This window comes from Glycomyces tarimensis (assembly GCF_054776215.1).
In genome coordinates, this window is sequence record NZ_BAAHCB010000042.1 from 1 (window position 1) to 57671 (window position 57671).

Below are 57671 nucleotides of genomic sequence, written 5' to 3' on the forward strand. Positions count from 1 at the left end.
CGTGCGACGACGCGGCGGACGAGGGCGGGGGCGCCGCAGACGTCGAAGACGGCGAGGGCGAGCGCTTCGGGGAGGTGGTCGGGCAGGACGGCGGCGATGGAGCGGGCGAAGAGGATGGCGTGCCCGGAGGCGGGGATCTGCTCGGTGAGGCCGTCCCAGCGGGCGAGGCCGTCGTCGACGGCGAGCGGAGTGAGGGTGAGGGAGACGAGCGTGGCGACCTTCTGGCCGGGTTTGAGGCCGAGCGGGGAGCGGTCGCCGACGGCGTCGACAGTGCCGATGAGCATGCCGCCGGAGCCGGTGGCGGGGTTGTGCATCTTGCCGCGGCGCTCGATGATGCGCAGGACCTCGGCCCTGATGGCGTCGCCGTCGCCGCCGTGGGCGGTGTGGAGCTGCCGGTAGGAGGCGGCGTCGAGGTTGAGCCGCTCGACGCGGATCCGGACTTCGTTGTCGGCTATCTCGGGGTCGTTGTTCAGCTGGTCGGCCGCTTGTGGCAGCACCCCGGCGGGGCTGACGACTCGGTGCGATCCGACCTGTGAGCCTGTCGACATCGTTGCCGCCCTTCGATTTGTGAGGAATTTATACGGTCTCAATATGCGAGACCTAGCGCACAACTGTAACGGAAGGTTATCCTCGTCACAAGGCGACTATCCGTCGTCTGTACGGCTTCCCCGGCCAACATACCGGGCATGGAGGTACGAACGTGACCGACCGACCGATCGGCGAGCAACGACCCACCGTGATCGAACAGCCCTACCAGTACCGCAGGCGAACGCTGGTCGAGCCCGACTGGACCAGATTCCCAGGCTGGCGGGACGTCACCGAGGAGCAGTGGGCCTCGGCCCAGTGGCAGCGCGTGAACTGCGTCAAGAACGTCAAGCAGTTGCGCGCCGTGATCGGCGAGCGTCTCCACGAATCCTTCTACGACGACCTGGCCGCCGACATGGCGCGGGCGGCGACGATGTCGATGCTGCTGCCCCCGCAGATGCTCAACACGATGGTGCCCGACATCGAACCGACCGCACCGGGGTCGTGGACGGACGCGTTCTACGCCGACCCGATCCGCCGGTACATGCTGCCGGTCCTGTCCGACCGGCACACCGAGTGGCCCTCCCACCCCTTCGCGGCGCGCGACTCGCTCCACGAGCACGACATGTGGGCCGTCGAGGGCCTGACGCACCGCTACCCCACGAAGGTGCTCGCCGAGCTCCTCTCGACCTGCCCCCAGTACTGCGGGCACTGCACCCGCATGGACCTGGTCGGCAACTCCACCCCCACCGTCGACAAGCGCAAGCTCGCGCTCAAGCCCGTCGACCGCCAGAGCGCGATCCTCGAATACCTGCGCGCCCACCCCGGTGTCCGGGACGTGGTCGTCTCCGGCGGCGACGTCGCCAACCTGCCGTGGAAGAGCCTCGAGCACTTCCTCGACAAGCTGCTCGACATCGAGACGATCCGCGACATCCGCCTGGCCACGAAGGCGCTCATGGGCCTGCCGCAGCACTGGCTCCAGGACGAGATCGTCGAAGGCATGGGCCGCGTCGCCAAGCGCGCCGCCGGCCAAGGCGTCAGTCTGGCGATCCACACCCACATCAACCACGTCAACTCGGTGACCCCGACCGTCGCGGCGGCCGCGGCCGCCATGCTGGACGCGGGCGTGCGGGACGTGCGCAACCAGGGCGTGCTCATGCGCGGCGTCAACGACACCTCGGCCGACCTGCTCGACCTGTGCTTCGCGATGCAGGGCGAGGCGAACATCCTGCCGTACTACTTCTACATGTGCGACATGATCCCGAACGCCGAGCACTGGCGCACCTCGGTGTCGCAGGCCAAGGACCTCCAGACCGCGATCATGGGCTACCTGCCCGGGTACGCGACGCCGAGGATCATCTGCGACGTGCCGATGGTGGGCAAGCGCTGGGTCCACCAGCTGTCCGAGTACGACCGCGAGCTCGGGATCTCGTACTGGACGAAGAACTACCGGACCTCGATCGAGGCCGACGACCCGGACGCGCTGACGCGCCGGTACCCGTTCTACGACCCGATCGACACGCTCCCGAAGGCCGGGCAGCAGTGGTGGGCGGACATGCGCCCGCCCGTCGCCCACCACCCGAGCTCGAGTGAACACTTGACCATGTCGGCCTGGGCGAGGGACGAAGGGAACGAGGCCGCGGCGCGGTCGCGCGAGGCGAGCGGCCAGCCGTCGGTCGACTCCGGGGTCTGAGATGGCCTCGACGCTCATCACGGTGGCTCCGACGGGGGCCGAGGTCGACAAGCGGGAGGTTCCGGCACTGCCGGTGACGCTCGACGAGCTGGCCTCGACCGCCGTCGCCTGCGAGCGGGCGGGCGCGTCGGTGATCCACGTCCACATCCGCGACGCCGAGGCGAAACCGACGCTCGACCTGGGACGGCTGCGGGACACGGTCGCCGCCCTGCGGGACTCGACGAACCTCGTCGTGCAGCTCTCCTCGGGAGGGGCGGTCACCGATCCGGAGGCCGCGCGCCTGGCGGTGCTCGACGCCCAGCCGGACATGGCCTCCTGCACGATGGGCACGGTCAACTTCGGCGACGGCGTGTTCATGAACCGCTGGGAGTTCATCGTCGAGCTGCACCGGCGGATGCGCGAGCGCGCGATCGTGCCCGAGTACGAGCTGTTCGACCTCGGGCACCTGCCTTCGCTCGAACGGCTGCTCGACCGCCACGGGCTGCCGTTCGGCGGACACGTCCACGTCGACTTCGTGCTCGGCGTCCCGGGCGCGGCGGCCGGCGACGCGTCGACGGTGACGGCCTTCGCCGAAGCCGTCCGACGCTACCTACCCGAGGGAACCACCTTCTCGGCCACCGGCATCGGGCGGACGACGCTTCCGGTAATGTTCGCTGCACTCGCCCACGGCGGGCACTTGCGGGTGGGCATGGAGGACACCGTGTCGTTCGCGAGGCGTCAGCCGGTCACGGGCAACGAGCAGCTGGTCCGCCGGGCTGCGGAGGCGGCGGAACTCGCTCAGCGCCCAGCGATGTCCGCGATGGAGGCACGAAGGCTCCTGGGCATCCGCGACGCCGACTGACCGGAAGGGCCCGGCCGCGCTGCGGCCGGGCCCTTCTCGTGCGGCTAGGTCAGCGGCGGCCGCAGGGCGCGTTCGATGTTGGAGGCCATCACCGACAGGACTCGGATGGTCTCGGCGTACTCCTCGGCGCTCAGCCCGTGAAGGATCGTCTCGCGGGTCTCCTCCACCCTTGCCGCGATCTTCTGATAGGCGTCGTAGCCGTCGTTGCTCAGGCCGACGAGCAGCTCGGAGCGGCGGATCCAGCCGCGCGGGCTCAGGCCGCCATCGCCGTGGAGGATCGTCTCGAGGTCGGGACCGTCGTCGACCCAGAACGGGGCGAGCGACTCCTCGAGCTCCTCGGAGGAGCGGGCGCCGCCGTAGAGGACGTTGAGCACCTGCCAGTGGCGGCGAGTGAGATCGCGGTCTTCCAACGCCGCCTGGAATTGGCGTTCCAGCAGGTTGTCGAGGTGCTTGACCCAGTATCCGATCGGCTTGGGGGTGTCCATCAGTCCTACTTCTCGAGTCGGTCGCCGTGCGCGCCCAGGGGGTTCGGTGTCCGAGACGCCGCGGGTTCGGGACGCGAGCCGCGCTCGGACACCGATCACGGTAGCCGAGGAGACGGGGATGACGCGAGTGGACCGCCCAAACCGTGCCGTCGTTCGACCGCTCCACCTCGATCATAAACCGGCCGGCAGGTAAGCTTGGAAACCATGCCGACCGCTCCCCCGGACGCCCCGTGGCGCCTGATCACCAGCCCCCTGCGACCACAGACCCCCCGGCTCGTTTGCGGCACCCTCCTGTTCATGACGGCGGCGACCGCGTCGATGTCGCAGCCGTGGCTGATCGGCCGACTGGTCGACGAGGCCATCGTCCCCCGCGCGGCCGGAGCGTTCGCGATGTGGCTCTGCGTCATGCTCGTCCTCGCGATCGTCCACCCGATCCTGTGGATCAGCGGCTACCGGCAGTTCTACCTCGCCGACTCCTCGGTGCGCGCCGGGCTCACCAAGCGCCTCGCCAAGCACCTCAACGACGCCGGACCCGGCGTGCGCGGCAAGGTCTCCACCGGCGAGATGATCAGCCTCTCGACCGACGACGTCTTCCACTCCGGCCGCGTCTCGGGGCATCTCGGCCACATCGTCAACCACGTCTGCATGTTCACCGTCGGCGCCGTCATCGTGTGGACGATCAGCCCCCTGCTCGGCGCGGTGACCATCGGCGGCGGCGTCGCCACCGGGTTCATCGCCGGACCGCTGCTGGGCCGCCTCCAGCGGCGCCAACTGGCCTACCGGCTCGGCGTCGGCAGGCTCACCATGCGCGCCGCCGACATCGTCGGCGGGCTGCGGGTGCTGCGCGGCATCGGCGGCGACATGCTGTTCGCCCGGCGCTACGAGGAGCAATCGGACGAGCTGCGGCGCACCGGCTACCGGGTCGCGAACGCGAACTCTTGGATCTACGCCCTGCGCCAAGCGCTGCCGGTCACGTTCCTCGCCGCCGTCACCTGGGTCGGCGCACTCGAGGCCCTCGCGGGCGACATCACCATCGGCGGCCTGGCGACGGCCTTCGCCGTCTGCACCATCTTCGTGGTCGTCTCCGGCAACCTCATCCACTCGGCGATGGAACTGGTCCACTCCTGGGTCGCCGCGAAGCGCATCAGCGCGTTTCTCCAGACCGGGGACGACATCGACACCGGCGGCGGGTCCCGCGCCGCCGCCGGTGGACTGCACGACCCCGAGAGCGCCCTGAGCGTCGAGCCGGGAGCGCTCACCGTCCTCGTCAGCGCCGAAGCCGCGCCCGCGAAGGCCGCCTGCGAGCGCCTCGCCCGCTACCGCGACTCCGAGGCGCTGTGGGGCGGCGTGCCGCTGTCCGAGGTGGCATTGGAGGAAGTCCGCCGCCGCGTCATGCTGCTCAGCGACGACGACTACCTGTTCACCGGGACGCTCGCCTCCACGCTTCGCGTCGACGGCGACGAGGCCCTCAGCGCGATCGAGACCGCCTGCGCCGGCGACGTCTATTCGAGTCTCGGCTCCAGCCTCGACGGCCGGGTCGCCGAGGGCGGCCGGAATCTCTCCGGCGGCCAGCGCCAGCGGCTGCGCCTCGCCAGGGCCATCGCCGCCGAACCCGAGACGCTGCTCGCCGTCGAGCCGAGCTCGGCGGTGGACGCCCACACCGAGTCGATCATCGCCGCGCGCGTCGCCGAGGCGCGGGCCGGCCTGACCACGCTCGTCGCCACGACCTCGCCGCTGTGGCTCGCGCACGCCGACCGCGTGGCGTGGATGGTCGACGGGAAGGTCCACGCCACGGGCGCCCACGCCGAGCTCTCCGCCGCCCACCCCGACTACCGCCGCCTCGCCTCGCACCTGGAAATCGCATGACCCTCGCCGCCTCCCCCGAACGCCTGCCGATCGCCTCCCGCGCCGAGGTGCGCCGGGCCATCGTCCACATCGTCGCCGCCGACAAGCGGCGGGCGCTGCTGGTCACCGTCCTGTACGTGCTCGCCGCGGCGGCGGGGGCGGCGCTGCCGATCCTGCTCGGGAGGGTCGTCGACGGCATCGGCACCGGCTGGACGGCAACGCAGGTGAACCTGGTGTGCGCCGCGCTGTTCGGGTGCGTCGCCGTGCAGTTCGTCCTGACGCGCCTGGGCCGCGGCGCCGGCTACCGCTTCGGGGAGCGGGCGGCGGCGCGGCTGCGCGAGCGGGTCGTCGGAAAGGTCGTCACGCTCCCGCTGGACCGGATCGAGCAGGCCGGCACCGGCGACCTGGGCACGCGCACCGCCAGCGACGTCAATGCCGTCGCGCAGCTGCTGCGGGAGAACGGCCCGCACGTCGCCACGGCGGTCATCGAGCTGATCGTCCTGTACGCGGCGGCGTTCGTCGTCAATCCGGTGCTGGGGCTGTGCGCGCTGGTGACGGTGCCGCTGCTGGTGCTCAACGCGAGGCGCTACCTGCGCGGGGCGCGGGAGGCGTTCTTGGCGCAGCGTTCTGCGATGAGCGAGGCCGCCGAGACGCTCGCCGCCTCGGCCGCGGGGGCGCGGACGGTGGCGTCGCTGGGGCTCCAGCAGGAGCGGCTGGCGGCGGGCGCCGAGCGGGCGGAGACCCTGTACGACAGGCTCGTGCGGGTGCTGCGGCTCCAGATGGGCTTCTTTCCGTTCCTCCAGTTCGTCAACCGGCTGCAAGTGTGCGTCGTGGCGCTGGTGGCCGGGCTGTGGTACTTCGAGGGCGGGCTCACCGTCGGGACGGTGGTCGCGAGCGTCATGGTGACGCTGCGGTTCGGGAATCCGACGAACATGGTGATGACGCAGATCAACGAGTTCCAGCAGGGCGGGGCGGCGCTGGCGCGCGTCGAGGGCGTCAACCTCATCGAGGCCGAGGAGCGTTCGGCCCGGCCGGAGGGCTCCGCGGTCGCCTTGGAGGACGTGACGTTCGGCTACGGGGACGGCCCCGACGTGCTGCACGGCTTGAGTCTGCGTCCGCGTCCGGGCGAGCGGCTCGTGGTGGTCGGGCCTTCGGGGGCGGGGAAGTCGACGATCGCGCGGCTGCTGGCGGGGATCGACCGGCCGCGGACGGGTTCGGCGACGCTCGGCGGGGTCCCGGTGTCCGAGATCCCCGTCGAGGAGCTGCGACGGCGCGTCGTCCTGGTCACCCAGGAGCACTACGTGTTCACGGCGAGCGTGCGCGACAATCTCATCCTTGCGGCGCCGGACGCCGACGACGCGGCGCTCGAGTCGGCGCTGCGGCAGGTCGACGCGACATGGGCCGCGGCGCTGCCCGAGGGGCTCGACACGATGCTCGGCGAGGAGCATTTCGCGCTGAGCGTGGCCGAGATCCAGCAACTGGCGCTGGCGCGGGTGGTGCTGGCCGATCCGGACGTGGTGATCCTGGACGAGGCGACGGCCGGTATCGATCCGGGCAGCGCCGGGAACGTCGAGGCCGCGCTGGCGGCGGCGCTCACGGGGCGGACGGTCATCGCGATCGCGCACCAGCTGCAGGCGGCGCGGGCCGCCGACCGCATCGCCGTGATCGAGGCGGGGCGCATCGTCGAGCTCGGCACGCACACCGAGCTGCTGGAGGCCGGCGGGGTGTACGCGGAGCTGTGGCTGACGTGGCGGGGAGCGAAGGGAGCCTGACACGCCGGTCGATACGGACCCTTGGCCGACGCTGCTGTGGGCCGCGGGCCGCGGCGATCTGCCCGGGCACGGGCGGCTCGCGCGGTGGCGCTGGTACGCCGCCCCGGAAGGCGAGCGCTGAGGGCTGGTTCGGCAGGGCCGGTGACGGTATGGTCCAGGGATGTCAAGGACCATCGTCACCGGCGAGGACGTCGAACTCGCCGTACACCTCACCGCCCAAACCCTCGGCGAGGCGCCCGCCGAGGCGTGGGACCGGCAGGCCGGGCCCATGGAATGCTCCTGCTGGGACGCCATCGACCACCTCAACAACGGCATGTTCTCCTACGCGCTCAGGCTCGCCCCTCCCACGCCGCGAGTCCCCGGCGGCGTGCCGCTGCTGTGGGAGCGCCCCGGCGTCGACGGGCCGCTCCTGCCGATCACCGGCGACCGCTCCAAGGGACCGGCGACGCAACTGGAGCTGCTGGTGGCGATGGGCGGCCTCGTCTCGGGCATGGCGCGCGGCAGGACGCCGGACGTGCGCGCCTGGCACATCTGGGGCGTCGCCGACCCCGAGGGCTTCGCCGCGATGGGCGTGGCGGAGACGATCCTCCACGCCTTCGACCTCGCCGAAGGGCTCGGTCTGGAGTGGCACCCGCCGGCGGACCTGTGCGCCCGCACGCTCGCGCGGCTCTTCCCCGACGCACCGACCGACACCGAACCGTGGCCGACGCTGCTGTGGGCCGCGGGCCGCGGCGATCTGCCCGGGCACGAGCCCGTCGGCCCGGACTGGCAGTGGCATTCCGCGCCGCTGTCCGAGGGCCGTCCCTAAACCAGTTCGGGCTCCTCCACCCAGCCGCCGACGAGGATCAGCCCCGACGGGCGGTGTCGAGCGGCGTAGGCGAACGGGCGGTCGAACACCACGGCGGCCCTGCGGCGAACGTGCTCCGTCTTCGGGAGCCCGGCGGCGCGGGTCATCGCGACCGCGGTGATCGCCGCCGCCTCGAAACCGGTGGCGCTGAACGTCGCCGTGCAGGTCTGCCGGGCCTGGCTGACGTACGTCGGCTGCGCGGCGAGGCGGTCGAACTCTGCCGAGTCCTCATCGGAGGCCCGCTCGAGCCCGAGCGACGCGGCGTCCTCGGACAGGTCGAGCTCGGCCGAGGCCGAGAACCGCACCGTCTGCACGGCGATCTCGGGAGCGGTCTGCCGATCGGGCGAGCGGTACTCGCTGACGTTGACGCCCGGGGCCTCCTCCCCCACTGCCATATCCGCGGCGGACCGGCCCCAGTCCGGGTCGCCCGCGGCGTCGAACAGGGCGGACACGGCCGCGCTCGGCGGACCGTCCTCACGGCCGATCGCGAGCAGCACGTCGACGTCGTCGCGGCCGGGAACGGTCAGGACCGACGCCTCCTCGCTCACGCGCAGCACGTCGTCGTAGATGGTGTTCGACAGCACGCGGCACCGCCCGAGTCTCGACCACGGGCCTGTGCTCAACTCGATCTCCGCGTCGCGGAACTCGGTGACCCACGTGGTGCGCACCGTCAGCGCACTGGCGAGGACGAGATCGATCGGCTGCGTCAGGTCCAGGGGCATCCGAGGGATGACGCCCTCGGTCTCCTCGGCGGCCCACAGGTCGAGCGTGGCCTGGTCGGCCTCCGCCTCGCCGGTGAGCGAACCGACGGCGTTGGCCGGCAGCTTCGCGATCCACTCGGGATCGAGCGTGACCGACGAGCCGGCCCACACCCCGAGCGCCAAGCGGATCGCCGGCGACGTCCGCGCCGCGGCGAGGATCGCGCCCGTGACCGTGTCGGCGCGTTCGGCGCCGATCGCGGCCGCCTCAAGCAGTTCCGCCCTGGTCTCGCCGCTCGCGCCGGTGGCCAGCGCGGTCAGCAGCGGCCAGAGGCCGAGGCCCGAGGCGGCCGCAGGCGGCCGCTCCCGGGCGGCGAACCACCGGCGCGTCAGCTCGTTGGCCGCCGCGACCTCGGATCGCGACAGCGCTTGTTCGATTCCCGTTCCGTGCTCACCGATGCCCATGTCTCGGACTCTATCGCCGTCGAGGGCGAGGGGAAAACCGCTTGCGCCGATCCGGCGTGCCCGCTTAGCCTCGGGCCGAACGTCCACTCGGAGCAAGAGGAGATCGCGATGCGGCGAACAGCGGAGTACCTCACGCCAGGCCAACAGATCGCTCTTCCGAGGACTTTCATTGAACTTTCTGAACCTGGGGATACTCGCGCATGTAGACGCCGGTAAAACCAGTCTCACCGAACGGCTCCTGTTCGACGCCGGGATCATCGACCGCGTCGGGAGCGTCGACAAGGGCAGCACCCAGACCGACTCCATGGAGCTGGAGCGCCGCCGAGGGATCACGATCCAGTCGGCGGTGGTCGCGTTCGCGCTCGACGACCTCACGGTCAACCTGATCGACACGCCCGGCCACACCGACTTCATCGCCGAGGTCGAGCGGGCGCTGCACGTCTTGGACGGCGCGGTCCTGGTGGTCTCGGCGGTCGAGGGCGTGCAGTCGCAGACGCGGGTGATCATGAGGACGCTGCGGCGGCTCGGGGTGCCGACCATCCTGTTCGTCAACAAGATCGACCGACCCGGTGCGCGTCAGGACGCCCTGCTGCGCGACGTCGCGGCGAAGCTGACGCCGCAGATCGTGCCGATGGGCGAGGTCAGCGGCATCGGCACGGCCGGCGCCGTGGTGGAGCCGGTCGCGTTCAAGCGGCCGGAGTGCTTCGAGCGTGCCGCCGAGGTGCTCGCGACCGGCAGCGACGAGTTCCTGGCGGCCTATCTGGAGCACCCGGACCCGCTCGGCGCCTTGGACTGCGAAGCGGAGCTCGCCGAGCAGACCCGCCGCGGCGCGGCGCACCCGGTGTACTTCGGCTCGGCGGTGACCGGCGCGGGCGTCGCGGCGCTCACCGAAGGGATCAGGCGCTACCTGCCCGCTCCCGCGTCTGAGGCGACCGGACGGGCGCGCGGGTCGGTGTTCAAGGTCGAGCACGGGTCGTCCGGGCAGAAGGTCGCGTATGTGCGGCTGCGCGGCGGCACGCTCCGGCCGCGCGAGCGCTTGACGGTCTTCCGCCGCAATGCCGAAGGGGCCGTGGAGGTCCGCAAGGGCAAGGTCACGGGGGTGAGCGTGTTCGCCGACGGCGCTTCGGTGTCGGAGGGCGCCGCGCCGCCGGGCGCCATCGCGAAGGTCGCGGGGCTCGGCGACATTCGCATCGGCGACGCGATCGGCTCACCCGATGAGTTGCCGTCCGGCGGCCTGTTCACGCCGCCGACGCTGGAGACGGTCGTTCGGCCGGTCGATCCGTCCGAGCGGATCCGACTGCACGGCGCCCTGGCGAGCCTGGCCGAGCGCGACCCGCTGGTGGATCCGCACCTCGACGAGCTGGCCGGCGATATGGCGGTGCGGCTCTACGGCGAGGTGCAGAAGGAGGTCGTGGCGTCGCTCCTGGCCGAGGAGTTCGGGATCGGTGTCAAGTTCGACCAGACACGCGCGATCCACATCGAACGGATCAACGGTGCCGCCGAGGCACTGCACGAGATGGGCCGGTGGCAGGCCACGCCGTACACCGCGACGGTGGGGCTCAAGATCGAGCCGGGCGAGCCGGGCTCGGGCCCGCGCTATGAGCTGGAGGTCCAGCGCGGTTCGCTCACGCGGGCGCTGCACAACGCCGTCGAGGAGACCGTCCACGAGGTGCTGCGGCGCGGGCCGTACGGCTGGGCGGTCACGGACTGCCTGGTGTCGCTGACGGCGACCGGCTACATCGGGAGGGCGAGCACCGCGAACGACTTCCGGGAGGCGACGCGGTTCCTGCTCGAGGGGATGCTGCGTGAGGCGGGGACGACGGTGTACGAACCGGTGCACCGCTTCGACCTGGAGTTCCCGAGCGGCTCGTCGGGCGCGGTGCTGCAGTTGCTGCGCGAGGCGTCCGCGGCCATCACCGGCCAGTTCTCGGCCGGTGGCACCGGCTACCTGAGCGGGACGATGGCGACCGAGGCGGTCGTGGTCTTCGAGACGCGCCTGCCGTCGGCCACGCAGGGGCAGGCGGTGTTCGTCGCCGAACTCAACGGCTACCGGCCCGTCTGGGGGCCGCCGCCGAGGCGGAGGTGATCCGCCGAACGGCTCGGACATGTCTGGGCGGCAGCGGGGTAACCCTCTCTCACCAATTGGCTGAGGGGGGTACCGGTGCTCAGGGAACAGGCCGGTCAGGCGCTCGCGGCGAACCTGCGGGCGCTGCGGGAGCGGGCGGGGATGTCGCTGTCCGAGCTCGCCAGGCGCTCCGGGATCGCCAAGGGCACGCTGTCGCATCTGGAGTCGGGGCAGGGCAATCCCACGATCGAGACGGTGTTCAGTCTGTCGGACGGGCTGGGAGTGCCGGTGCCGTCGCTGCTTGACGAACGGCGCGACCCGGAGGTGGTGCTGGCGCGCTCGATCGGACTCGAGGTGTTGAGCGGCAAGGCCGTCGACCTGCGGATGCTGCGCCGCCTCGAGTTCGACCGGACCGTCCTCGAGGTGTTCGACCAGCGGATCCGGCCGGGACAGGTCCAGCGTTCGGAGGGACACCCCGGGCGCGAGCACATCGTCGTCGCGGAAGGACGGCTGCGCGTCGGTCCTCCTGAGGCGCCGTACGAGCTGGCGGCCGGCGACTACATCAGCTTCCCGGCACAGGACCCGCATATGTATGAGACCGTGGGCGGTCCGGTCGCGTCGGTGCTGCTGCTCGAATACCCCTCCGGCGCGGAACCGAGCGCGGTGGGCCGCTCGTGTGCGACGCTGGGAGGCGAGGCCGGGTGAGCGTTCGGGAGCCGATGCAAGGCCCGCGCGCCGTCGAGTCGCGCAACGTTCATGACGATGGACGGAGGTGAGTGGGATCGAGTCAGCCGATGTCGTGGTGGTCGGCGCCGGGATCATCGGTGCCGCCTGCGCCGAGGCGCTCAGTTCGGCCGGCGCGCGGGTCCTCGTCCTCGACCGTGCCTCACCCGCCGGAGCGACCACCGCTTCAGGCGAAGGCAACATCCTGGTCTCCGACAAGGAGCCCGGCCCCGCTCTGGAGTTCGCCAAGGCTTCGCGCCGGCGCTGGCCCGAGCTGCTCGAGGAGCTGAGCGGCCTCATCGGGCCCGAACTGGCCGAGGTCGAATGGGAACCGAAGGGCGGCTTGGTCGTCGCCACCACCGCCGAGGCCCTCGGGCCGCTCGCGGCGCTCACCGCCGCGCAGCGCGCCGCCGGGCTGGAGGTCGAGGACCTCGACGCCGACCGGGCCCGCGAGCTGGAGCCGCACCTGACCGACGCGATCACCGCCGTCGCCCACTACCCGGACGACGCCAAGCTGCAGCCGGTGCTCGCCACCGCCGCCCTCCTGGCGGCGCTGCGTGCCCGCGGCGGCGAGGTCCACAGCCCGGTGGCCGCCGACGGCATCGTCACCGACGCCTCCGGCGCCGTCGTCGGGGTGCGCACCGGCGTGGACGCGATCCCGTGCCGCGCGGTCGTGAACGCCTGCGGCCCTTGGGCCGGCCACTTCAGCGAGCTCATCGGCGCGCCCATCGACGTGCGGCCCCGACGCGGCGTGGTCCTGATGACCGCGCCCCTGCCGGGCTTCGTCGGCCGCAAGGTCTACGACGCCGGCTACGTCGACGCGGTCGCGAGCGCGGACGTCGACCTCCAGGTCTCCACGGTGGTCGAGTCCACCAGGTCCGGCACGGTCCTCATCGGCTCCAGCCGCCAGAGCGTCGCGTTCGATACCGACCTCGAGGTGGAGGTGCTGCGCCGGCTCGCTCGCGGAGCGGTCCGGCTGTTCCCCGATCTGGTGGCGGCGCCGGTGACGCGTGCCTACGGCGGTTTCCGGCCCTACACGCCGGACCGTCTACCGGTGATAGGCGCCGACCCGCGCGTGCCGGGCCTGTGGCACGCGGCCGGGCACGAGGGCGCGGGGATCGGGCTGGCCGCCGGCACCGGGAGGCTGCTCGCGGACCTGTTCACCGGGCGCGAGCCGATCGTTGATCCTGAACCGTTCCGGGCCGATCGGCCCCTGGTGACGTTGGAGGCGGGCCGATGAGAGTGCGAGTGGACGGTGCGGAGCGGACGGCCGAGCCGGGGCAGACCGTCGCGGCGGTGCTGCTGGACGCCGGCCGGGACTCCTGGCGGGCGACGAGGTTCGGGGCCCGCCCGCGAGGGCTGTTCTGCGGGATCGGGGTGTGTTTCGACTGCCTGGTGACGGTCAACGGCGTGGGCGAGGTGCGAGCCTGCCAGCGGCTGGTGGCAGACGGGGACGAGATCCGATCGGCCGGCGCGCCGGGGGCGTCGTCATGAGCCGGGTGGTCGTGGTGGGGGCCGGGCCGGCCGGGATGGCCGCCGCGAGCGCCGCCGCCGCGAGCGGGGTCGAGGCGGTGCTCGTCGACGCCGCCGCGAAACTCGGCGGTCAGTACCACCGGCAGGACGGGCGCGTGCCGGGCGAGCGATTCGGGCTGCCGGACGGCGTCGAGCATCTTTCGGAGTCGGTGGTGTGGGCGATCGAGCCGACGGCGCGGGGGCACCGGGTCCACATCAGGACCGGCCCGGCCGACAGTCCCGATCGGACGGGACGGGCGATCGAGACGCGGGCGCTCGTGCTCGCCACGGGCGCGTACGACCGGACGGTGCCGTTCCCGGGATGGGATCTGCCGGGCGTGTACACCGCCGGAGCGGCGCAGGCGCTGGCGAAGGGCCAGGGCATCGCGATCGGCGAGCGGGTGATGGTGGCCGGGACCGGCCCGTTCCTGCTGCGGGCGGCGGCGTCGCTGTGCGCCGCGGGCGCGCGAGTCGAGGCGATCCTTGAGGCCAATGATCCCGTCACGGGGTGGCTTTCGCGGCCCGGCGGTGCGCTCGCCGGCTGGCGCAAGTCGGGCGAGCTGGCGCGGTACGCGGCCGTGCTCGCCCGCCACGGGGTGCCGATCGTGCGGCGCGGCGCGGTCATGGCGGCGTTGGGCGCCGACCGGGTCGATGCTGTGCTCGCCGCGCATGTCGACGCGGACTGGAATCCGGTGCCGCATACAGAGCGGCGTTTCGAGGTCGACGCGATCGCGGTCGGCTTCGGGTTCACGCCGCAGCTGGAGTTGGCGATAGCGGCGCGCTGCGAGATCGCGGGCGGGTTCGTGGCCGTGAACGCGGCGCAGGCCACCTCGACGCCGGGCGTGTTCGCCGCCGGGGAGCTCACCGGCATCGGCGGCGCCGAGCTGGCGGCCGACGAGGGCGACGTGGCCGGGACGGCCGCCGCGAAGCGGCTCGGAGCGCGGGTCAGGCCGCCGGTGCGGGCGCTGCGCCGCGTCCGGTCGGGGCGGCGCTTCGCCGAGGCGCTGCACGAGGCCTATCCGATCCGGCCGGGCTGGCGCGGGTGGCTGCGCGAGGACACGCTGGTGTGCCGCTGCGAGGAGGTCGTCTACGGCGATGTCCGGCGCGCCGTCGAGGAGCTCGGCATCGGCGGGGCCGGGCCGCTGGAGTCGGCGACGCGGGCGGGGCTCGGGCTGTGCCAGGGCCGGATGTGCGGTCGGAACGTCGCCGAGCTGGCGGGGCTGCCCGCCGAGGGCGCGGACGCTTTCCGCCGCCGTCCGATGGCATCGCCGGTGCGGCTCGGCGAGCTCGCCGAAGCGACCTCGGGCGAAGACGAGCTGCGGTAACGCTCCCAACAAAATCCGTCGAAAATCCACGCGGACGCACTTGACAGGGCCTCACGGTGTTCCATAGGTTACTCATGACTACGTAGTCAGCTTCGGGTCAGGAGACCGCCGTGGACGACCAGATACCGTCGATCGAGGCCGGGGCCAGGCGCCGCCCACCCGGCATGAACGACGTGGCGCGCCTGGCCGGGGTCTCCCAGAAGACCGTCTCGCGGGTGATCAACGACGAACGCTACGTCAGCGCCGAGGCCCGCCGGAAGGTCCTCGCCGCCGCCCGTGAACTCGGCTACCGCCCCAACCACGCCGCCAGGGCCCTCATCACCGGGCGCTTCCAGCGCATCGGCGTCGTCTCCTTGGGCACGGCGCTGTACGGGCCGGCGTCCATGCTCGTCGCACTGGAGCGCGCCACCCGCGCCGCGGGGTTCTCGTTCATGGTCGCCAACACCGTCGAAGGCGAGCCGGACTCGATCCAGCATGCCATCGACTGGCTCCTCGACCAGGGCGTCGACGGGATCCTCCTGTCCGAGCCCATCGACGAGGGCCAAGAGCTCCATCTCGACACCGAGATCCCCGTCATCAGCCTCGGCCACGCGCCAGGGCTGCCGCCCGAGCAAGTGCTCATCGCCGGGGGCTACACGATCTCCGCGAGCCGCAGCGCCACCGAGCATCTGCTCGATCTCGGCCACCGCCGGGTGTGGCACATCGCCGGCCCGCTGCGCTGGTGGGAGGCCCGCGAGCGCCTCGAAGGCTGGCAGGCGGCCCATCGCGACCGCGGCATCGAGGCCCCCGAACCGCTCGAGGGCGACTGGTCCCCCGCCTCGGGCTTCGAGGCGGGACGAGCGCTCGCCGCCGATCCCGAGGTGACCGCCGTCTTCTGCGCCAACGACGAGATGGCCATCGGCCTGATCCGTGCGCTCAGCGAGGCCGGGCGCGCCGTCCCCGCAGACGTCAGCGTCGTCGGATTCGACGACATCCCCGCCGCCGCCTACCTCACCCCGCCATTGACCACCATCCGGCAGGACTTCGAGGCCGATGCGATCCACGGCCTCGACGCCCTCCTGCGGCGCCTCCAGGACGCCGCCGCTCCCGCCGAGCCGGGACCGGAGCGGCGTCGCGTCCTGGTCGTCCGCTCCTCGACCGCACCGCCGCCTCTCGACCGGCGCAACGAAGCGCCACAACGAAAGGAACCGAAATGAATCCGCGAATGAGCCGTCGCACCGCGAGCAAGGGCCTCGCCGCCGCCTTCGCCAGTCCGCTCGCGCTGGCCGCCTGCGGCGACGACGAGGAGGCCCAGACCCCGACCGAGGTCAGCCAGGACGAGATCGACGCGGCCATGGACACCGAAACCGAGATCACCTTCTGGACCTGGGTCCCCGACATCGAGAACGAGATCGCGCTGTTCGAGGAGCGGTACCCGAAGATCAAGGTCAACCTCGTCAACGCCGGTCAGGGCGCGGACCACTACTCGAAGCTGCGCACCGCCCTGGAGGCCGGCGAGGGCGCGCCGGACGTCGCCCAGATCGAGTTCCAGATGATCCGGTCGTTCTCGATCACCCAGAATCTGCTCGACCTGCGGCCCTACCTCGCCGACGGGCTGGCCGACCAGTTCGTGGACTGGACCTGGAGCCAGGTCACCGGGCCGAACGGCGAGGTCTGGGCCGTCCCGCAGGACTCCGGCCCGATGGGCATGCTCTACCGGACCGACATCTTCGAGCAGCACGGCATCGAGGTCCCCGAGACGTGGGAGGCCTTCGCCGAGGCCGCGCGCACGCTCCACGAGGCCGATCCCGACGTATACCTCACCAACGTCGCGCCCAACCAGCCCGCCTGGTTCGCCGGCATGCTCTGGCAGGCCGGGGCGAACCCGTTCGAGGGCTCCGAGGGCGAGGTGCTCAGCGTCGACCTCCAGAGCGAGACCGCCTCACAGGTCGCCTCCTACTGGGGCGACCTCGCCGAGCAGGGCCTGGTCTCGACCGACGCCGACTTCAACGACCAGTGGTACCAGGCGTTCAACCGCGGCAAGTACGCCACTTGGCTCACCGCTGCATGGGGACCGGTCTTCCTGTCCACGGCCGCCGAGTCCACCAGCGGCCTGTGGCGGGCCGCCCCGCTCCCGCAGTGGGAGGCCGGCGGCGACCCCGTCTCGGCCAACTGGGGCGGCTCCACCGACGCGGTCATGAGCGGCAGCCGGCACCCGATTCCGGCCGCGAAGTTCGCCGAGTTCATCAACTCCGATCCCGAGTCGACCATGATGATGGCCACCGAGCAGTTCCTGTTCCCGCCGACCAAGGCGACCCTGGCCGACCCCGAGTTCACCGGGATGGAGCTGGAGTTCTACGGCGGCCAGAAGGTCAACGAACTGTTCGCCCAGATCAGCGAGACGGTCACCAACGAGTTCCAGTGGTCGCCGTTCCAAGACCAGGTCTACGCCGACTTCAACGACACCGTCGGGACGGCCTTCGCCGACCAGGCCGACGCCGTCGCCGCCATGGAGGAATGGGAGTCGCGCATCGAGTCCTACGCCGAGAACCAGGGCTTCACGGTCGAGTAGTCATGACCGCAACGACGACTCCACAGGCGCCACCCGCCCGGCCGCTCGCCGGGCGGGCCCGAGCGCGCGGACGGCGGCAGGCCTCGGTCGGGTACCTCTTCGTGGCCCCGTTCCTGCTCGTGTTCATGGCGATGTTCCTCGTGCCGCTCGCCTACGCGGCCTACCTCAGCCTCTTCCGCGAGCAGCTCATCGGCGGCACCGTCTTCGTCGGCCTGGAGAACTACGTCCGGGCCTTCGGCGACGAGCAGCTCATCGAGGGCATCGGCCGGGTAGCGCTGTTCTTCGTCATCCAAGTGCCGATCATGCTCTCGATGGCGCTGTTCTTCGCGCTCGCGCTCGACAGCGGGCTGGTGCGCCTGTCCAAGGTCTTCCGACTGGGCTTCTTCATGCCGTACGCGGTGCCGAGCGTGGTCGCCGCGCTCATGTGGGGCTACCTGTACGGGCCCGATTTCGGGCCCATCGCGCAGCTGGCCGAGACGCTGGGAACGAGCGCGCCGAACTTCCTCGGCCCCGACCTCATGCTCGGCTCGCTGGCGAACATCGTGTTCTGGGAGTTCACCGGCTACAACATGGTCATCATGTACGCCGCGCTCCGCGCGATCCCCTCCGAGCTGTACGAGGCCGCGGCCGTCGACGGCGCCGGCCCCTGGCGGATCGCCTGGAACGTCAAGATCCCCTCGATCCGGCCGGCGCTCATGTTGTGCCTGGTCTTCTCCATCATCGGCTCCTTCCAGCTGTTCAACGAGCCGAGTCTGATGGACCAATTGGCGCCCAACGCGATCGACAGCGCCTACACGCCGAACCTGTACGCCTACAACCTGGCGTTCGTCGGGCGCGAGCTGAACTACGCCGCCGCGGTCTCCTTCATCCTCGGCCTGGTCATCTTCGTCGGCTCCTACGTGTTCATGTTCCTCACCACCCGCAGGAGCCGGTCATGAGCGCGACGACGACGGACCGACCGCTGAAGCCGCCGCGCGCCAAGGGAAGGCGCAGCAACCTCCTGACGCTGGGGATGCTCGCCGCGCTCATCTACTTCGTACTGCCGCTGTTCTGGCTCCTGGTGGCCTCCAGCAAGACCACCGGCGACCTGTTCTCGACCTTCGGGCTCTGGTTCGCCGACGACTTCTCGCTGTTCGCCAACATCGAGCGGACCGTCACCCACGACGGCGGCGTGTTCGTGCGGTGGCTGGGCAACACACTGCTGTACGCCGTCACCGCGGCCGGCGGCGGAGCGCTGCTGGCGGCACTGGGCGGCTACGGCTTCGCGAAGTACAAGTTCGCCGGCAACCGGCCGCTGTTCATGCTCGTGCTCGGCGCGATCATGGTGCCGATGACCGCCTTGGCGATCCCGACCTACCTCCTGTTCAGCGAGATCGGACTCGTGAACACGCCGTGGGCGATCATCCTGCCGTCGCTGGTCAACCCCTTCGGGCTGTACCTCATGCGGATCTACACCGAGAGCGCCGTCCCCGACAGCGTCATCGAGGCCGCCCGCATCGACGGCGCGAACGAGTTCCGGATCTTCTTCACCGTCGTGCTCAGACTGCTCACGCCCGGGTTCGTGACCGTCCTGCTGTTCACGCTGGTGCAGACCTGGAACAACTACTTCCTGCCGCTGATCATGCTCAACGACCCGCAGCTGTACCCGATCACGGTGGGACTGGCGCGCTGGCAGGGCCAGGCGTCGGCGTCCGGCGGCGCCAGCGGCGACCTCGTGCCGCTGGTGATCACCGGAGCACTGCTGTCCATCGTCCCGCTGATCCTCGCATTCCTGTTCCTGCAGCGCTACTGGCAGTCGGGACTGCTCACCGGCGGCGTCAAGCAGTGAACCCTCCAGCCGGGCCGGATGCCGAATCGAATGTATGGCTCGCAAGCTTCGCCGAGGAAGGCGAGGACGGCATCCGGCCCCCTCATCGAGAGCAGTAAGGAAACCACCGCCCATGCGCAACTGGCCGAGCCCGATCCTATTCGGGGCCGCTTACTACCACGAGTACCAGCCCTATGAGCGCCTGAAGACCGACCTCGATCTCATGGCGGAGGCCGGCTTCTCGGTGATCCGCGTCGGCGAATCGGTGTGGAGCACCTGGGAGCCAGAGAACGGCCGGTTCGACCTCGACTGGCTCCAACCGGTCCTCGACGGCGCGCACGAACGCGGCATCGGGGTCGTACTCGGCACACCCACGTACGCGGTCCCGCCGTGGCTGGCACGGCTCCACCCCGAGATCGCCGGCGAGCACCGGACCGGCCAGCGCATCGGATGGGGCGCCCGCCAAGAGGTCGACTACACGCACCCGGGCTTCAAGTTCCACGCCGAGCGGGTGATCCGCAAGATCCTCGGCCGCTACGCCGAGCACCCGTCGGTCATCGGCTTCCAGGTCGACAACGAGCCCGGGCTCCAGATCTTCCACAACGAGGGCGTGTTCCAGCGCTTCACCGACCACTTGCGGCACACCTACGGCGACGTCGAGACCCTCAACCGCGAATGGGGACTGGTGTACTGGTCGCACCGCCTGTCCACATGGGCCGACCTGTGGCGTCCCGACGGGAACGCGCAGCCCCAGTACGCGCTGGCGTGGCGGCGGTTCCAAGCCGAGTTGACCACCGAGTTCATCGGATGGCAGGCCGACATCGCGCGCGAGTACTCCAGGGACGGCCAGTTCGTCACGACCTGCATCTCCTACCCCAGGCCGGCGGTGGACGACCGGGCGCTGACCGAGCGGCTCGACATCACGGCCGGGAACCCGTACTACCGGATGCAGGACGCGCTGGCGCTGCCCCGCGGCGACGGCGCCGCCGCGGACTGGCGGACCGAGGGCACCTGGGCGCTGTACCACTCGGCCGACCGGATGTACTCCTCGCGGCAGGAGCCGTTCCTGGTGACCGAGACCAACGCGCAGGCGATCGGGGAGTCGTGGCGCAACGAGCCGGCCTTCGACGGGCAGTGGCGCCAGGCGGGCTGGGCGCTGGTCTCGCGCGGGGCGCGCATGGTCGAGTACTGGCACTGGCACACGCTCCATTTCGGCACCGAGACGTACTGGGGCGGCATCCTGCCGCACAGCCTCAAGCCCGGGCGCGCCTACGGCGAGCTGGCGCGGCTCGGCGCCGAGCTGCGCCGGGCCGGGGACGTGCTCGCCGACATGACGCCCGACGCCGACGTGGCGGTGCTCTACTCCAAGTCGAGCCAGTGGGGGCTCGCCTCGGAGCCGCACCTGGCGACCGAGGACGGCGGACCGGACCGCAAGTCGTACGAGTCGATCGTCGACCCGTTCTACCGGGGCGCCTTCGACGCCGGGCTCCAGACGCGGATCGTCCACGTCGAGCAGCTCGACGAGCCCGCGGCGGTGGCCGAGCGGTACCCGGTCCTGGTGGCGGCCGGGCTCTACGTCGCCGCGGACGAGACTCTGGACTGGCTCGCGGCGTACGCCGCGGCGGGCGGGCACCTCATCATCGGCCCGCGCACGGGCTACGGCGACGAGGAGTGCCGGGCGCGCACCGACGTCAAGCCCGCGCGGCTGGCGGAGGCGGCCGGGGTCTGGTACGACGAGTTCGCCACGCTCGCTTCGCGGATCGGCGTGCGGGCCCCGGAGGGCTCGCCGCTGGTAATGCCGGAGGACGCGGCGGCGACGCGGTGGGCCGACGGGCTGCGCCTCGACGGGGCCGAGGCGCTGGTGGAGTACGAGCACCCGCACTACGGGCAGTTCACGGCCGCCTCGACGAAGCCGCACGGCAGCGGGCGGATCACCTATGTCGGGACGGTGCCGAGCCCGGGTCTGGCGAAGGCCCTGTTCTCGTGGGTCGCTCCCCGGGACCGGTGGCGTCCGGCGAATCCGAGTGTGAGGTGCACCAGTGGGACGACCGGCGCGGGGCGGCGGGTGCGTTTCCTCCACAACTGGTCGTGGGAGGAGGCGTCGTTCGCACTGCCGTCGGCGGTGCACGATCCGCTGGGCGGGGCCGACTACGCGTCCGGCGAGTCGCTGCGGCTCGGCGCCTGGGATGTCCGGGTGCTCGTCGAGCCGTAGAAAATCCGTTGCGGCGGTTCACGCTCGGCTGGATACTCGCACGATGACCGTGATTCGACGCGAGACCGAGAACGACCTGGCGGCCGTCCACGCCGTGGAGGAGGCCGCCTTCGCCGCGGCCCCGCACGCCTCGGGGCACGAGGCGGACCTGGTGGACGCCCTGCGCGGCGGCGAGGACTGGGTGCCGCAGCTGTCGCTGGTGGCCGAGGTCGACGGGACGATCGCGGGCCACGTGGTCTGCACCTACGGCCGGATCGCCGGTGAGCGCGTGCTCGGGCTCGGCCCCATCGGGGTCGAGCCCGCACTGCACGGCAAGGGGATCGGTTCGGCGCTCATGCACGCCGTCATCGCCGCCGCCGACGCCCGGGACGAGCCGGCGATCGTGCTGCTGGGCGACCCGGCGTACTACGGCCGCTTCGGCTTCGTGCCGGCCGAGCGGCACGGCATCGTCCCGGTCGATCCGAACTGGGGTTCGTACTTCCAGGTGCGCACGCTCGCCAACTGGCGCGAGGCGCTGCGTGGCCGGTTCACCTATCCCAAGGCGTTCGAGGAGTTCGGCTGAGCCTGCTCAGACCGCTGCGGCGGCTTCGTCCTCGTCCGCCGCTCGCGGCAGTTCGCGCAGGTTCCGCAGTGGGGAGAGCAGCACCGGCACGAAGCTCAGGCAGCAGCCCGCGGCGGCGATCCACAGGGCCGTGCGCGTCCCGTAGGCCTCGCCGAGCGCACCGCCGATGAGCGAACCCACCGGCAGCGTCCCCCAGACGAGGAATCTGACGGTGGCGTTCATCCTGCCGAGCAAGCGGTCAGGCGTCAGCCGCTGTCTGAAGCTCACCTGGGTGACGTTGTAGACGACCGCTCCGACGCCGGCCGCGGTCATGCCCGCCGCGGCCGAGATCAGCGTCCAGTCGGGGTCGGCGGCGGGCATGAGCAGCATGCCCGGCGCGGTCGAAGCGAGCGAGACCCACAGCACCCGGCCCTCCCCGATCCATGCGGCGAGCCTGCGTGCCACGAGGGAACCGAGCAGGCCCCCCACCCCGAACGCGGCGAGCACCAGGCCGATCCGGCCGGGCGCGAGCCCGAGCTCGCGCGGCAGGAAGACCACCACCATCGCCATGAATCCGGCCGAGCAGAGGTTGAACCACCCTGTCGAGCAGATGATCGCGCGCAGGTGACGGTTGCCGAGCACGAACGACAGGCCCTCGCGGACTTCGGCGGTGAGCTTCGTGCCGTGCGCGATGTCGGGTTCGGGCTCCCTGCTGCGGACGCGCACCACGAACAGGGCGGAGGCGGCCATGGTGACGGCGTCCACGAGGAGCGCGAGGGGCGCCCCGAGCCATCCGATGAGCTGTCCGGCGAGTGCCGGGCCGCTCAGTTGGGCCGTCGAGCGGACCGTCTCGAGTTTGGCGTTGCCTTCAATCAGATTCGCCCGCCCGACGAGGTGGGGCAGATAGCTCTGGTAGGCGACGTCGAAGAAGACGGTGAACACGCCGCCGAGGAGCGCGACGACGTACAGGTGCCAGATGGTGAGGACGTCGGCCCACCAGGCCAGCGGCACGGTCAGCAGGAGGGCCGCTCGCGCGAGGTCGCAGTTGATGAGCACGTTGCGGCGGCGCATCCGGTCGACCCAGGCTCCGGCGGGCAGGCCGACGAGGAGGAAGGCGAGGGAGCTCGCCGCCGCGAGGACGCCGACCTCGAAGGCGCTCGCCTCGAGGGCGATGACGGCCACCAGCGGCAGCGCGAGCATGGTGATCTGCTGGCCGAACTGGCTCACGGTGGTGGAGAGGAACAGTCCTCGGAAATCGTGGTCGCGCAGGAGTCCGCCGCGTCGGGGTGCGGCTCGGGGCGGCGTTGGGGACGGATGCATGTGATTGAGTATTACCAATCAGTTGAATAATGTCAATCACTCGAGCCGTTACGATGAGTGCGTGGCAGACGAGAGCAACCAGCGTGACGAGAGGCAACTGGCCACCGAGGCGGAGGCGAAGGCGGTGGCCTCCGCGGTGCGGCTGCGCATCCTGCGGCTGTGCCTGGACGATCCGTTGACGAACAAGGAGATCGCGCAGCGGCTCGGCGCGAACCCGGCCACGGTGCTGCATCACGTGCGCAAACTCGTCGCCACCGGTTTCCTCGCGCCGCAACCGGAGCGGCTCGGCGCACGGGGCTCCCGGGAGATCCCGTACCTGGCGACGCGCAAGTCCTGGAAGCTGCGGCTGGGCGACGAGCACCGCTCCGGCCTGGCCGGGGCCATGCTCCAGGTGTTCCAGTCCGAAGTGGCGCAGGTGCCCGACCCCGCGCAGGTGGCCACGTCGAGGCTCGGACTGCGCCTGGACCGGGAGCAGTACGAGGAGGTCGAACGGCGCCTGCAGGCGCTGCTGTCCGAGTTCGCGAACCTGGAGCCGGGGCCGGACGCCAAGCCCTATTCGCTGTTCGTGGCGATCCACCCCGACGTGGGGCGGGACTGAGCGGGCGCCCGGTTCAGCTTCGGCGCTCGAGCATCCGCCGCACCTTCGCGCGCACCTCGGGCGTGTCCAGACCGCGGATCGTCAGGGTGGTGCGCCGCCGCAGCACGTCGTCGACGGTCTCGGCCCACTCGTGGTCGCGGGCATAGGCCACCTGCGCCCAGATCTCCGGCGCGTCCGGGTGGACCCGCTCGGCCAGTTCGGGGTACTCCCCCGCCAGTCTGGCGACGTCGAACGCGATCGAGCCGTAGTGCGTGGCGAGGTGCCTGGCGGTGTCCTCGCCCAGCCGAGGGACGGGCCTGCCGCCGTCGCTGAGCAAGCGGTGCTCGACGGCGTTCGGGTTGGCGACGCCCGGCAGCGGCAGTCGCCTGGGCAGCGCGGACAGCGGCTCCATCTCACTCCCGAGCGTGTATCCCGGCATGGCCGCGAGCTTGCTCATCACGGTCCGTCCGATGTGGCGGAACGTGGTCCACTTGCCGCCGGACACCGAGAGCATCCCGCCGCGGCCCTCGGTCACCACGGTCTCGCGCCTGGCCTTCGCGGTCTCGCCGGGACCGCCGGGCAGGACCCGGAGCCCGGCGAAGGCATAGGTGATGAGCTCGCGCCGCAGCTGCCGGTCGCGCACCGACCGGCTCGCCTCGTCGAGGATCTGCGCGGTATCGGCCTCGGTGACCGCGACGTCGGCGGGGTCACCGGTGTACTCCTCGTCGGTCGTCCCGAGCAGGAGCATGTCCTCCCACGGCAGCGCGAACGTGATGCGGTACTTGTCGATCGGGGTCGCCAGCGCGGCCCGCCACGCGGCGGTGCGTTTGAGGACCAGGTGCGCGCCCTTCGACAAGCGGATCGAGGGGGCGGCGCTCGGGTCCTCCATGCGGCGCAGGTGGTCGACCCACGGGCCGGTCGCGTTGAGCACCACACGCGCGTCGACGCCGAACTCGGTGCCGTCGACGCGGTCGCGCAGCTCGGCGCCGCTCACGCGCCCTGCGGTGCCGTGCATGCCCGAAAACCGCAGGCCCGTGACCTCGGCGTGGTTGAGGACGCTCGTGCCGGACTGGGCGGCGGCGCGGACGGTCATGAGCGCCATACGGGCGTCGTTCATCTGGCTGTCGCCGTATACGGCCACGGCCTTGAGCCCTTCGGTGCGCAGCTCGGGCACATCGGCCCGGGCCTTGGCCGGACTCATCAAGCGCCCGACGCCGTCGCCGAAACCGGACAGCGCCGAATAGGCGAACACGCCCGCGCCGAGCTTGGCCGCGCCGTGCGGCCCTCCCTTGTATACGGGCAGATGGAAGGTGAGCGGCTTGGCCAGGTGCGGAGCGACCGCGCGAGTGAGCGCGCGGCGCTCGAAGTGGTTCTCGGCCACCAGCCTCACCGCGCCGGTCTGGAGGTAGCGCAGTCCGCCGTGGAGGAGCTTCGAGGAGGCCGAGGAGGTGGCGCCGGCGAAGTCGCCGGCGTCGACCAGGGCCACCCGCAGCCCCGACTGGGCGGCGTGCCAGGCGGTGGAGATGCCCAGGATGCCGCCGCCGATCACCAGCAGATCGAAGGTGCCCTTCGAGAGCTGCTCGCGGCTCTCGGCACGGCTCGGATTCGCGTTGACGGACGCGAACGTGCCGTCGGCCGGGTGCGACCCGAGGCCCGGGACGCCCTGCAGGGTGGTCATGGTCGTGCTCCCTTATTCTTCGATCCAGCCCATGGTCCGTTCGACGGCCTTGAGCCAGTGGTGGTATTCGCTCTCGCGCAGTTCGGCGTCCATGTCGGGCGTCCACTCGGCGGCGCGGCGCCAGTTGCGGCGCAGGTCGTCGGTGCTGTTCCAGAATCCGACGGCCAACCCGGCGGCGTAGGCGGCGCCGAGGCAGGTCGTCTCGGCGACCATGGGGCGCACGACGGGCGCGTCGAGGACGTCGGCGAGGAACTGCATGAGCAGGTTGTTCGAGGTCATGCCGCCGTCGACCTTGAGCGCGGCGAGCTCCACGCCGGAGTCCTTGGTCATGGCGTCGGTGATCTCGCGGGTCTGCCAGGCGGTGGCCTCAAGGACCGCGCGGGCGATGTGCGCCTTGGTGACATACCTGGTGAGGCCGGCGATGACGCCGCGGGCGTCCGAACGCCAGTAGGGCGCGAACAGGCCCGAGAAGGCGGGCACGAAGTAGGCCCCGCCGTTGTCCTCCACGCTGGAGGCGAGGGTCTCGATCTCGGCGGCGGTGCTGATGAGTCCCATCTGGTCGCGCATCCACTGCACGAGCGATCCGGTGACGGCGATCGAGCCTTCGAGGGCGTAGACGGGCTCGTCCTCGCCGATCCGGTAGCCGACGGTCGTGACCAGGCCCGATTCCGAGTGGATGGGCTCGGCGCCGGTGTTCATGAGCATGAACGTGCCGGTGCCGTAGGTGGACTTGGCCTCGCCGGTGCTGAAGCAGGTCTGTCCGAACAGGGCGGCCTGCTGGTCGCCGAGCGCGGAGGCTACCGGGACGCCGCCGAGGAGCTGGCCGAGTGTGCCGCCCTTGACCTCGCCGTAGACCTCGGAAGAGGAGCGGATCTCGGGGAGCACCTGCATCGGCACGCCGATGGCGGCGGCGATCTCCTCGTTCCACTTCAGGTCGGACAGGTTCATCATGAGGGTGCGCGAGGCGTTGGTGACGTCGGTGACGTGCACGCCGCCGTCGACCCCGCCGGTGAGGTTCCAGACGACCCAGGAGTCCATGGTGCCGAACAGCAGCTCGCCGGCCTCGGCGCGCTCCCGCAGGCCGTCGACGTTGTCGAGCAGCCAGGCGATCTTGGGTCCGGCGAAGTAGGCCGCCAGCGGCAGGCCGGTCTCGCGGCGGAACCGGTCCTGGCCGACGTCGCCGCCGAGCTCCTTGCACTTGGTGTCGGTGCGGGTGTCCTGCCAGACGATGGCGTTGTGGACGGGTTCTCCGGTGTGCTTGTCCCACAGCATGGTGGTCTCGCGCTGATTGGTGATGCCGATGGCGAGGATGTCCTCGCGGACGACCCTGGCCTTGACCATCGCGCCGGCGACGACCTCTTGGACGTTGTTCCAGATCTCGGCGGCGTCGTGCTCGACCCAGCCGGGTCTGGGGAAGATCTGGGCGTGCTCCTTCTGGTCGACGGCGACGATGCGGCCGTCGCGGTCGAAGATGATGCAGCGGCTGGAGGTGGTGCCCTGGTCGATGGCCGCGATGAACGGTCCCGCGGTGTGTGCGTCGGTCATGGTGCGCTCCTGAACGTCGTTGTCGAGGCGGTCGGTGTCGGTCTTGGTCTCATTGCTCATCCGAAGGCAACGTTATAGAGGCCGCCGGCGAGGACGGCGCCGAGCAGCGGGCCCGCGATCGGCACCCAGGCGTAGCCCCAGTCCGAGCCGCCCTTGCCTCTGATCGGCAGGAGCGCGTGGACGATGCGCGGCCCGAGGTCGCGCGCGGGGTTGATGGCGTAGCCGGTGGGACCGCCGAGGGACAGGCCGATGCCGACGACCACGAGCGCGGTGATGAGGACGCCGAGGGTTCCCAGGCCGTTGCCGTTGTCGTTGAGCCCCTGGGTGAGGATGGCGATCACCAGGACGAAGGTCGCGATGGTCTCGGTGGCGACGTTCTGGGCGGGGTTGCGGACCTCGGGCGCGGTGGAGAAGATGCCGAGGAGCGGTCCGGCCTGCTGGGCCACGGCCTCGGCCGTGGCCTGGGCGCCCGGTCCGGACTGGAGCGAGAGCTCGGCCATGTGCGCCTGGAACTGGCCGTAGTAGACGAGCCAGACGAGGAGGGCGCCGAACATCGCGCCGACGAGCTCGGAGGCGAGGTAGACGGGGACGTCAGACCAGGGGATGCCGCCCTCGACCGCGAGGCCGACGGTGACCGCGGGGTTGAGGTGGGCGCCGGAGACGCCGGCGGCGATGTAGGCGGCGGTGAGGACGCCGAGGCCCCACCCGAGGGTGATGGCGACCCAGCCGGCGTGCTGGGCCTTGGACCGCTTCAGGGTGACGGCGGCGCAGACGCCGCCGCCCAGCAGGATCAGCACGGCGGTACCGATGACCTCGCCGATGATGATGTCGGAAGTGGACACCCGAGACTCCTTTGTCCGTGGTCGAGGGAGGTTCGGAACGGTCCGCGATCCTCGCCCTCGACGGAAGGGCGGTATCGGCCGATGGACGCGCCGAACGCTACATCCGATAGTTGTTCGACATTGTCGACCGACGTACGGAAGTGTCCTACGCAGCTCTCGTGGAGTCAAGTTCTATGTGACGAACAACACAGAACAAAACGGACATTCAGAAGCGCTGGGCCGCAGGCATGTGCAGTGACTCCGGCTGCCGAGCGGCGGCTCGGGCGTCAGAACGGGCCGGAACCGAGGTCTCGCGAGACCGACCGGGCGCAGTCGCGGACGGCCGCGACGAGCTCGGCGCGCAGCGCTCCTTCGCGGCAGACCCGCTCGACCGCGCCGGTGATGCCGAGGGCCCCGACCGCGAGGCGGTGCCGGTCGAAGATCGGGGCCGCGACCGCGGCCACGCCCTCCCAGGTCTCCTCGAAGTCGGTGGCATAGCCCTGCGCACGAGTCGTCTCGACCTCCCGCTCGACGTCCTCGAGCTCGGTCACCGTCCTGGCGGTGAACGGCTCGCGCTTGACCTCGGCCAGTTCGCTGCGCGCCACCGGGTCGTAGGCGCCCAGGACCTTGCCCAGGGCCGTCGAGTGCAGTGGCTGCATGGCCCCGACCTCGAGGACCTGGCGGCTGTCGTCGGGCCGGAAGACGTGATGGACGATGAGGACGCCTTGCTGGTGGAGCACGCCGAGGTAGACCGCCTCGCCGCTGGAGCGGGCCAGGTCGTCGGTCCACACCAGGGCCCGGGCGCGCAGCTCGTGGACGTCGAGGTAGGTGGTGCCCAGGCGCAGCAGCTCGGCGCCGAGCTGGTATCGGCCCGAGGCGGCGTCCTGCTCGACGAAGCCCTCGTGCTGGAGGGTGCGCAGGATGCCGTGGGCGGTGGCCTTGGCCAGGCCGAGCGCGGAGGCGATGTCGGAGAGGCCGAGCCGGCGCTCGCCCCCGGCGAGCAGCCGCAGCATCGCGGCCGCGCGTTCGAGCGACTGGATGTTCTTCGGCATCGCAGCGCCTCCGTTCGTAGATCGTCCGCGTTCGACAATGCTAAACACGATTGGCCGTCGCCGACCAGCGGTCCGCGGCAAGGGGCCCGCCTCCGGGCCGACGGCGGGCGTCGCCGCCCGGGCAGGCGGCACCGCTACAAGGAGATCATTCGTCGCGGGTCCGCCTCGCGCGACCCCTCCGTCCGGGCAGGGAAGGCCGAGGTCCCGACCACGGTCGGGACCTCGGGCTCGAGCGCGGAGGATCAGCGTCCGTAGCGGCCCTTGAGATGGCGCCACCAGTCGCGCAGCATCCACTGGTCGAATTCGGTGATGGTGCTCGACGAGCCGGCCTTCATGATGAAACAGCACTGGCCGGTCGGCGTCCAGTCGTAGAAGTCGTCCAGTCCGAAGGTGTGCCCGAGCTCGTGCAGGTAGATCGTGATCTGGGCCGAGCCGAGCGAATCGGTGAAGTACTCCTGGCCCATGCGCTGGCCCCAGTCGCCGCCTGCGCCGCCGCCCATGCCCTGCGTGAGCCAGAGGCTCTGGTCGTAATGGTGCTCATAGCCGCCCGGACAGTTCGGGTAGTTCCCGTCCTGGTGGAAGAATCGGCCGCAGTCCTCGGAACACTGCGGGGCGTCCTCGCGGATGTCGCCGATGTAGAGGTCGACCGAATCGTCGCTCCATTGGAGCAGGTCGCGGTCGTAGGCCGCCCAGCCGACGACCTCGACCTCGATCTGGTCGAACGGCCAGTCGCTCCAGCCGGCCATCTGGTCGAACCAGAGCTGGTACTGCTCTTGCAGCTTGGCCTCGATGCCGTCGCGCAGGGTGGCCGAGACCGGGTTGTGGGAATCCCAGCGCACGCAGTAGTTGATCTTGCCGCCGGTCGCCATGACCTGGTCCCAGCCGAAGTTGCGGAAGTCGAGGTTGTAGGTGTCCTCGACGTGCGCCCAGACCTCGTTCAGCGGCTGGATGAGGTGAGCGGGCGGGTTCCATTCGTTCTGGTTCCCGCCGCCGCCCGGGTCGGTCGGCTCCTCGGAGGGGACCTCGGTCGGCGGGTCGGTCGGCACGGGTTCGGTCTCGCCCGTGCATGCGACATCGTTGAGCGTGAAGGCCTCCGGCGCCGCATTGCCGGAGGCCGCGTCGAAGGTGCCGGTGAATCCGAAGCTCACCACGCCGTGGTTCGCGAGCTGTCGGTTGTAGCCCACGCCGGCGGCGTCGACGTGCGCGCCGGACTGCTCGACGCGGGCGCTCCAAGCGCTCTGCACGCGCTGCCCGGCCGGGAAGTCCCATTCGAGCTCCCAGCCGTCCAACGGGTCGCCGAGGTTGGTGATGACGACGTCGGCGTTGAAGCCTCCGGGCCATTCGGCCGTCACCTGGTAGTCCACTTCGCATCCGGCCTCGTCGGCCGATGCGGCGGTCATGCCGACGGCGCCCGCGCCGAGCGCTATCGCAGCGGCCGACGCTGCCGCGATCAGGCCGCGCCGCCGGTGCCGTTCCATAGGGAGTGCCGGTCCCATGGTCGATCCCCTCTCGTGAGTGAGCGGTCACATACTTATATTGACCACCGTCGATTGTTGGCACCAGGGTAAGCCCGTGCCCGGACACAATGACCAGAACATCATCGGCCGGACACGGCGGCATCTATGCCTCGGGCGGCGGTCCCACCGGTGGGAACGGGACCTCGGCCAGGACCGGGATGAGCGTCGCCTCCTCGTAGTCGAGATGGGCGGTCAACTCGGCGGCCATGCGGTCGAGCCGCTCGGCGAAGGCGGCCGGGTCGGCCGAACCGATGTCGGCCAGCAGGGCCGCGATGTCGGCCTGGAGTCGCGCGACCGTCCGGTGCTCCTCGCGGAGCCGCCCGATGGCCCCCTTCAGGTGCGGGTGCCGGCCTTCGAGCGCGGGGAACATGTGGTCTTCGCTGGTGTGGTGGAACTCCACGGACTGGCAGAATGCCAGGCAGTGCTGCCGGATCTGGAGCCCCAGGCCCGGCTTCGGGGTCTCGCCGGCGGCGAGCGCGGCGAAGTGGGCGTCGGTCTCGGCGCGTACCTGGCGCAGCTGGTGCCGCAGCCAGGTGTGGATCTCCAGCAGCTTGTCGGCGAAGCTGCGCACCTCGGCCGGGCCCTCCCCCGCCTCGGGCTCGACGCGGTCGAGGGCCACGATGGCGCCGTCGGCTGAGGGGACGGCGACGGCCCCGTAGGTCTGGTCGCCGATCGCGACGCTCACCATCGGAGCGGCGAGGACGTCGTGGAGCCAGTCCGGTTCCGAGCGCGCGTCGACGACCGGGCGGCCGTCTTGGGTGGTGTAGAGGAGCGCGACGGTGCACTCCTGGCGGGTGTCGGGGTCGGTGGTGGTCAGTTCGAGGACGTTGGAAGGCCGCATGTGATGCTGTGATGCTCCGTGGTTTAAGGAATCCGCCGGTTCGGCGGCGGTCGGCAGGTGCGCGGCATGGCGCGGAAGCCATCATGGAGACCCAAGGGGTCCATTGAGGATGGCGGGATCAGAGCCGTCGCGGGCAGCGCGGAGCGGTGCCGGGAACGGGAGACGGTGCGCGGAGCGCTTGCGTCAGGCGGAGAGTGTGGAGTGGAACCTCATGACACGACCCTTCGATGTACGGTGCTCGCCCGACTGCCGACCGGCCTCGAAGTCTCTTGGTCGGCGCCACGTGGCACGGAGACCATTAGAACATCCGGCCGGCGGACCGTGCAAGGGCCTACGTCGGGCAGCGTCGGGCGGCGCGGTAGGTTCGCGGATGACCGCGCCAAGCGATGAGGGGGACCGAGATGATCAGTACGCCAGTGCGTTTCGAGGTGTTCGACGACCGGTTCGACGTCGGCGGGGACGACTACCTCGAATGCCTGTTCTCCGCGGGCCGGTGGACCGAGGGGCCGGTCTACGTGCCCTCGGGCCGCTACCTGCTGTTCAGCGACATCCCGAACGACCGGATGATGCGCTGGGACGAGACGGACGGCTCGGTCAGCGTCTTCCGCTCCCCCGCCCGCTACGCCAACGGCCACACGCTCGACCGGCAGGGCCGCCTGGTCTCGTGCGAGCAGGGCGAGCGGCGCGTGACCCGTACCGAGCTGGACGGCTCGATCACGGTCCTGGCCGACCGCTGGAACGGCAAGCGGTTCAACAGCCCCAACGACGTCGTCGTCGCCTCCGACGATTCGGTCTGGTTCACCGACCCGCCGTACGGCATCCTCAGCGACTACGAGGGGCACCAGGCCGAGCCGGAGATCGACGGATGCCACGTCTACCGGATCGACCCCGGCACCGGTGAGGCGGAGCGCGTCGCCGACGACTTCGTGCGCCCCAACGGGCTCGCCTTCTCCCCTGACGAGCGGCGCCTCTACATCGCCGACACCAGGCGCGGGCACATCCGCGTCTTCAGCGTCGACGGCGGCAAGCTCAGCGGCGGCGAGGTGTTCGTCGAGTCGCCCGGCGGGAACTTCGACGGGCTGCGCCTCGACACCGCCGGGCGCGTATGGGCGGCCGCTTCGGACGTGTGGTGCTTCGCCGCCGACGGGGCACTGCTGGCGAAGCTGCCGATCCCCCAGCCGGCCGTCTCCAATCTCGTCTTCGGCGGACCCAAGCGCAACCGGCTGTTCGTGACCGCGACGAACTCGGTGTACTCGATGCTGCTGAACACCAACGGCGCCTGGAGCCTGTGACCGGATCGTTCCGCATCCGGCCTCGATGATGCCTGTCGGCCGGGCCCGGGCGGCGACAGGATTGGGGCATGAGAACAGCGCTCCTCGTCATCGACGTCCAAGAGTCCTTCCGTCAGCGCCCCAATTGGGCGGCCGTGTCCAATCCCGAGATCGTCGCCCAGGTGAACCGCCTGGTGGACCACGCCAGGAGCGTCGGCGACCTGGTGGTGTGGGTGCTCCACTCCGAGCCGGGCTCGGCCGACGTCTTCGACCCGGATCAGGGCTTCGTGCGCTACATCGACGGGCTGAAGCCCGAGCCGGGCGAGCCGGAACTCACCAAGACCTCGCACAACGCGTTCACCACCACGAACCTGCACCAGATCCTCACCATGGAGGGCATCGGCGAGGTGCTCATCAGCGGCATCCGCACCGAGCAGTGCTGCGAGACCTCCGCGCGGGTCGCCTCGGATCTGGGCTTCGAGGTGACGTTCGTGACCGACGCGACCGCGACGCACCCGATCGAGCACCGCGACGCCGAGCCCGGACGGGACCTGGAGGCGGTCCTCGCCGATCCGCGCACGCTCGGCACGGACGAGGTCATCGCCCGCACCGAGTACGCGCTCGCGGGCCGGTTCGCCGCGATCCGTACCGTTGACGAGGTCACCGCCGCCTGACCGGATCGGGAGGTCTCACATGACCCGCGTCGTCTTCCTGCTCGTGCCCCGAGTCCACCTGCTGGACCTGGCCGGACCGGCGCAGGTGTTCTCGACCGCGTGCGACCTCGGGCTCGGCTTCGAGCTGCACTACGTCTCGGACCGCGAGGAGGTGCCGAGCGCGCAGGGCCTCACGGTCCGGGCCGCGACCGAGTGGCCCGAGCTCGGCGCGCGGGACCTGGTGTTCGTCCCCGGCTGGCGCTCGCCGCTCAATGCGAGGCCACCGCGGCTCGCCGAGGCGGACGCGGCGAGGCTAGTGGCGCACCACGAGCGGGGCGGCACGGTCGCGAGCGTCTGCTCCGGTGCTTTCGCACTGGGGCAGGCGGGCCTGCTCGAGGGCAGGCGCTGCACGACCCACCACGAGCTCCAGGACGAGCTGGCGCGGCGGTACCCGACCGCGTCGGTCATGCGCGACCGGCTGTACATCTCCGACGGCCGCGTCGTGACCTCGGCGGGCATCGCCAGCGGCATCGACCTGGCGCTGCATCTGGTGGCGGCGCGGCGCGGACCGGCGGTGGCGGCCAAGATCGCCCGCAACATGGTCGTGTACGCGCGCCGCAATGGGGACGCCTCGCAGGACAGCGCGATGCTGCGGCACCGCTCGCACTTGTCCGATGTGGTGCACCGGGTGCAGGACGTCATCGATGTGCGGTTCCGCGAGCCGCTGCGGCTCGCGAGTCTGGCGGCCGACGCCGGCGTCAGCGAGCGCACGCTGACGCGGCTGTTCGTGGCGGCCACCGGGATGACGCCGCTGCGCTACCAGTCGTTGCTGCGGTTGGAGCGGGCCGAGCACCTGATCGGGCGGGGCGAGACCGCGGAGGCGGCGTCCCGGGCGGTGGGCTTCGCGGACGCGAGGATGCTCCGCAGGCTCCGGGCGCACCCGCGCGCCCAGAAGAAACTCGAAGCGGTCGGCGAGCCGCACTCCTAGCTCTTCAGTGTTACTCGGAAGTCTACGAATGCTTGAATACCGAATCATCGCCATTTCTCAAGATCATTTTTCGTCGGTCGGATCATGGGCATTCCTGCGGTAATCGATTTCCATTTGAATTATGGCGAATTGATTGATTCGCTCTCGCCCGATCAGGGGACTGACAGACATATCCGCTGTTGGTAGCGTTCGGACGAGACACACTCCGCCTCAATGGACCTCCATATTCTTCAAGGCATTAGCTCTATGAAGTTCATTGAATAATCGGCTAAGAGAAAGCCCTTGCCCCCATGAGCAACAGTGATCCCACGCCCCCATTCGGCGACACCTACCCGATTCCTCGGCAACCCTTCCACGACGGCGAAAAACGTTGGTACACCCGCTGGTGGATGATCGTCGTCTACAGCGTGTCGAGCACGTTCCTCATACTCTGCGTGTTCGGACTGATTCTCGACGCCTCGGGATACGAGCCCGACGACCGGACGACGGCGTCCCCTTCCCCGGTCGCCGAGACCACCGAAGCGGCCGCTCCGACAGCCGATGCCACGACGCCGACCACCGAAGCGACGACGACCGAACCCAGCCGCGAAGCGTCCGAGGAGCCAGAGCCAGAGCCAGAGCCGGAACCGGAGCCCGAAGCAGAACCGGAACCCGAGCCGGATCCCACGACGGCGTCGCGGACCGAGGACGACGAGTCCTCCGTCTACTACAAGAACTGCGATGCGGCACGCGCCGCCGGCGCCGCACCGGTCTACGCCGGCGAACCCGGATACGGCCGGCATCTGGACCGCGACGGGGACGGCGTCGGCTGCGAGTCATGAGGCTCAGCGGAAGTCGCGGGAGCCGACCGTCGGGGTGTCGAGGTTCAGGGCGATGAGCTTGTCGGCGATGAGGTTCGGCATGCTGCCCTCGATGGCGTCGGCCGCGTGCTCGACGGTGCCCCTGATGCGCAGGGCCTTCGATCCGGTGGCGACCGGCCGCCAGCGCGCCCACAGCCCTTGGGAGCACACGATGTTGCCAATACCGGTCTCGTCCTCCAGGCTCAGGAAGGTCACCCCGCGCGCGGTCGGGGGCCGCTGGCGGTGCGTCACCACCCCGGCGACCTCGACGCGGGTGCCGTTCGGCACCGTGGGGAGCCGGTCGATGGGGATGACGCCCTCGGTGGTGAGGGCCTCGCGCACGAATTCGACCGGGTGGGTCTCGGTCGACAGGCCCAGCCCCGCGTAGTCGGCGCGGGCCAGCTCGGTCCTGCTCATGCCCGGCAGGGCCGGGGCCTCGGCGGCCGGGCCGGTGCCGGCGATCATGTCGGGGTGCTCGCGCACCATCCCGGCCGCCCACAGTGCTCTGCGGCGGTCGGGTTCGAGGCTGTCCAGGACCCCGGCCAGCGCGAGCGTCTCCAACTGCCCCTTGCCGAGCCGCGCCCGGCGGGCCAGGTCGGGCAGGTCGCGGTAGGGGCCGTCGACGCGCGCGGCGACGATGCGGTCGGCGACCTCGCCGCTGAGGCCCTTGACGCTGTCGAAGCCGAGCCGGATCGTCGCGGTCCCCAGCACCGGGAACGCCGGTGCCGGGTCGGGCTCGACCAGGGACGCCACCTGCACGCTGGCGTTGACCTCGGGCGGCAGGACGGCGATGCCGTGGCGCTTCGCGTCGGCGATGAGGCTGGCCGGCGAGTAGAACCCCATCGGCTGGCTCGCCAGCAGCCCGGCGTAGAACGCGGCCGGGTAGTGGCACTTGAGCCAGGCCGAGGAGTAGACGAGGTGGGCGAAGCTCGCGGCGTGCGATTCGGGGAAGCCGAAGTCGGCGAAGCTCTTGAGCTGCTCGTAGATCCGGTCGGCGTCCTCGCCGGCGACCCCGTTCTTCGCCATGCCCTCGTAGAGGCGTTCGCGCAGCCGCTCCATGCGCTCGGTCGACCGCTTGGCGCCCATGGCGCGGCGCAGCTGGTCGGCCTCGCCGCCGTCGAACCCGGCGGCGTCGATGGCGATGCGCATGAGCTGCTCCTGGAACAGCGGCACCCCGTAGGTCTTCTCGAGTGCGGGGTGGAGGATCTCGGGGACCTTGTCGCGCCAGGGTTCGCCTCGGCGGCGGCGCAGGTACGGGTGGACCGCGCCGCCTTGGATGGGGCCGGGGCGGATGAGCGCGACCTCGGCGACGAGGTCGGCGAACTTCTCGGGCCGCAGGCGCGGCAGGGTCGACATCTGGGCGCGCGACTCCACTTGGAACACGCCCACGGTGTCGGCGTGCTGGAGCATGTCGTAGACGTCCTCGTCCTCGGGCTCGAGCTTCGCGAGGTCGACTTCGGCGCCGTGGGCGTCGGCGATGAGGTCGACCATCCGGTGCAGGGCCTCGAGCATGCCGAGACCCAGCAGGTCGAACTTCACCAGTCCGGCGTCGGCGCAGGCCTCCTTGTCCCACTGGACTACGGTGCGGTCGGCCATGCGGGCCGGCTCGACGGGGACGATCTCGGAGACGGGCTGCTCGGTGAGCACCATGCCGCCGGGGTGGATGCCCAGGTGCTGGGGCAGGTCGGCCAGTTCGGCGGCGAGGCTCTGGATCTCGGCGGGGATCCCCTCGGTCTCGTCGGGGTCGAGCCCGTGCCAGTGGTGCAGCCGCTTCGACCAGGCCACGGCCTGCTCGTGGGCGTGCCCCAGGGCCTTCGCGGCGTCGCGGACCGCGCTGCGGGGCCGGTAGGTGATGACGTTGGCCACCAGCGCGGCCCGCTGGCGGGTGTACTTCCCGTAGACGTACTGGATGACCTCTTCGCGGCGGCCGGACTCGATGTCGATGTCGATGTCGGGCGGCCCGTCGCGTTCGGCCGACAGGAACCGCTCGAACAGCAGCCCGAAGCCGACGGGGTCCACATTGGTGATGCCGAGGGCGTAGCAGACGGCGCTGTTGGCGGCCGATCCCCTGCCCTGGCAGAAGATGTCGCGTTCGCCGCAGAACTTGACGATGTCGGCGACGATGAGGAAGTACCCGGCGAAGCCGAGGTCGCGGATGACGCGCAGTTCGTACTCCAGCTGCCGCCAGGCGCCGGGCACCCGTTCCTCCTCGCGCGGGCCGTAGCGTTCCCGTGCGCCCTCGATGATCAGCTTGGCCAGGTGGGAGAAGTCGTCGTAGCCGACCGGGTTGGGGAAGCGGGGCAGGCGCGGGGCGAGGAGCTTGAGGTCGAAGGCGATCTCCTCGGCGAAGCGGGCGGCGTTGTCGACCGCTTCGGGAACGTCGGCGAAGCGCAGCCGCATCTCCTCGGGGCTGCGGAGGTGCGCGGCCGCGGCGGCGGGGAGCCAGGGGTCGATCTGATCGAGCGGGCGCCGCGAGCGGGTGGCGGCCAGCGCGGCGGCGACCCTGGCGCGGGTCGGGGACGCGTAGTGGACGTTGTTGGTGGCGACGACGGGTACGCGGCAGCGGCCGGCGATCGCGGCGAGGGCGTCGATCCGCTCGGTGTCGCCGGGCAGGTCGTGGCAGGTGAGTTCGACGGCGACGTTGCCGGGGCCGAACCATTCGGTCAGCTCGCGCAGCCGCCGCTCGGCGGCTTCGGTGCCGCCGGCGTCGAGCGCGGCGTTGAGGGCGCCCTTGCGGCAGCCGGTCAGGACCATCCAGTGCCCTCCGGCGTGGTCGGCGAGCCGCTTGATCTCGTAGCGGGGCAGGTCCTTCTCCTTGGTGTCGAGCTTCGCCTCGGTGATGGCCCGGGAGAGCCGCCGGTAGCCGACGGGGTTGCGGGCGAGCACCACCAGGTGCTCCCCCGCCGGATCGGCTTGGCCGCGCCGGGGCTTGGCCATGCCGAGGTTGAGTTCGGCGCCGAAGACGGTGGGCAGGCCGAGCCCGCCTGCGGCGGTGGCCAGTTCGGAGACGCCGTAGAGGCCGTCGTGGTCGGTGACGGCCAGGCCGCTCAGTCCGAGGCGGGCGGCCTCGTCGGCCAGGGCGGCCGGGGAGTCGGCGCCGTCGGCGAAGCTGAAGTGGGAGTGGCAGTGCAGCTCGGCGTACTCAGTCATACCAGCCGGCCACCTTCCATCGCCGGTTTTCGAGGTAGAGGAGGGCGGCGCGGCCGTCGGCGAGTTCGACTTGGAGTCGTGCGTAGCGGCGGGCGCCCTCGTTCCACCAGCGTTCGGTCACCGGCCAGGGCCCGGCCCAGGCGATGACGGGGATCCGCTTGCCGCTGAGGGAGACCAGGGCCGGGGTGGCGGACATGGCGCCGCGCGCGGCGACCGAGACGGGCGTGCCGTCGGCGGCGAGCACCTTGACGTCCTCGCCGGTGCCGGCGAGGGCCGGCGGCGGGTCGGGCAGAGTGCCGGGCCACGGGCCGGTCCGGCGCGCGGCGATCTTGCCGCCCCAGGTGTCGAGTTCGCAGCGTTCGGCCAGGTCGCGGCCGTCGGTTTCGACGGCGATGCGGACATTGTCGGGCCCGAGCAGGCCTTGGGCGTGGCGGAGCGCGGCCTCGGCGCGGACGGTGGCGGCGTCCTTGAACTCCCACAGGCCCTTCCCCGCCTCGACCAGGCCGAGCAGCCCGCCTGGAGTGAGTTCGATGGCGGCGAGGGCGTCGCTACCGCCGTCTGTCAGCCAGCCTTCGAGCTGCCAGCGGACGCGGCGGGCCAGTTCGACGGCGGGAGCGGAGGGGTCGAGCTGCCAGGTGCGTTCGCGGGCGAGGCCGCGGACGGTGTGGGCGGTGACGGCGACGCGGGTGCAGGTGAGGTTGCGCCGCCCCAAGGTCTCCAGGAGCCGTTCGGCGAGCGGACGGGCGGCGAAGGCGGCCTGTTCGACGGTCTCGTAGGGTTCTTCGGCGTCGATGCGGACGGCCAGTTCGGGTTCGGGCTGCCGGATGGCGAGCGGGCGGGCCAGTTCCCCGGCGGCGAGCGCTTGGGCCTGGCGCGCCCGGGCGCCGAACCGTTCGGCCACGGCGGCGCCGGGGAGGGCCGTGAAGGCGCCGAGCGTGTCGATGCCCAGGTGGCGGAGCGTCTCGGTGGTCTCCTCGTCGACCAGGCCGGTCATCTGGAGGTCGGCGATGTCGAAGGGGGCGAGGAACGCGGCGTCGCCGCCGGGCCGGACGATGCGGCCCGAGCGGGCGGCGAGCAGGGCCGCGAACAGGCCGTCGGCGACGCCGGTGAGGCAGTCCTGGTCGACCAGACCGGTGACGGTGTCGATGAGTCGTTCGCAGAATTCGGCCTCGTCGCCGATGCGTTTGCGCAGCGGCATGGCGACGAGGCCGGGTTCGAGCACCTCGATGTGCGGCGTGACCAGGTCGAGGGCGTCCAGGACCGGTTCGAAGGCCGCGGCGTCCTCGGACTTCCAGTCGGGGAGCCTCGCCACGGCGACGCGTGCGGAGCCGTAAGGCTGCTCGGCTCCTGCGGTGCGGATCATGGCCGGCCTCCGCGCAGGTCGACGACGTTGTCGGGGTTCTGGCCGCCGTAGGGCCAGATGCGGGCGCGGTGGGCACCGCCGGTGCGCCAGCGGGCGGCCACGTCGAGCTCGCAGGCGTCGAGGCGGCCGGCCCCGTAGCGGCGCCCGGTGTTCGAGCGCAGGCCCTTCCAGTGGGCGCGGGCGACCTCGAGCCGGGCGTCGGCGCCGGGCACGGGCCTGGTCTCCCACCACACGATGGCGGTGCCGCCGCGGCGGGCGCGGGCGGCCAGGCGGCGTGTCTGTTTCGGTTCGAAGGCGGCGCTGGGCACGACCAGGGCGGCGACGCCTCCGGCCAGCGCGCCCGCGGCGTCGGCGACGCGCGGCCCGTCGGCCTCGACCAGGGCGAGCCGTTCGAGGTCGACCCCGGCCGCGCGGGCGGCCAGGGGATAGACGTGGGGCAGGCCGACGACGGCGCACCAGGCCCCGGCCTGGGTGGGGCCCGCGAGGAGCCGCCACAGCAGCGAGGTCGCCCCGACCCGCGATGCCGTGAGGGTGGTCATAGTCGCGAGGCCGCCGTAGGGCAGGAGCGTGGAAATGTCGGGGGTGACCGGGAGGATGTGCCGGGAGGACTCCAGGGGAGCGCGCACGGCCGGCTTGAGTTCGCCGGCGAGCCGCAGCCCGAATTCGGCAGCCAACGCTGCCGGAACACCGTTCACCACCACTACCCCCGTAATATGTCGAACGTGTGTATGGGTTCAACATACCGAACTGCGGCGATGACGCAAGATCAAACATGTGTTTGATATATCTCGGAGTCGGGCCTCGGATCAGAGCGGCACACTCAGCCCCACCATGAATACGAGCAGCGGGCATATACCACCACGAATTCACATGAAAAGGACGACAGCGGTACGATCCCGCAAGGACCGACTGAGTGTCGACATTGTCGATTCATGGCTCTCAAGCACCAATAAGACCGAAAAAATTCTCCACAACATTGACAACAGGCGAAGATTTACATCATTCTGTTGGTTACTCGGGACCGAGCCTCCACTGCCACGGGACAGCAGACGGAGCCCGAACCTTCCATGGCGAAGCTTGCGAGCCATACATTTGCCCGGCCCGGAACCGAACGCGAAGTAGGGACACCCCCATGAGAACCAGACCGATGAAGCGGCTCGTCGCGGCCGGAGCCGCGCTGGCCCTGTCCGCCGGCGTCCTCGCCGCCACGTCGACGCAGGCGGTCGCTCAAGACGAGGACACCGACAGTCTCCTCGTGGCCACCGATCAAGAGGTCGACACCTTCAACCCCTTCAAGGCCCGCTACGTCATCACCTACAACACCAACATGATGACGTACGACACTCTCATTAGGACAGGAGCCGACGACTACGAGCCCGTGCCCGGACTGGCGACCGAATGGGAGGAGAGCGCCGACGGCCTGACGTGGACGTTCACCATCCGCGAGGGCGTCGAATGGTCCGACGGCGAGCCGCTGACGGCCGGGGACGTGGCCTACACCTACAACCTCCTCATCGAGAACCAGGCCATCCACGAGTGGAACATCGACCTCGCCGGCAACTTCGCCCGAGCCGAGGCCCCCGACGACACCACGTTCGTGCTCACGCTCAACGAGGCGGCCCCCGCCGAGGTCCTCAACGCGGGGATCTTCATCGTGCCCGAGCACGTCTGGGAGACCTACCCGGACCCGTCGGCCGACACCGCGAACGACCAGTTGCCACTGGTCGGGTCCGGCCCCTTCCAGGTCAGCGAGTACCGCACGGACGAGTTCATCCGCCTGAGCGCCAACGAGAACTACTGGGGCGGCGCCCCCGGCTTCGACGAGGTCGTCTACGACTACTACAGCGAGCCCGACGCCGCCGTCGCCGCCCTGGAGGCCGGCGAGGTCGACATCGTCAACGGGCTCAACCCCGCCCAGGCCGAGGCCCTCGAAGGCCAGGAGCACGTCACCGTCAACAACGCCCAGGGCCGCCGGTTCGTGTCGCTCACCCTCAACCACGGCGCGGCGACCGTCGAGCGCGAGCCGTACGGCGACGGCCACCCCGCGCTGCGCGACCCGGTGGTGCGCCAGGCGATGCACACCGCGATCGACAAACAGGAGCTGGTGGACACCGTCCTGGACGGCAACGGCGACCCTGCCGTGTCGATCATTCCCGCGATCTTCGACCACTGGCACTGGGACGGCGGCGACGCACTGGTCCAGTTCGACATCGACGAGGCCAACCGGATGCTCGACGAGGCGGGCTATGAGCGCGGCGAGGACGGCATCCGCACCATGCCCGACAGCGACGACAAGCTCAGCTTCCGCTTCTACCACCACGCCGACAACACCGACTACGCCACCGTGGTCCAGTTCGTGAGCGAATGGTGGGAGCAGATCGGACTGGAGATCACCCCCGAGCCGATCGAGCAGGGCTCGCTCAACGACCTGGTCTACCTCGGCGAGTACGACATCGCGTTCTCCGGCTGGGGCGTCGGCCCCAACCCGACCGAGCAGCTGGCCATGCACACCTGCGCCGTCCTGCCCACCACGACCGACGGCAGCGAGCGCTCGCACGAGAACTTCTACTGCAACGAGGACTACGACGCCCTCCACGAGCGGCAGAAGGTCGAGTCCGACCCCGAGGCCAGGGCCGACCTGGTCAAACAGCAGCAGCAGATGCTGTACGAGGACGCCCCCGTCATCTGGCTCTACTACCAGAACGTCCTGGAGGCGTACAACCACGACAAGGTGGACGGCCTCCGGACGCAGCCCGCCGAAGGCGGGATGATCACCGGCCAGCAGGGCTTCCTGTGGGCCTACCACTCGGCCACCCCGGTCGGGGAGAGCGAGGACGGCGGCGTCTCGACCGGCGTTCTGGTCGCGGCGGGAGCCGTCCTGGTGGTCCTGATCGCCGGAGGCGTCTTCTTCTTCATACGGCGCAAGAGCACCGCCGACGAACGAGAGTGACACGCCTCGATGACCGTTAGTCCGTCGACCGGGGGCGGGGGGGCCACCGGCCCGCCCTCCCCTGACCGATCCCCCGACGCGGCCGGCGCCGACCGGCCCGGCCGCGTCAATACAGGATTCGGCCGGTACCTGCTCAGGCACGTCGGCGGCGCCGCCGTGTCGCTGCTGCTGGTGCTGTTCTCGTCGTTCTTCATCTTCCGGCTCATCGCCGGCGACCCGATCGACCAGCTCACCCGCGAGCGCCCCGTCTCCCCCGAGCAGCGCGAGGCGATGCGCGAGGAGATGGGACTCAACGACCCGCTGTGGAACCAGTTCTGGGACTACATCACCGGAACGCTCACCGGCGACTTCGGGACCTCGCTCCAGTTCCGCCGACCGATCTTCGACCTCGTCGTCGAGCGGCTCCCGGCGACACTGCTGCTGTCGGGCACCTCCGTGGCGCTCGCGGTCCTCTTGGGGCTGTGGATCGGCACGAGGGCCGGCTGGAAGCAGGGCGGCCGCTTCGACCGCGGCCAGGTCGCCACCGGTCTGCTGCTGTACTCGGCGCCGACGTTCTGGCTCGGCATGATCTTCATCCTCGTCTTCGCCCGCTACCTGGGGCTCTTCCCGGTCAACGGGATGCGCTCGCCGAGCACCCCGGACGCCTTCCTCCCACAGGCCCTCGACATCGGGCACCATCTCGTCCTGCCGGTGCTGACGCACGTCGCGGTCGTCTACGCCGGATACCTGATGGTCATGCGATCGTCCATCCTGGATGAGTTGGGCAGCGACTACCTCACCACCGCCCGCGCCAAGGGACTGCGCGAGGACCAGGTGCGCCGCAGGCACGCCGTCCCGAACGCGCTCCTGCCGACCGTCACGCTGGTGTTCCTGGCGATCGGCAACATCGTCAACGGCAGCATCGTCACCGAGACGGTCTTCAGTTGGCCCGGCCTCGGCAGACTGTTCGTGCAGTCGATCTTCTACCCCGACCGGCCGGTCCTGCAGGCCCTGTTCGTCCTGTTCTCCGCCTCGACGATCCTCGCCGTGCTGTGCGCGGAGATCCTGTACTGGTTCATCGACCCGAGGATCAGGCGGTCGTTATGGAACACGACATGAACACCGGCGCGAAAGCGACCCCGTCCCCCGCCGGAGCGCCTCGGCGACGCTTGTCGGGCCGTACATTGGCGTGGGCCCGCCGGCGCCAGGCCGCCGCCCGCGTGTGGCGGGACTACCGCAGCCAGCGCAGCGGCATGGTCGGACTCGTCCTCCTCGGCATCATCGTGCTCCTCGCCGTGACGGCGCCGCTCTTGATCGACGAATCGCAGCTGAGCGTCACGCAGGCCACCGGCGGGCGCATGGAGCCGCCCAGCGCCGAATTCCCGCTCGGCACCGACGAGGTCGGCCGGTCCCTGCTCGCGCTCACCCTGTGGGGCGCGCGGCTGTCGCTCCTGATGGGACTGACCGCCACGGTCGTCGCCATCGTCATCGGCACGCTCGTCGGGATCACCAGCGGCCACATCGGGGGCTGGTACGGGTGGATCACCCTGCGCGTGTCCGACTGGTTCATGGTGCTGCCGAGCCTGGTCGTCGCCATCGCGCTGCTGGCCGTCCTCGGCCGCAGCACCACCACCACGATCATCGTCATCGCCATCGTCTCCTGGTCCGGCACCGCCAGGCTCGTCCGAGCCCAGACGCTGACGGTGCAGGCCAGGCCGTACCTCGAGCGGGCACGGGCGCTCGGCGCCGGACACTGGCACCAGATGACCAAGCACATCCTGCCCAACGTGCTGCCGCTCGTGCTCGCCAGCGCGACGCTGCTGGTCCCCTCGGCGATCCTCATGGAGTCGTCACTGGCCTGGCTCGGCCTGGGCGACCCGAACGTCGTCTCCTGGGGTTCGATCCTCAACCGCGCCTCCACCAATGGCGCGGTCTCGGCGCAGGCCTGGTGGTACCTGCTGCCGCCGGGCCTGGCGATCCTCATCGTCGTCGCCTCGTTCATGATGTGCGGAAGGGCGCTCGAAGCCGTCTTCAACCCTCGATTGCGAGGTGAGTCGCAGTGAGCCTTTTGGACATCCGCGGTCTCAACGTCACCTACGACGGCTCCCGCGGCGCGGTCCCGGCCGTGCGCGGGGTCGACCTGAGCTTGGAGGCGGGCCAGACGCTCGGCATCGCCGGCGAGTCCGGCTGCGGGAAGTCGACGCTGGCCATGGCGGTGCTGCGGCTGCTGCCGCCGAACGCCACGGTCACCGGCGAGATCCTGCTCGACGGCGAGGACGTCCTGACCATGGGGTGGGGGCGCCTGCGCGCGGTCCGCTGGGTCGGCGCGTCGATCGTCTTCCAAGGCGCGATGCACTCGCTCAACGCCGTGCAGCGCATCGGAAAGCAGATCGCCGAGCCGATCCTGGTCCACGAGCGCACCACGAAGGCCGACGCCGAGCGCCGGGCCGCCGAACTGCTCCGCCAGGTCGGACTGCCCTCCTCGAAGGTCCGCAACTATCCGCATGAGCTCTCCGGAGGCCAGCGCCAGCGGGTCATGATCGCGATGGCCCTCGCCTGCGACCCGGACCTGATCATCGCCGACGAGGCCACCACCGCGCTCGACGTCATGGTGCAGGCGCAGGTGCTCGAGCTCATCACCGGGCTGGTCGCCGAGCGGGGCGTGGGGCTGGTCATGATCAGCCACGACCTGTCGGTGCTGTCGGCGACGTGCGACCGCGCCGCGATCATGTACGCCGGGCGCGTCGTCGAGCTCGGCCCGGGCCGCGAGCTGTTCGTCCAGGCCCGTCACCCTTATTCGGCGGCTTTGGGATCGGCGTTCCCGGTCATCGGCGACGCCGCTTCGCGCAAGCGGCCCGGCGGGCTCGCCGGCGACCCTCCGGACCCGGCCGATCTGCCGCCGGGCTGCTCGTTCCGGCCGCGCTGCGCGATCGCCGTGGAGCGCTGTTCGGAGGCCGAGCCCGAGCTGATGGAGCTGCCCGGCGAGGACCGGAGGCACAGCGCCTGCTTCGTCGCCCAGGCCGGGGAGCCGGTCACGGCCACGCCCGCGGAGCCGTAAATTGGTACAGCTGTTCATGGATAAGGAAGCGCCACAGTGACATCACAGCTCTTGTCCGCTCGAAATCTCGGGGTCGACTTCGGCATGCCGGGCGGGCGGACGGCCACGGCGATCGACGGGGTCAACCTGGACGTGGCCCCGGGCGAGATCGTCGCGCTCGCGGGCGAGTCGGGTTGCGGGAAGACCACGCTGGCGCGCACGCTGCTCGGCCTGGAGCGGGCGACGCGCGGCACGGTGACCTTCGGCGGCGAGCCGCTGCGCTACTCCACCAGGGCGCTCAAGGCCTACCGGCGCGGCGTCCAGCTGATCCTCCAGGACCCGACCGGGGCGCTCAACCCGCGCCACACGATCTACGACGCGGTGGCCGAGGGCCTGCGCATCCACGGCGTCAACGACGACGAGGCGGGGCGGGTCGCCGACGCGCTCTCGCGCGCCGGACTGCGCCCTCCCGAGAAGTTCTTCCTCGCCTATCCGCACGAGCTCTCGGGCGGGCAGCGGCAGCGGGCGGTGATCGCGGGCGCGCTCGTGCTGAATCCGAGCATCATCGTCGCCGACGAGCCGGTGGCGAGCCTGGACGCGTCGGTGCGCGGGGAGATCCTGGCGCTGCTGCTGCGCCTGTGCGACGAGATGAACCTCGGCGCGTTGGTGATCACCCACGACCTGGGCCTGGCCTGGAGCATCGCCGACCGGATCGCGATCATGTACCTGGGGCGGATCGTGGAGCAGGGCCCGGTCGAACAGGTCTTGACCGATCCGCAGCACCCGTACACGCGGGCACTGGTGTCGGTCCTGCCCGACTCGCCGCTGCCGAAGCCGATCGTGCTCTCCGGCGAGCTGCCGGACGCCGCCCGCATCCCCGCGGGGTGCCGGTTCCGGCCGCGCTGCCAGGAGGTCGCCTCGGGACGGGCCTCGGCGGTGCTCGACGACTGCGAGCGGCGGGACCTGGAGATCCTGCCGGCGGACGCCTCCGCGCAGCGGGTCGCCTGCCACCTGCACAGGTACGAGAACGCGGCATGAAGATCCTCGTCAGCGCCGACATGGAGGGCGCCACCGGCGTCACCTGCCCGGCCGACGTGCTGCCGGGCGGCCCGCAGTGGGAACGCCTGCGGCCGGTGTTCACCTCGGACGTGAACGCGGCCGTGAAGGGCCTGTTCGCCGGCGGCGCCTCGGAGGTCCTGGTCAACGAGGCGCATTGGACGATGCGGAATCTCCTGCTGGAGCAGCTGGACGGCCGGGCGTCGATGATCACCGGTCGGCACAAGTCGCTGTCGATGGTCGAGGGCATCCAGCGCGGCGACGTCGACGGGGTCGTCTTCCTCGGCTACCACGCCGGAGCCGGCAGCGAAGGGGTCCTGGCGCACACGTACCTGGCGAACTCCATCACCGGTGTCTGGCTCGACGGCGTCCGCGCCAGTGAGGGTCGTCTGAACGCGGCCGTCGCCGCCGAATACGGCGTGCCGGTGATCCTGGTGACCGGCGACGACAAGACGATCGAAGACGCGAGCGGCTATGCGCCGCGGGCGCTCGGCGTGGCCGTCAAGGACTGCGTCTCGCGCTACGCCGCCGAGTGCCGCACCCCGTCCCGGACGGCCGCCGACATCATGGACGCGGCCGCGAACGCGACCGCGTTGGCGGTGCGGCACGAGCCCGTCGCACAGCCGCATCGGGTCGAGCTGGAGTTCGACGCCGATCATCTGGTGGGCGCCGCGACCGTGATCCCGGGCGTGGAGGCCGCCGGCGAGCGCCGTGTGGCGTACTCCTCGCCGAGCATGTACGAAGGAATCCGATGCTTCAAGGCGGTGACCACCCTGGTCGCCGCGGCCGTGGAGGAAGAGTATGGCTGAGTCCGCAAGCGCCGTCGACGAACGCGCACTCGAGGAGGCCGTGCGCTTCACGTCCGAGCTCATCCGGCTCGACACCACGAACCGGGGCGGCGGCGACGGCTTCGAACGCGAGGCCGCCGAGTACGCGGCCGAGCGGCTCACCGAGGCCGGGGCCGAACCGGTGATCCTGGAGAAGGCGCCCGGCCGCTCGAACGTGGTCGCCCGCATCGCCGGCACCGATCCGGGAGCCGACGCGCTGCTGGTCCACGGGCACCTCGACGTGGTGCCGGCCGAGGCCGCCGACTGGTCGGTCGACCCGTTCTCCGGGGAGGTCCGCGACGGCATCGTCTGGGGCCGCGGCGCACTCGACATGAAGGGCATGGACGCGATGGTCCTCGCCGCGGTCCGGTTCTGGCACCGGGCAGGGCTGCGGCCCAGGCGCGACATCGTCATCGCCTTCACCGCCGACGAGGAGGCCAGCGCCGAGTACGGATCGGGCTTCCTCGCCGACCACCACCCGGAGCTGTTCGAGGGCTGCACCGAGGGCGTCAGCGAATCGGGCGGTTTCACCTTCCACGGCGGCGAGGGCGTCCGGATCTACCCGATCGGCGCCGGAGAGCGCGGCACCGCCTGGCTGGACCTGACCGCTCGCGGCCGGGCCGGGCACGGCTCGAAGGTCAATCCCGACAACGCGGTCACGGCGCTGGCCGAGGCCGTGGCCCGGATCGGCCGCCACCGCTGGCCGATGCGGCTGGTGCCGACGGTGCGGGCGGCGCTGACCGAACTCGCGGCGGTCTACGGCGTCGAGGTCGACCTGGACGCCGACGACTTCGATTCGGACGCGCTGCTGGCGAAGCTCGGCCCGGCCGCGCAGCTGGTGGAGTCGACGCTGCGCAACAGCGCCAATCCGACCGTGCTCGAGGCCGGATACAAGGTGAACGTGATCCCCGAGCACGCCCGGGCGCAGGTGGACGGGCGGACCGTGCCCGGCGGCGAGGAGGAGTTCGCCGCCACCATGGACGAGCTGTGCGGCCCGGACGTGCGGTGGGACTTCCACCACCGGGAGGTCGCGCTGAGCGCGCCGGTGGACTCGCCGACGTTCGCCGCGGCCCGCGAGGCGGTGCTGGCGTTCGATCCCGAGGCGCACGTCGTCCCGTACTGCATGTCGGGCGGCACGGACGCCAAGCAGTTCTCCCGGCTCGGCATCGTCGGCTACGGCTTCTCGCCGCTGAAGCTGCCGCCGGAGTTCGGCTACGGCAAGCTCGCGCACGGCGTGGACGAGCGCGTCCCGGTCGAGGGCCTCCACTTCGGGCTTCGCGTGCTCGACGACTTCATGAGGAGTGCATGATCATGCATCGTTCGCCTTACGGGACTTGGACATCGCCGATCTCCGTCGAGCACGTCGCCGCAGGCGACGGCCGACCGTCCTCGCTCGGCACCGTCGGCGAGGAGCTGTGGTGGACCGAGCCGCGCCCGGCCGAGGGCGGGCGTCGGACGCTGGTGCGCGGCGGCGCGAACGGCGCCGAGTCGATGCTGCCCGCGCCGTGGAACGTGCGCAACCGGGTCCACGAGTACGGCGGGACGCCGTGGGCGGGCGCGCTCGCCGACGGACTGCCGTTCATCGTCTTCTCGGACTTCGGCGACCAGCGGCTGTACGCGTTCGAACCGGATCGCGGCCTCGAGCCGTGGCCGCTGACGCCGATGCCGCGCTTCGCGAGCGGGCTGCGCTGGTGCGACATGACGGTCGATCTGGAACGCGGCGAGGTGTGGGCGGTGCTGGAGGAGTTCACCGGTGAGCGGCCGACGGACGTGCGCCGGGTGCTGGCGGCGGTGCCGCTGGACGGCTCGGCCGCGGACGACCGATCGGCGGTTCGGGAGCTCACCGACGACTCCTACCGGTTCCTGACCGGCCCGCGGCTCAACCGCGAGGGGACGATGGCGGCCTGGATCGCCTGGAACCATCCGAACATGCCTTGGGACGGCACGGAACTGCGTGTCGCCACCGTGACCGGTGAGGGCGCGTTCGAGGACGCCCGGACCGTCGCGGGAGGCGACGACGAATCCATCCCGCAGGTCGAGTGGGGCGCCGACGGTTCGCTCGTGGCCGCCAGCGACCGCAGCGGCTGGTGGAACCTGTACCGCGTCGACCCGGATTCCGGAGCGGCCGTGGGCCTGTATCCGGCCGAAGAGGAATTCAGTGGACCACTGTGGACTATAGGTTCGCGGTGGTTCCAGATCCTCGAGAGCGGCCGCATCGCCGCCGTTCACGGCAAGGGCGAGGGCAGGCTCGGCATCCTCGACCCCGATCTTGGCGCCATGACGGAGGCGGGCGGGCCGTGGACCGAGTGGGCGCCGTCGCTCGTCGCGCACGGCGAGCGGGTCACGGGCCTGGCCGGCGGGCCCGACCGGGCCTGGGAGATCGTCGAATGCGACGCGGTCACCGGTGAGGTCCGCGTGGTCGGCGCCGAGCACACCGACGCGGTCGATCCCGCGTACTATCCCGTGCCCGAGCACCGGACGTTCGCCGGCCCGGGCGGGCGGCAGGTGTACGCGCACGTCTACGCGCCGAGCAACCCGGACTTCGCGGCGCCCGAAGGCGAACTGCCGCCGTATGTGGTCTGGGTCCACGGCGGGCCGACCAGTCATGTGCGGGCCGTCCTCGATCTCGAGCTGGCGTACTTCACGTCCAGAGGCATCGGCGTCGTGGAGGTGAACTACGGCGGCTCGACCGGCTACGGGCGCGACTATCGCAACCGGCTGCGCGGACAGTGGGGGTTGGTCGACGTCGAGGACTGCGCGGCGGCCGCGAGGGCGCTGGCCGGCGAGGGCGCGGCCGACGCCGCAAGGCTGGCGATCCGGGGCGGCAGCGCGGGCGGCTGGACGTCCGCCGCGTCGCTCACCGCTCCTGCGGCCGAGGGGCTCTACGCCTGCGCGACCATCAAGTACCCGATCCTGGACCTGTCGGGTTGGCTCGGCGACGAGACGCACGACTTCGAATCGCAGTACCTGCACACGCTCGTCGGCCCGTACGACGAAGTGCCCGAACGCTACCGCGACCGCTCCCCGGTGAACCACGCCGAGCGCATCAAGGCGCCGTTCATCCTCTTGCAGGGCTTGGAGGACGCGATCTGTCCGCCGGCGCAGAGCGAGAAGCTGCTGCGCAGTCTCGAAGGCCGGGGCGTCCCGCACGCGTACTTGACGTACGAGGGCGAGCAGCACGGCTTCCGGAAGGCGTCCACGATCACCAGCGCGGTCCGGACCGAGCACGCGCTCTATGCGCGGACGTTCGGCTTCGCGGCGCCGGAGGGCACGGAGTTGGAGCTGCGGCCGTGAGCGTCCGCGAACTGCGCCGGCCGCGGCGCCTCAAGGCGGGCGACCGGGTCGCGGTCATCGCACCGAGCGGTCCCTTCCCTCCTGAGCGCCTCCATGAGGGCCTGGCCGTCCTGCGCGGCTGGGGCCTCGACCCGGTGGTGATGCCGCATGCGCTCGATGAGCACACGACGCTCTCGTATCTGGCCGGAACCGACGAGGCCCGCGCCGCCGACTTCCAGGCCGCGTGGAGCGACCCGGACATCGCCGGGGTCGTCTCCGCGCGGGGCGGCTACGGCGCCCAGCGCATGCTCGACCTCGTCGACTGGAAATCGCTCGCTCCACTCGAGCCGAAGGTCTACGTGGGATTCAGCGACGCCACGGCGATCCACGAGGCGATCGCGTTGCGGCTGGGTGTCGCGACCCTGCACGGCCCGATGCCCGCCTGGTCGAAGTTCATCGAGGAGGGCGAGAGCCGGGAGCATCTGCGGCGCACGCTCTTCGAACCCGAGCTGGTCCAGAAGCTCGCGCCGCCGTCGGCGAGGCCGCTCGTCCCCGGGCGGGCCGCGGGCGTCACCTTCGGCGGATGCATCAGCCTGCTCGCCTCCGGGATCGGCACCGCCGAGTCACGCGCCGACGCGGACGGGGGCCTCCTCGTGCTCGAGGAGATCGAGGAGGCCGGCTACCGGCTCGATCGGTACCTCACCCAGATGCGGCGCTCGGGCTGGTTCGACGGCGTCGCGGGGATCGCCCTCGGTTCGTGGACCGACTGCGGCCCTTACGAGGAGATCCGTGCCGTGATGCTCGACCGCCTGGGCGACCTCGGCGTCCCGGTCGTCGAGGAGTTCGGCTTCGGGCACTGCGCGCCGTCGTGGACGGTCCCGCTCGGCGTCCCGGCGGTGCTGGACGCGGACGCCGGGACGCTCGAGTTCGAGGTCCCGGCGCTGCGCCAGGTCTAAAGCGGCCGGGGCGCGTAAGCCTCGACGAGGCGGTCCATGAGAGCGTCCACTTCGGGGTTCACGACCTTGTGGTCGGGATGGGCGTCGTACCAGGCGATGACCTCGCGCGCGCCCTCCTTGAACGGCGTGGTGGACCTGCCGAATTCGGGGACGAGCGTCTTGACCTTGGTGTTGTCGAAGACCATCGTGTTCGCCTTGTCGCCGAGGAGCCCGGCGCCCCAGTTCGGGTCGGCGGCGGCGATCGCGTCCGAGGCCACGTGGACCAGGGTCGGCTCGGGCACACCGGCGGCCTCGGCGAACCGGCGGTAGATCTGGTTCCACGTCGGCGCCTCGTCGCCGGTGATGTGGAACGGCTCGCCGATCGCGGCCTCCTTGCCGAGCAGGCCGGTGAAGCCGACGGCGAAGTCGCGGCTGTGCGTGATAGTCCACAGTGAAGTGCCGTCGCCGGGGACGACGACGGATTTGCCGGATCGCATCCGCTCGATGACGGTCCAGCCGCCGTCGAACGGGAGCATCGTCTCGTCGTAGGTGTGGGAGGGGCGCACGATCGTCATGGGGAAGTCGTCGTCGCGGTAGGCCTCGACCAGGAGTTCCTCGCAGGCGATCTTGTCGCGCGAGTACTGCCAGTACGGATTCTTCAGCGGCGTCGACTCGGTGACCGGCATGCGGGACGGCGGAGTCTGGTAGGCCGATGCCGAGCTGATGAAGACGTATTGGCCGGTGCGGCCGGTGAACACGTCGATGTCCCGCTGCACCTGCTGGGGCACGAAGTTGACCCAGTTGACGACGGAGTCGTAGTGTTCGTCGCCGATCGCGGCGAGGACCGATGCGGCGTCGTTCGAGTCGCCGGTGAGCCGGTTGACGCCGTCGGGAAGCTCGCGGTCCTTGCTCTCCCCGCGGTTGAGCACGGTGACCTCGATGCCCTGACGCACCGCCTCCCGCACGCAGGACGTGCTGATTCTGCCGCTGCCGCCGATGAACAGGACCTTCAGTTTCGACATGTGCGCTCCTTCGTACTAGCCCGGCGGCCAGCCTACCTGTCGGCGTGGCGGGGCGCATGGGCCCGAGACCGGGCCGAGGGCCGCCGCGGAGGGCCGGCGGCCCGCTGGTACGCGAGGCGACGTAGCCGACCGAGGGCTCACCGCCAGGCGGTGACCTCCAGGTAGCGGGTGGTGCCCAGATCGATCGGGTACGAGGGCGTGACGACGATGGTCGGCGCGCCCTCGGCGTAGGTCATGGCCAGCGCGGTGGCGTTCACGACGTCGGCGGGATCGGCCGATTCGACCTTGTTGCGCCACAGCATGCCCGCACTGACCGAGCCGCCCGGTTCGACGGTGATGGCCGTGGGTCCGGGGTCGGTGAGCTGGCCGGATCCCTCGTGTACCTCGACCTCGATCGTCGCGCCGCCGTGGAGCACCTCGACGACGGGGTAGCCGTTGACCTCGATCGCTTCGGCGCCGCAGTTGACCAGGTCGATGCCGACGGCGCGGATGCCCATGGCGGCGCTCGGTTCCGTGATGGTGATCTGGAAGCCCTCCTCGGTGCAGGCGCCGGCGTCCGGAGCGGGCTCCTCCGCGGGGGTCTCGGTGTCGTCGGGGACGGGTTCGGTGTCGGCGGGGTGCTGCCAGGCGCCGAGGTCGAGCACGTGGTCGGGCGCGAGTTCGAAGGCGGGTTCGATCTCGACGGTGTAGCCGGTCGGTTCGGGCAGGGCGTTGACGAGGAGCCGGTCGACCGTGATGGTGTCCTCGGCGTCCTCGGCCACGGTCGTCCAGGAGAGGGGCGCGACGAGCGTCTGGCCGGGGTCGACCGTCACCGACTCGGGCACGTTGCCGTCGCGGCTGATGGCGATGTCGCCGCCGAAGACGCCGACGTTCGGGTGGCTGTCGAGCAGATGCGGCACGTCGCCGCAGTTGACCAGGCCGATGGCGAGGAAGCGCTCATTCGAGGCTTCGCCGGCGGGCGTTGCGGACACGTCGAGCCCCGAATCGGGGCAGGTGCCGTCCTCGGGTGCCTGGACCGCCTCGGAGCCGCCCGCGCCGCAGGCGGACAGCAGCAGACCCGCCGTGAGGATCGGGGCGAGGAGGCGGAGGACGCGGATCATGCGGGCTCTCTTCGGAAGGGCTTCCAGGGAATGACCATACGGGAGGCACCCTACCCGAGCGGTTCGGACCGCGAGTTCCGCTCGCGGGTGTGGCCCGCGGGCCGACGTCCAGGCAGGGACGTCGACCCGCGGGCCTGTGAGGGGCTCCGTCGCTAGCCGGCCGAGCCGGTGACGGAGCTTCCGGACTTCGTCACGGTGTAGGTGACGGTGTCACCGCTCCAGAAGTGGAAGGTGAGCGTCACCGCCCGGCCGTCGTCCACTTCGGCGAAGAAGTCCGGGGTCAGTTCGATCGTGCCGACGTCGTAATCCGGCTCGAACGCCCTGGCGAACTCCTTGTACGAGGTCCAGTCGTGCGGCCCGGCGTTGGCGCCGTCCGAGTACCTGGCCTCCATGGTGGCGAGCTGATCGCCGCGGAACTGCGTGGGGACGGCGAACGCGTCGGTCGTCCCCGACGTGCTCTGCAGGATCGGCGTGTCGTAGGAGACCACGCTGATCCTCCACGGCGCGCCCTGCGAGAACTCGGCGTGCAGATCGGCCCTGACGCCGTAGTCCTCGGAGCCGACCAGGCGGGTGAGCGCGGCGGCCTTGATCGTGAGCTGGTCGCCCGAGACCGTGTAGTCGGTGCCCGGCGTCAGCGCCGCGCCGCCGTGCACGAGCCGCTCGAAGGTGGCGCCGTTCAGGTTCAGCGTGAGCGTCACGTCGGTGATCGTGCCGGCACGCTCGACGAACACCTGGTCCGACGAGGCCGTGGCCGATCGCTCGGTCCAGCTGGCCTCCATCATGTCGAACAGCTCCGGGTCGTTCCACTGGAACGAGGTCCGGTTGAAGTGCTGTCCGTTGTCCCACACCTGGAGGGTGAGGTCCTGCTGATCGGCGTAGTGGCCGACGAACTCGAAGAACTTGAGCTTCTCCCCCTGCTCGACCGTGCCGGTGTGGGCGTCGAAGCCGAGCAGGCCCCACTCGCCGATGACGACCGGGACGCCCTGGGCGACGAATTCGTTGTGGACGCGGTCGAAGTTGTCGATCACGTCCTGCCTGACCTCGTCGTTGAACGTGGTGTAGCCGGCGACGTTCACGCTGAACGGCCAGAAACCGTAGTAGTGCACGGTCGCGGCCAGGTTCGGGTCGTCGAGCGCTTCGATGGTGTCGGTCAGCGCGTCGAGACGGGGCTGCTCGGCGTTGGTGTGCAGCGTCGGCAGCACGAGGACGCGGTCGGCGTTGTTGCCGCCCGAGTCGCGGACGATCTGGTGGAACGTCGTGTTGAGCTGGTCGAGCAGTCCGTAGGCCGTGGCGTCGTCGACGTTGTTGAACTGCGGTTCGTTGACGCTCTCGAACAAGAGCTTCGGCGAGGCGTCGCGGAACCTGTCGGACAGCGCGGTCCAGATGGACTCGTAGCGGTCCATCACCACGGTCTGATCGCTCTGCATGTCGGCCATCCAGATCCACGAGTCGTGGTGGATGTTGACGAGCACGTACAGCTCGGCGTCGAGCGCCCAGTTGACCACCTCCTCGACACGGTCGAGGTATGCCGGGTCGATGGCGTAGTCGGGCGCGCCTCCCTGGTGGTCGTCCCACGTGACCGGGATGCGGATGCTGTTGAAGCCCTGGTCGCGGATGTTCTGGATGAGGGCCTGGGTGATGCGGGGGTTGCCCCACGCGGTCTCGTCGCTGCCGACGGAGTCGAGCGAGTTGCCGAGGTTCCAGCCCGGCTGCATCGCGGCGACCGTCTCCATGGCGTCGGTGTCGCCGGTGGGGGGCGGGGTGGTGGTGTCGGGCGGGGTGGTCGGCTGGGTGATGCCGCCGGTGCAGGCGACGCCGTTGAGGGTGAACTCACCGGGGTTCGTGTTGCTGCCGCTCCAGGAGCCGTTGAAGCCGAACGAGGTCGACGCGTCGGAGGCGACCTTCGCGTTGTAGCCGGCGTCGGTCACGGTGACCTGGGGGCCCGTTGAGGCGACCGTGGCGTTCCACGCCTGGGTGATGCTCTGCCCGGACGGGAAGGTCCAGGACAGCTCCCAGCCGTCGATGGGGTCGCCGAGGTTGGTCACGGAGACGTTGGCCGTGAAGCCGCCGGACCATTGGCTCTGGACCTGGTAATCGACCTCGCAGCCTTCGGCCGCCTGGGCGATCATGGGTGCCGCGATGCCGAGACCGGCCAGCACGGCCACGATGGGCGCCATGATGAGCAGTAGTCGTCTTCGCGTTCGTCGCATCGCTCTGAGCATGGAGCTCCTCCACTCTGTATGCGTTGCTATATGGACGTGCCCCTGGGACGGGACACCATTGAACTTTGTCGATACAAGACTAAGTTGGCAGACCAAACTTTGTCAATCGGGGTGCCTCGCCCATGAGCGCCTTCCGGGCGGCGCAGCGCAGCGACCTGTCGGTTCACGCCGCTCGGCGCCCGCGTTCGACGACTCCGCCTTTGGCGAACCACCACCGTCGGCCAGGTACGTACCGCTACTTCACCGTGACCAAATGTGAGCGTAGTCTCATTTCATGGACAAGAATCCGACCCCCGCTCACAGTGCGGGTGACCAGACCCCTCCAAGGGATCCTCCGCACGAGACGGACCTCGCCCGGTTCACCGACTACCTCCGCACCGCGCCGACCCGACACCGATGGGTGGTGGCCGCGACCGCCATCGCCATACTCCTTCTGGGCATGATGCTGGGAGCCGTCACGTTCGGGCCCGCGCAGTCGAGCCTCGACGAACTCGAGTCCGCCAATACCGCGGCCGAAGCGTCGGCCTCGGTGCAGCGGGATCGAATCGAGGAACTCGAGGACCAGGTCGCCGAGCAGGGCGCGATCATCACCGACCAAGATTCCGTGATCGCGGAGACCGATGGTCGGGAAACGGAGCTCGATCAGCGCGAATCCGGCCTCGATTCCCGCGAAGAAGGGCTCGACGAGCGCTCAGCGGAACTCGACGCCCGCGAGGAAGCACTCGACAGTCGCGAGGCGGCGCTTGACGCACAGGAGCAAGAGGCCACTGGGTCCGGATCCGGCTCCGAGGAGAGCGGCGGCGACTCCACGTACTACGAGAACTGCGACGCCGCCCGGGCCGACGGGGCCGCGCCGGTCCGCACCGGCGATCCCGGCTACGGCAGCCACCTGGACCGGGACGGGGACGGCGTCGGCTGCGAGTGAGCATCGGCGGAAGACCCGCTTCGGCAGGCCTTCCGCCCTCATGTCACGCCTCGAAGGTGTGGGACTCCAGGTGGTCGAGGAGGACGAACTGCGAGTCGGGGCTGAGTTCGGCGAGCTTCTCCCCCAGCGCGTGCGCGCCGAGCCAGTCGACCGCCGGCTCGGTCAGCGGCTCCTCGTAGTCGTCCCAGTGCGTCGGCACGATGTACGGCGGATGACCGGTGGCCGCCAGCAGGCGCTCCTCATAGCGGGGGCTGTTGCGGTTGCCCCCGGCCTGCATGAACAGCACCGTCGGGCGAAGGCCTTCCAGCTCGCGCTCCTGGAAGTTCGAGGTGATGCCGATCAGGAGCGATGTCTCGCCCATCGTGACGAGGTAGGCCAGGCTGCCGCCCTCCACCAGGTCCCTGACCACCTTGGGACGCTTCGGCACCTCCCCGGGGACGCTGCCGGGGAACAGCAGCCGCTTGTGCCGGCCGCTGACGTTGTGGTGGGCCTCGAAGACCTCCACGGTGAAGCCGTCGAAGCGGTACAGCTCGCCGCCCTCGACCTGCGCCAGTTGCTCCTCGGGGGTGTCCATGGCGCGCAGGAGGTTCAGGTGGGTCTCGGTCCCGAGCACGGTGGCGCCGGTCTTGGCGGCCACGTAGGGGACGTCGGTGATGTGGTCCCAGTGCCCGTGGGTGACCAGGACGCAGTCGGCCGCACCGATGTGCTCGTCGACGGCCGCCTCGTCGATGACCAGAGGCGCGTCCATGTTCCATTCCTCGAGCTTCGGGGCGCCGGTCTCGAAGCGGGTGACCCACGGGTCCACGAGGACGGTGGCCTCGTC

Annotated in this window: 48 protein-coding genes (1 of these 48 running past the window's edge); 31 read left to right on the top strand and 17 right to left on the bottom strand. The window is 70.7% G+C overall.

The annotated features are described in order from the left end of the window. Positions 1-548, bottom strand: a 548-nt coding sequence (gene kdd / locus ACYVK3_RS21365) for an L-erythro-3,5-diaminohexanoate dehydrogenase (RefSeq protein ID WP_460499374.1), incomplete at its 3' end; no start/stop codon positions are given. A 152-nt stretch (positions 549-700) separates the two neighbouring features. Here kdd and ACYVK3_RS21370 point away from each other — a divergent pair. Both ACYVK3_RS21370 and ACYVK3_RS21375 read left to right on the top strand, forming a co-directional pair. Beyond that, on the top strand, positions 701-2218 hold the full coding sequence (locus ACYVK3_RS21370) for a KamA family radical SAM protein (protein WP_460499375.1): 1518 nt from the start codon (positions 701-703) through the stop codon (positions 2216-2218). A gap of 1 nt (position 2219) precedes the next feature. After that, complete coding sequence (locus ACYVK3_RS21375; protein WP_460499376.1) at positions 2220-3059, top strand: beta-keto acid cleavage family enzyme; 840 nt, start codon at positions 2220-2222, stop codon at positions 3057-3059. 44 nt (positions 3060-3103) lie between these two features. Here ACYVK3_RS21375 and ACYVK3_RS21380 read toward each other — a convergent pair whose 3' ends face one another. After that, the gene (locus tag ACYVK3_RS21380; RefSeq protein ID WP_460499377.1) at positions 3104-3544 is read right to left on the bottom strand and encodes a MarR family winged helix-turn-helix transcriptional regulator; all 441 of its coding nucleotides are present in this window, start codon (positions 3542-3544) and stop codon (positions 3104-3106) included. 204 nt (positions 3545-3748) lie between these two features. On the opposite strand from ACYVK3_RS21380, the gene ACYVK3_RS21385 reads away from it, so the two are divergent. From ACYVK3_RS21385 to ACYVK3_RS21395, 3 genes are all read left to right on the top strand, one after another. Further along, complete coding sequence (locus ACYVK3_RS21385; protein WP_460499378.1) at positions 3749-5410, top strand: ABC transporter ATP-binding protein; 1662 nt, start codon at positions 3749-3751, stop codon at positions 5408-5410. After that, positions 5407-7161, top strand: coding sequence for an ABC transporter ATP-binding protein (locus ACYVK3_RS21390; protein WP_460499379.1), 1755 nt, complete (start codon positions 5407-5409; stop codon positions 7159-7161). Before ACYVK3_RS21385 ends, ACYVK3_RS21390 begins: the two co-directional genes overlap by 4 nt. Before the next feature lie 160 nt (positions 7162-7321). After that, positions 7322-7969, top strand: coding sequence for a hypothetical protein (locus ACYVK3_RS21395; protein WP_460499380.1), 648 nt, complete (start codon positions 7322-7324; stop codon positions 7967-7969). Here the strand turns inward: ACYVK3_RS21395 and ACYVK3_RS21400 are convergent. Next, on the bottom strand, positions 7966-9171 hold the full coding sequence (locus ACYVK3_RS21400; RefSeq protein WP_460499381.1) for a serpin family protein: 1206 nt from the start codon (positions 9169-9171) through the stop codon (positions 7966-7968). The genes ACYVK3_RS21395 and ACYVK3_RS21400 overlap by 4 nt on opposite strands. A 169-nt stretch (positions 9172-9340) precedes the next feature. On the opposite strand from ACYVK3_RS21400, the gene ACYVK3_RS21405 reads away from it, so the two are divergent. The 11 genes from ACYVK3_RS21405 (at position 9341) to ACYVK3_RS21455 (ending at position 21928) form a co-directional block, all read left to right on the top strand. Further along, entirely contained in the window at positions 9341-11257 is a 1917-nt protein-coding gene (locus ACYVK3_RS21405) for a GTP-binding protein (protein ID WP_460499382.1), read from the top strand. Positions 11258-11332: 75 nt separating this feature from the next. Next, positions 11333-11941, top strand: a complete 609-nt coding sequence (locus tag ACYVK3_RS21410) for a helix-turn-helix domain-containing protein (RefSeq protein ID WP_460499383.1) — start codon at positions 11333-11335, stop codon at positions 11939-11941. Positions 11942-12017: 76 nt separating this feature from the next. Beyond that, positions 12018-13199 (top strand): NAD(P)/FAD-dependent oxidoreductase, encoded by a 1182-nt coding sequence (locus ACYVK3_RS21415; RefSeq protein ID WP_460499434.1) that lies wholly within the window; start codon positions 12018-12020, stop codon positions 13197-13199. Further along, the gene (locus ACYVK3_RS21420) at positions 13196-13453 is read left to right on the top strand and encodes a (2Fe-2S)-binding protein (RefSeq protein WP_460499384.1); all 258 of its coding nucleotides are present in this window, start codon (positions 13196-13198) and stop codon (positions 13451-13453) included. The genes ACYVK3_RS21415 and ACYVK3_RS21420 overlap by 4 nt, the downstream gene beginning before the upstream one ends. After that, positions 13450-14796, top strand: a complete 1347-nt coding sequence (locus ACYVK3_RS21425; protein ID WP_460499385.1) for an FAD/NAD(P)-dependent oxidoreductase — start codon at positions 13450-13452, stop codon at positions 14794-14796. The genes ACYVK3_RS21420 and ACYVK3_RS21425 overlap by 4 nt, the downstream gene beginning before the upstream one ends. Positions 14797-14906: 110 nt before the next feature. After that, on the top strand, positions 14907-15992 hold the full coding sequence (locus ACYVK3_RS21430; RefSeq protein WP_460499386.1) for a LacI family DNA-binding transcriptional regulator: 1086 nt from the start codon (positions 14907-14909) through the stop codon (positions 15990-15992). Positions 15993-16000: 8 nt separating this feature from the next. Then, positions 16001-17347, top strand: coding sequence for an ABC transporter substrate-binding protein (locus ACYVK3_RS21435; RefSeq protein WP_460499387.1), 1347 nt, complete (start codon positions 16001-16003; stop codon positions 17345-17347). 2 nt (positions 17348-17349) lie between these two features. After that, a complete protein-coding gene (locus ACYVK3_RS21440; RefSeq protein WP_460499388.1) occupies positions 17350-18285 on the top strand; it encodes a carbohydrate ABC transporter permease in 936 nt (311 codons plus the stop codon). Then, complete coding sequence (locus ACYVK3_RS21445) at positions 18282-19175, top strand: carbohydrate ABC transporter permease (RefSeq protein WP_460499389.1); 894 nt, start codon at positions 18282-18284, stop codon at positions 19173-19175. The genes ACYVK3_RS21440 and ACYVK3_RS21445 overlap by 4 nt, the downstream gene beginning before the upstream one ends. A 112-nt stretch (positions 19176-19287) precedes the next feature. Then, positions 19288-21366 carry a beta-galactosidase gene (locus ACYVK3_RS21450; RefSeq protein WP_460499390.1) on the top strand — a complete coding sequence of 693 codons (2079 nt, stop codon included), beginning with the start codon at positions 19288-19290 and terminating at the stop codon, positions 21364-21366. A gap of 43 nt (positions 21367-21409) precedes the next feature. Next, a complete protein-coding gene (locus ACYVK3_RS21455; RefSeq protein ID WP_460499391.1) occupies positions 21410-21928 on the top strand; it encodes a GNAT family N-acetyltransferase in 519 nt (172 codons plus the stop codon). A 6-nt stretch (positions 21929-21934) separates the two neighbouring features. Here ACYVK3_RS21455 and ACYVK3_RS21460 read toward each other — a convergent pair whose 3' ends face one another. Then, positions 21935-23227, bottom strand: coding sequence for an MFS transporter (locus tag ACYVK3_RS21460; RefSeq protein WP_460499392.1), 1293 nt, complete (start codon positions 23225-23227; stop codon positions 21935-21937). A 61-nt stretch (positions 23228-23288) separates the two neighbouring features. Between ACYVK3_RS21460 and ACYVK3_RS21465 the strand changes: the two genes are divergently transcribed. Continuing rightward, entirely contained in the window at positions 23289-23825 is a 537-nt protein-coding gene (locus tag ACYVK3_RS21465) for an ArsR/SmtB family transcription factor (RefSeq protein ID WP_460499393.1), read from the top strand. Between the two features lie 13 nt (positions 23826-23838). Here the strand turns inward: ACYVK3_RS21465 and ACYVK3_RS21470 are convergent, their stop codons facing one another. The 6 genes from ACYVK3_RS21470 to ACYVK3_RS21495 all read right to left on the bottom strand — a co-directional run bounded on the left by ACYVK3_RS21470 (position 23839) and on the right by ACYVK3_RS21495 (position 31258). Next, on the bottom strand, positions 23839-25482 hold the full coding sequence (locus ACYVK3_RS21470; protein ID WP_460499394.1) for a glycerol-3-phosphate dehydrogenase/oxidase: 1644 nt from the start codon (positions 25480-25482) through the stop codon (positions 23839-23841). Positions 25483-25494: 12 nt separating this feature from the next. Beyond that, the gene (gene glpK / locus ACYVK3_RS21475) at positions 25495-27027 is read right to left on the bottom strand and encodes a glycerol kinase GlpK (RefSeq protein WP_460499435.1); all 1533 of its coding nucleotides are present in this window, start codon (positions 27025-27027) and stop codon (positions 25495-25497) included. Positions 27028-27083: 56 nt separating this feature from the next. Continuing rightward, positions 27084-27869, bottom strand: a complete 786-nt coding sequence (locus tag ACYVK3_RS21480) for an MIP/aquaporin family protein (RefSeq protein ID WP_460499395.1) — start codon at positions 27867-27869, stop codon at positions 27084-27086. A gap of 266 nt (positions 27870-28135) precedes the next feature. Then, positions 28136-28900, bottom strand: a complete 765-nt coding sequence (locus ACYVK3_RS21485) for an IclR family transcriptional regulator (RefSeq protein WP_460499396.1) — start codon at positions 28898-28900, stop codon at positions 28136-28138. Positions 28901-29142: 242 nt separating this feature from the next. Next, positions 29143-30396: a cellulose-binding domain-containing protein gene (locus ACYVK3_RS21490; RefSeq protein ID WP_460499397.1), complete on the bottom strand. Its 1254-nt coding sequence runs from the start codon at positions 30394-30396 to the stop codon at positions 29143-29145. Between the two features lie 124 nt (positions 30397-30520). Beyond that, on the bottom strand, positions 30521-31258 hold the full coding sequence (locus ACYVK3_RS21495) for a hemerythrin domain-containing protein (protein WP_460499398.1): 738 nt from the start codon (positions 31256-31258) through the stop codon (positions 30521-30523). A 401-nt stretch (positions 31259-31659) separates the two neighbouring features. Here ACYVK3_RS21495 and ACYVK3_RS21500 point away from each other — a divergent pair, with 401 nt between their 5' ends. The 4 genes from ACYVK3_RS21500 to ACYVK3_RS21515 all read left to right on the top strand — a co-directional run bounded on the left by ACYVK3_RS21500 (position 31660) and on the right by ACYVK3_RS21515 (position 34991). Next, a complete protein-coding gene (locus tag ACYVK3_RS21500) occupies positions 31660-32550 on the top strand; it encodes an SMP-30/gluconolactonase/LRE family protein (RefSeq protein ID WP_460499399.1) in 891 nt (296 codons plus the stop codon). Positions 32551-32618: 68 nt separating this feature from the next. Next, on the top strand, positions 32619-33203 hold the full coding sequence (locus tag ACYVK3_RS21505; protein ID WP_460499400.1) for a cysteine hydrolase family protein: 585 nt from the start codon (positions 32619-32621) through the stop codon (positions 33201-33203). Between the two features lie 19 nt (positions 33204-33222). After that, positions 33223-34170: a GlxA family transcriptional regulator gene (locus ACYVK3_RS21510; protein WP_460499401.1), complete on the top strand. Its 948-nt coding sequence runs from the start codon at positions 33223-33225 to the stop codon at positions 34168-34170. 290 nt (positions 34171-34460) lie between these two features. Further along, a complete protein-coding gene (locus ACYVK3_RS21515) occupies positions 34461-34991 on the top strand; it encodes an excalibur calcium-binding domain-containing protein (RefSeq protein ID WP_460499402.1) in 531 nt (176 codons plus the stop codon). A 3-nt stretch (positions 34992-34994) separates the two neighbouring features. Here ACYVK3_RS21515 and ACYVK3_RS21520 read toward each other — a convergent pair whose 3' ends face one another. Genes ACYVK3_RS21520 through ACYVK3_RS21530 form a run of 3 tightly spaced genes read right to left on the bottom strand, consistent with a single transcriptional unit; the run spans position 34995 to position 40196 of the window. Continuing rightward, complete coding sequence (locus ACYVK3_RS21520; protein WP_460499403.1) at positions 34995-38159, bottom strand: error-prone DNA polymerase; 3165 nt, start codon at positions 38157-38159, stop codon at positions 34995-34997. Further along, on the bottom strand, positions 38152-39522 hold the full coding sequence (locus ACYVK3_RS21525) for a DNA polymerase Y family protein (RefSeq protein ID WP_460499404.1): 1371 nt from the start codon (positions 39520-39522) through the stop codon (positions 38152-38154). The genes ACYVK3_RS21520 and ACYVK3_RS21525 overlap by 8 nt, the downstream gene beginning before the upstream one ends. After that, positions 39519-40196 carry a hypothetical protein gene (locus ACYVK3_RS21530; protein WP_460499405.1) on the bottom strand — a complete coding sequence of 226 codons (678 nt, stop codon included), beginning with the start codon at positions 40194-40196 and terminating at the stop codon, positions 39519-39521. The genes ACYVK3_RS21525 and ACYVK3_RS21530 overlap by 4 nt, the downstream gene beginning before the upstream one ends. Before the next feature lie 458 nt (positions 40197-40654). On the opposite strand from ACYVK3_RS21530, the gene ACYVK3_RS21535 reads away from it, so the two are divergent. From ACYVK3_RS21535 to ACYVK3_RS21575, 9 genes are all read left to right on the top strand, one after another. Continuing rightward, positions 40655-42472 (top strand): ABC transporter substrate-binding protein, encoded by a 1818-nt coding sequence (locus ACYVK3_RS21535; protein WP_460499406.1) that lies wholly within the window; start codon positions 40655-40657, stop codon positions 42470-42472. A 9-nt stretch (positions 42473-42481) separates the two neighbouring features. After that, positions 42482-43570 carry an ABC transporter permease gene (locus ACYVK3_RS21540; RefSeq protein ID WP_460499407.1) on the top strand — a complete coding sequence of 363 codons (1089 nt, stop codon included), beginning with the start codon at positions 42482-42484 and terminating at the stop codon, positions 43568-43570. Next, positions 43567-44514 carry an ABC transporter permease gene (locus ACYVK3_RS21545; protein ID WP_460499436.1) on the top strand — a complete coding sequence of 316 codons (948 nt, stop codon included), beginning with the start codon at positions 43567-43569 and terminating at the stop codon, positions 44512-44514. The genes ACYVK3_RS21540 and ACYVK3_RS21545 overlap by 4 nt, the downstream gene beginning before the upstream one ends. Beyond that, entirely contained in the window at positions 44511-45509 is a 999-nt protein-coding gene (locus tag ACYVK3_RS21550; RefSeq protein ID WP_460499408.1) for an ABC transporter ATP-binding protein, read from the top strand. The genes ACYVK3_RS21545 and ACYVK3_RS21550 overlap by 4 nt, the downstream gene beginning before the upstream one ends. Positions 45510-45593: 84 nt before the next feature. Continuing rightward, complete coding sequence (locus ACYVK3_RS21555) at positions 45594-46526, top strand: ABC transporter ATP-binding protein (RefSeq protein ID WP_460499438.1); 933 nt, start codon at positions 45594-45596, stop codon at positions 46524-46526. Further along, on the top strand, positions 46523-47353 hold the full coding sequence (locus ACYVK3_RS21560) for a M55 family metallopeptidase (protein WP_460499409.1): 831 nt from the start codon (positions 46523-46525) through the stop codon (positions 47351-47353). Before ACYVK3_RS21555 ends, ACYVK3_RS21560 begins: the two co-directional genes overlap by 4 nt. Beyond that, positions 47346-48680, top strand: a complete 1335-nt coding sequence (locus ACYVK3_RS21565) for a M20/M25/M40 family metallo-hydrolase (protein WP_460499410.1) — start codon at positions 47346-47348, stop codon at positions 48678-48680. Before ACYVK3_RS21560 ends, ACYVK3_RS21565 begins: the two co-directional genes overlap by 8 nt. A gap of 2 nt (positions 48681-48682) precedes the next feature. Next, entirely contained in the window at positions 48683-50665 is a 1983-nt protein-coding gene (locus tag ACYVK3_RS21570) for a prolyl oligopeptidase family serine peptidase (protein ID WP_460499411.1), read from the top strand. Further along, complete coding sequence (locus ACYVK3_RS21575; protein ID WP_460499412.1) at positions 50662-51600, top strand: S66 peptidase family protein; 939 nt, start codon at positions 50662-50664, stop codon at positions 51598-51600. The genes ACYVK3_RS21570 and ACYVK3_RS21575 overlap by 4 nt, the downstream gene beginning before the upstream one ends. Here the strand turns inward: ACYVK3_RS21575 and ACYVK3_RS21580 are convergent. From ACYVK3_RS21580 to ACYVK3_RS21590, 3 genes are all read right to left on the bottom strand, one after another. Continuing rightward, positions 51597-52601: an SDR family oxidoreductase gene (locus tag ACYVK3_RS21580; protein WP_460499413.1), complete on the bottom strand. Its 1005-nt coding sequence runs from the start codon at positions 52599-52601 to the stop codon at positions 51597-51599. The two genes, ACYVK3_RS21575 and ACYVK3_RS21580, sit on opposite strands and share 4 nt — an antisense overlap. A 137-nt stretch (positions 52602-52738) precedes the next feature. Further along, positions 52739-53701, bottom strand: coding sequence for a DUF4232 domain-containing protein (locus ACYVK3_RS21585; RefSeq protein ID WP_460499414.1), 963 nt, complete (start codon positions 53699-53701; stop codon positions 52739-52741). A 152-nt stretch (positions 53702-53853) separates the two neighbouring features. Next, positions 53854-55911, bottom strand: a complete 2058-nt coding sequence (locus ACYVK3_RS21590) for a cellulase family glycosylhydrolase (RefSeq protein ID WP_460499415.1) — start codon at positions 55909-55911, stop codon at positions 53854-53856. Positions 55912-56197: 286 nt separating this feature from the next. On the opposite strand from ACYVK3_RS21590, the gene ACYVK3_RS21595 reads away from it, so the two are divergent. Beyond that, complete coding sequence (locus ACYVK3_RS21595; RefSeq protein ID WP_460499416.1) at positions 56198-56848, top strand: excalibur calcium-binding domain-containing protein; 651 nt, start codon at positions 56198-56200, stop codon at positions 56846-56848. 43 nt (positions 56849-56891) lie between these two features. Here the strand turns inward: ACYVK3_RS21595 and ACYVK3_RS21600 are convergent, their stop codons facing one another. Beyond that, positions 56892-57671, bottom strand: the 3' portion of a protein-coding gene (locus tag ACYVK3_RS21600; protein WP_460499417.1) for an MBL fold metallo-hydrolase. Its footprint extends 60 nt past the window's final position; the window shows 780 of its 840 coding nt (coding positions 61-840); the start codon falls outside the window, past its right edge; it ends in the stop codon at positions 56892-56894.

Coding starts and splice junctions, on each gene's coding strand:
- ACYVK3_RS21400 (WP_460499381.1), bottom strand. CDS start 9,171: ATGGGCATCGGTGAGCACGGAACGGGAATCGAACAAGCGCTGTCGCGA.
- ACYVK3_RS21385 (WP_460499378.1), top strand. CDS start 3,749: ATGCCGACCGCTCCCCCGGACGCCCCGTGGCGCCTGATCACCAGCCCC.
- ACYVK3_RS21595 (WP_460499416.1), top strand. CDS start 56,198: ATGGACAAGAATCCGACCCCCGCTCACAGTGCGGGTGACCAGACCCCT.
- ACYVK3_RS21555 (WP_460499438.1), top strand. CDS start 45,594: ATGCCGGGCGGGCGGACGGCCACGGCGATCGACGGGGTCAACCTGGAC.
- ACYVK3_RS21540 (WP_460499407.1), top strand. CDS start 42,482: ATGACCGTTAGTCCGTCGACCGGGGGCGGGGGGGCCACCGGCCCGCCC.
- ACYVK3_RS21505 (WP_460499400.1), top strand. CDS start 32,619: ATGAGAACAGCGCTCCTCGTCATCGACGTCCAAGAGTCCTTCCGTCAG.
- ACYVK3_RS21460 (WP_460499392.1), bottom strand. CDS start 23,227: ATGCATCCGTCCCCAACGCCGCCCCGAGCCGCACCCCGACGCGGCGGA.
- ACYVK3_RS21440 (WP_460499388.1), top strand. CDS start 17,350: ATGACCGCAACGACGACTCCACAGGCGCCACCCGCCCGGCCGCTCGCC.
- ACYVK3_RS21435 (WP_460499387.1), top strand. CDS start 16,001: ATGAGCCGTCGCACCGCGAGCAAGGGCCTCGCCGCCGCCTTCGCCAGT.
- ACYVK3_RS21525 (WP_460499404.1), bottom strand. CDS start 39,522: ATGATCCGCACCGCAGGAGCCGAGCAGCCTTACGGCTCCGCACGCGTC.
- ACYVK3_RS21590 (WP_460499415.1), bottom strand. CDS start 55,911: ATGCGACGAACGCGAAGACGACTACTGCTCATCATGGCGCCCATCGTG.
- ACYVK3_RS21565 (WP_460499410.1), top strand. CDS start 47,346: ATGGCTGAGTCCGCAAGCGCCGTCGACGAACGCGCACTCGAGGAGGCC.
- ACYVK3_RS21585 (WP_460499414.1), bottom strand. CDS start 53,701: ATGATCCGCGTCCTCCGCCTCCTCGCCCCGATCCTCACGGCGGGTCTG.
- glpK (WP_460499435.1), bottom strand. CDS start 27,027: ATGACCGACGCACACACCGCGGGACCGTTCATCGCGGCCATCGACCAG.
- ACYVK3_RS21450 (WP_460499390.1), top strand. CDS start 19,288: ATGCGCAACTGGCCGAGCCCGATCCTATTCGGGGCCGCTTACTACCAC.
- ACYVK3_RS21375 (WP_460499376.1), top strand. CDS start 2,220: ATGGCCTCGACGCTCATCACGGTGGCTCCGACGGGGGCCGAGGTCGAC.
- ACYVK3_RS21390 (WP_460499379.1), top strand. CDS start 5,407: ATGACCCTCGCCGCCTCCCCCGAACGCCTGCCGATCGCCTCCCGCGCC.
- ACYVK3_RS21570 (WP_460499411.1), top strand. CDS start 48,683: ATGCATCGTTCGCCTTACGGGACTTGGACATCGCCGATCTCCGTCGAG.
- ACYVK3_RS21495 (WP_460499398.1), bottom strand. CDS start 31,258: ATGCGGCCTTCCAACGTCCTCGAACTGACCACCACCGACCCCGACACC.
- ACYVK3_RS21425 (WP_460499385.1), top strand. CDS start 13,450: ATGAGCCGGGTGGTCGTGGTGGGGGCCGGGCCGGCCGGGATGGCCGCC.
- ACYVK3_RS21445 (WP_460499389.1), top strand. CDS start 18,282: ATGAGCGCGACGACGACGGACCGACCGCTGAAGCCGCCGCGCGCCAAG.
- ACYVK3_RS21520 (WP_460499403.1), bottom strand. CDS start 38,159: ATGACTGAGTACGCCGAGCTGCACTGCCACTCCCACTTCAGCTTCGCC.
- ACYVK3_RS21470 (WP_460499394.1), bottom strand. CDS start 25,482: ATGACCACCCTGCAGGGCGTCCCGGGCCTCGGGTCGCACCCGGCCGAC.
- ACYVK3_RS21545 (WP_460499436.1), top strand. CDS start 43,567: ATGAACACCGGCGCGAAAGCGACCCCGTCCCCCGCCGGAGCGCCTCGG.
- ACYVK3_RS21455 (WP_460499391.1), top strand. CDS start 21,410: ATGACCGTGATTCGACGCGAGACCGAGAACGACCTGGCGGCCGTCCAC.
- ACYVK3_RS21535 (WP_460499406.1), top strand. CDS start 40,655: ATGAGAACCAGACCGATGAAGCGGCTCGTCGCGGCCGGAGCCGCGCTG.
- ACYVK3_RS21420 (WP_460499384.1), top strand. CDS start 13,196: ATGAGAGTGCGAGTGGACGGTGCGGAGCGGACGGCCGAGCCGGGGCAG.
- ACYVK3_RS21560 (WP_460499409.1), top strand. CDS start 46,523: ATGAAGATCCTCGTCAGCGCCGACATGGAGGGCGCCACCGGCGTCACC.
- ACYVK3_RS21500 (WP_460499399.1), top strand. CDS start 31,660: ATGATCAGTACGCCAGTGCGTTTCGAGGTGTTCGACGACCGGTTCGAC.
- ACYVK3_RS21395 (WP_460499380.1), top strand. CDS start 7,322: ATGTCAAGGACCATCGTCACCGGCGAGGACGTCGAACTCGCCGTACAC.
- ACYVK3_RS21485 (WP_460499396.1), bottom strand. CDS start 28,900: ATGCCGAAGAACATCCAGTCGCTCGAACGCGCGGCCGCGATGCTGCGG.
- ACYVK3_RS21380 (WP_460499377.1), bottom strand. CDS start 3,544: ATGGACACCCCCAAGCCGATCGGATACTGGGTCAAGCACCTCGACAAC.
- ACYVK3_RS21510 (WP_460499401.1), top strand. CDS start 33,223: ATGACCCGCGTCGTCTTCCTGCTCGTGCCCCGAGTCCACCTGCTGGAC.
- ACYVK3_RS21490 (WP_460499397.1), bottom strand. CDS start 30,396: ATGGGACCGGCACTCCCTATGGAACGGCACCGGCGGCGCGGCCTGATC.
- ACYVK3_RS21580 (WP_460499413.1), bottom strand. CDS start 52,601: ATGTCGAAACTGAAGGTCCTGTTCATCGGCGGCAGCGGCAGAATCAGC.
- ACYVK3_RS21515 (WP_460499402.1), top strand. CDS start 34,461: ATGAGCAACAGTGATCCCACGCCCCCATTCGGCGACACCTACCCGATT.